Origin of the sequence: uncultured Mucilaginibacter sp. (assembly GCF_937859865.1) — a bacterium.
Lineage (GTDB): Bacteria > Bacteroidota > Bacteroidia > Sphingobacteriales > Sphingobacteriaceae > Mucilaginibacter_A.
Window position 1 is genome coordinate 1 of the sequence record NZ_CALMAT010000121.1, and the last position, 57671, is coordinate 57671.

General features: G+C 42.0%; 54 protein-coding genes (1 of these 54 running past the window's edge). 28 read left to right on the forward strand and 26 right to left on the reverse strand.

What is annotated here, in order from left to right:
* A partial coding sequence (locus tag Q0192_RS12910; protein ID WP_299289898.1) for a hypothetical protein occupies positions 1-261 on the reverse strand: 261 nt, incomplete at its 3' end.
* Between the two features lie 101 nt (positions 262-362).
* On the opposite strand from Q0192_RS12910, the gene tsaE reads away from it, so the two are divergent.
* From tsaE to Q0192_RS12925, 3 genes are read left to right on the forward strand one after another with little or no spacing between them, the layout of a single operon-like run.
* The gene (gene tsaE, locus Q0192_RS12915) at positions 363-785 is read left to right on the forward strand and encodes a tRNA (adenosine(37)-N6)-threonylcarbamoyltransferase complex ATPase subunit type 1 TsaE (protein WP_299289899.1); all 423 of its coding nucleotides are present in this window, start codon (positions 363-365) and stop codon (positions 783-785) included.
* 55 nt (positions 786-840) lie between these two features.
* Positions 841-2067: an alanine dehydrogenase gene (locus Q0192_RS12920; protein ID WP_299289900.1), complete on the forward strand. Its 1227-nt coding sequence runs from the start codon at positions 841-843 to the stop codon at positions 2065-2067.
* Between the two features lie 49 nt (positions 2068-2116).
* Complete coding sequence (locus tag Q0192_RS12925; protein ID WP_299289901.1) at positions 2117-3076, forward strand: YihY/virulence factor BrkB family protein; 960 nt, start codon at positions 2117-2119, stop codon at positions 3074-3076.
* A 62-nt stretch (positions 3077-3138) separates the two neighbouring features.
* Here Q0192_RS12925 and Q0192_RS12930 read toward each other — a convergent pair whose 3' ends face one another.
* Together Q0192_RS12930 and Q0192_RS12935 are read right to left on the reverse strand one after the other, a co-directional pair.
* Entirely contained in the window at positions 3139-6393 is a 3255-nt protein-coding gene (locus Q0192_RS12930; protein WP_299289902.1) for a S41 family peptidase, read from the reverse strand.
* 191 nt (positions 6394-6584) lie between these two features.
* Positions 6585-7448 (reverse strand): hypothetical protein, encoded by an 864-nt coding sequence (locus tag Q0192_RS12935; protein ID WP_299289903.1) that lies wholly within the window; start codon positions 7446-7448, stop codon positions 6585-6587.
* A 293-nt stretch (positions 7449-7741) separates the two neighbouring features.
* Here Q0192_RS12935 and Q0192_RS12940 point away from each other — a divergent pair, with 293 nt between their 5' ends.
* The 4 genes from Q0192_RS12940 to Q0192_RS12955 all read left to right on the forward strand — a co-directional run bounded on the left by Q0192_RS12940 (position 7742) and on the right by Q0192_RS12955 (position 12669).
* Positions 7742-11086 (forward strand): DUF4175 family protein, encoded by a 3345-nt coding sequence (locus tag Q0192_RS12940; RefSeq protein ID WP_299289904.1) that lies wholly within the window; start codon positions 7742-7744, stop codon positions 11084-11086.
* 2 nt (positions 11087-11088) lie between these two features.
* Entirely contained in the window at positions 11089-11517 is a 429-nt protein-coding gene (locus Q0192_RS12945; protein ID WP_299289905.1) for an ATP-binding protein, read from the forward strand.
* Positions 11518-11519: 2 nt separating this feature from the next.
* The gene (gene ybeY / locus Q0192_RS12950; RefSeq protein WP_299289906.1) at positions 11520-11951 is read left to right on the forward strand and encodes an rRNA maturation RNase YbeY; all 432 of its coding nucleotides are present in this window, start codon (positions 11520-11522) and stop codon (positions 11949-11951) included.
* A gap of 208 nt (positions 11952-12159) precedes the next feature.
* Positions 12160-12669 carry a glutathione peroxidase gene (locus Q0192_RS12955; protein ID WP_299289961.1) on the forward strand — a complete coding sequence of 170 codons (510 nt, stop codon included), beginning with the start codon at positions 12160-12162 and terminating at the stop codon, positions 12667-12669.
* A gap of 45 nt (positions 12670-12714) precedes the next feature.
* On the opposite strand, the gene aat is transcribed toward Q0192_RS12955, so the two are convergent.
* The 4 genes from aat to Q0192_RS12975 are packed head-to-tail and all read right to left on the reverse strand — an operon-like array spanning position 12715 to position 17973.
* A complete protein-coding gene (aat, locus tag Q0192_RS12960) occupies positions 12715-13341 on the reverse strand; it encodes a leucyl/phenylalanyl-tRNA--protein transferase (protein WP_299289907.1) in 627 nt (208 codons plus the stop codon).
* Positions 13338-13559 (reverse strand): hypothetical protein, encoded by a 222-nt coding sequence (locus tag Q0192_RS12965; protein ID WP_299289908.1) that lies wholly within the window; start codon positions 13557-13559, stop codon positions 13338-13340. The genes aat and Q0192_RS12965 overlap by 4 nt, the downstream gene beginning before the upstream one ends.
* A gap of 13 nt (positions 13560-13572) precedes the next feature.
* On the reverse strand, positions 13573-14889 hold the full coding sequence (locus Q0192_RS12970; protein ID WP_299289909.1) for an amidohydrolase family protein: 1317 nt from the start codon (positions 14887-14889) through the stop codon (positions 13573-13575).
* 18 nt (positions 14890-14907) lie between these two features.
* A complete protein-coding gene (locus Q0192_RS12975; protein ID WP_299289910.1) occupies positions 14908-17973 on the reverse strand; it encodes an amidohydrolase family protein in 3066 nt (1021 codons plus the stop codon).
* A gap of 147 nt (positions 17974-18120) precedes the next feature.
* Here Q0192_RS12975 and Q0192_RS12980 point away from each other — a divergent pair, with 147 nt between their 5' ends.
* The 4 genes from Q0192_RS12980 to trpC all read left to right on the forward strand — a co-directional run bounded on the left by Q0192_RS12980 (position 18121) and on the right by trpC (position 21634).
* Entirely contained in the window at positions 18121-18561 is a 441-nt protein-coding gene (locus Q0192_RS12980; RefSeq protein ID WP_299289911.1) for a cytochrome B, read from the forward strand.
* Positions 18562-18762: 201 nt separating this feature from the next.
* Positions 18763-20172, forward strand: a complete 1410-nt coding sequence (locus Q0192_RS12985; protein WP_299289912.1) for an anthranilate synthase component I family protein — start codon at positions 18763-18765, stop codon at positions 20170-20172.
* An 18-nt stretch (positions 20173-20190) separates the two neighbouring features.
* Entirely contained in the window at positions 20191-20820 is a 630-nt protein-coding gene (locus Q0192_RS12990; protein ID WP_299289913.1) for an aminodeoxychorismate/anthranilate synthase component II, read from the forward strand.
* Positions 20821-20848: 28 nt separating this feature from the next.
* Positions 20849-21634: an indole-3-glycerol phosphate synthase TrpC gene (gene trpC / locus Q0192_RS12995; protein ID WP_299289914.1), complete on the forward strand. Its 786-nt coding sequence runs from the start codon at positions 20849-20851 to the stop codon at positions 21632-21634.
* Between the two features lie 20 nt (positions 21635-21654).
* Here trpC and Q0192_RS13000 read toward each other — a convergent pair whose 3' ends face one another.
* Together Q0192_RS13000 and Q0192_RS13005 are read right to left on the reverse strand one after the other, a co-directional pair.
* Positions 21655-22008 (reverse strand): DUF5615 family PIN-like protein, encoded by a 354-nt coding sequence (locus Q0192_RS13000; protein WP_299289915.1) that lies wholly within the window; start codon positions 22006-22008, stop codon positions 21655-21657.
* Entirely contained in the window at positions 21998-22240 is a 243-nt protein-coding gene (locus Q0192_RS13005) for a DUF433 domain-containing protein (RefSeq protein WP_299289916.1), read from the reverse strand. The genes Q0192_RS13000 and Q0192_RS13005 overlap by 11 nt, the downstream gene beginning before the upstream one ends.
* A gap of 111 nt (positions 22241-22351) precedes the next feature.
* Between Q0192_RS13005 and hflX the strand changes: the two genes are divergently transcribed.
* From hflX to Q0192_RS13025, 4 genes are all read left to right on the forward strand, one after another.
* Positions 22352-23536, forward strand: coding sequence for a GTPase HflX (hflX, locus tag Q0192_RS13010; protein WP_299289917.1), 1185 nt, complete (start codon positions 22352-22354; stop codon positions 23534-23536).
* 86 nt (positions 23537-23622) lie between these two features.
* A complete protein-coding gene (rbfA, locus tag Q0192_RS13015) occupies positions 23623-23982 on the forward strand; it encodes a 30S ribosome-binding factor RbfA (RefSeq protein ID WP_299289918.1) in 360 nt (119 codons plus the stop codon).
* Positions 23983-23994: 12 nt separating this feature from the next.
* The gene (locus Q0192_RS13020; RefSeq protein ID WP_299289919.1) at positions 23995-24690 is read left to right on the forward strand and encodes a peptidoglycan DD-metalloendopeptidase family protein; all 696 of its coding nucleotides are present in this window, start codon (positions 23995-23997) and stop codon (positions 24688-24690) included.
* Between the two features lie 54 nt (positions 24691-24744).
* Positions 24745-25413 carry a TonB family protein gene (locus Q0192_RS13025; protein ID WP_299289920.1) on the forward strand — a complete coding sequence of 223 codons (669 nt, stop codon included), beginning with the start codon at positions 24745-24747 and terminating at the stop codon, positions 25411-25413.
* Positions 25414-25470: 57 nt separating this feature from the next.
* On the opposite strand, the gene Q0192_RS13030 is transcribed toward Q0192_RS13025, so the two are convergent.
* Entirely contained in the window at positions 25471-26919 is a 1449-nt protein-coding gene (locus Q0192_RS13030) for a M20 family peptidase (protein WP_299289921.1), read from the reverse strand.
* An 86-nt stretch (positions 26920-27005) separates the two neighbouring features.
* On the opposite strand from Q0192_RS13030, the gene Q0192_RS13035 reads away from it, so the two are divergent.
* The 3 genes from Q0192_RS13035 to Q0192_RS13045 all read left to right on the forward strand — a co-directional run bounded on the left by Q0192_RS13035 (position 27006) and on the right by Q0192_RS13045 (position 28256).
* Positions 27006-27575, forward strand: a complete 570-nt coding sequence (locus Q0192_RS13035) for a 5-formyltetrahydrofolate cyclo-ligase (protein WP_299289922.1) — start codon at positions 27006-27008, stop codon at positions 27573-27575.
* Positions 27576-27642: 67 nt separating this feature from the next.
* Positions 27643-27927: a nucleotidyltransferase domain-containing protein gene (locus Q0192_RS13040; protein ID WP_299289923.1), complete on the forward strand. Its 285-nt coding sequence runs from the start codon at positions 27643-27645 to the stop codon at positions 27925-27927.
* The gene (locus Q0192_RS13045; RefSeq protein WP_299289924.1) at positions 27924-28256 is read left to right on the forward strand and encodes a DUF86 domain-containing protein; all 333 of its coding nucleotides are present in this window, start codon (positions 27924-27926) and stop codon (positions 28254-28256) included. The genes Q0192_RS13040 and Q0192_RS13045 overlap by 4 nt, the downstream gene beginning before the upstream one ends.
* Before the next feature lie 28 nt (positions 28257-28284).
* On the opposite strand, the gene Q0192_RS13050 is transcribed toward Q0192_RS13045, so the two are convergent.
* The 4 genes from Q0192_RS13050 to Q0192_RS13065 form a co-directional block, all read right to left on the reverse strand.
* On the reverse strand, positions 28285-29055 hold the full coding sequence (locus Q0192_RS13050) for an exodeoxyribonuclease III (RefSeq protein ID WP_299289926.1): 771 nt from the start codon (positions 29053-29055) through the stop codon (positions 28285-28287).
* Between the two features lie 81 nt (positions 29056-29136).
* The gene (locus Q0192_RS13055) at positions 29137-29829 is read right to left on the reverse strand and encodes a peptidylprolyl isomerase (RefSeq protein WP_299289927.1); all 693 of its coding nucleotides are present in this window, start codon (positions 29827-29829) and stop codon (positions 29137-29139) included.
* 26 nt (positions 29830-29855) lie between these two features.
* Entirely contained in the window at positions 29856-30536 is a 681-nt protein-coding gene (locus Q0192_RS13060; protein ID WP_299289928.1) for an Abi family protein, read from the reverse strand.
* Between the two features lie 119 nt (positions 30537-30655).
* On the reverse strand, positions 30656-31003 hold the full coding sequence (locus Q0192_RS13065) for a hypothetical protein (RefSeq protein ID WP_299289929.1): 348 nt from the start codon (positions 31001-31003) through the stop codon (positions 30656-30658).
* Positions 31004-31212: 209 nt separating this feature from the next.
* Here Q0192_RS13065 and Q0192_RS13070 point away from each other — a divergent pair, with 209 nt between their 5' ends.
* The 4 genes from Q0192_RS13070 to Q0192_RS13085 all read left to right on the forward strand — a co-directional run bounded on the left by Q0192_RS13070 (position 31213) and on the right by Q0192_RS13085 (position 35886).
* Complete coding sequence (locus Q0192_RS13070) at positions 31213-31539, forward strand: hypothetical protein (protein WP_299289930.1); 327 nt, start codon at positions 31213-31215, stop codon at positions 31537-31539.
* 71 nt (positions 31540-31610) lie between these two features.
* The gene (locus Q0192_RS13075; RefSeq protein WP_299289931.1) at positions 31611-34124 is read left to right on the forward strand and encodes a TonB-dependent receptor; all 2514 of its coding nucleotides are present in this window, start codon (positions 31611-31613) and stop codon (positions 34122-34124) included.
* 758 nt (positions 34125-34882) lie between these two features.
* The gene (locus tag Q0192_RS13080; protein ID WP_299289932.1) at positions 34883-35359 is read left to right on the forward strand and encodes an Lrp/AsnC ligand binding domain-containing protein; all 477 of its coding nucleotides are present in this window, start codon (positions 34883-34885) and stop codon (positions 35357-35359) included.
* A 116-nt stretch (positions 35360-35475) separates the two neighbouring features.
* Positions 35476-35886, forward strand: a complete 411-nt coding sequence (locus Q0192_RS13085) for a low affinity iron permease family protein (protein WP_299289933.1) — start codon at positions 35476-35478, stop codon at positions 35884-35886.
* A 36-nt stretch (positions 35887-35922) separates the two neighbouring features.
* Here Q0192_RS13085 and Q0192_RS13090 read toward each other — a convergent pair whose 3' ends face one another.
* Positions 35923-37566, reverse strand: a complete 1644-nt coding sequence (locus Q0192_RS13090) for a S8 family serine peptidase (protein ID WP_299289935.1) — start codon at positions 37564-37566, stop codon at positions 35923-35925.
* A 376-nt stretch (positions 37567-37942) separates the two neighbouring features.
* Between Q0192_RS13090 and Q0192_RS13095 the strand changes: the two genes are divergently transcribed.
* The 4 genes from Q0192_RS13095 (at position 37943) to gldD (ending at position 41763) form a co-directional block, all read left to right on the forward strand.
* Positions 37943-39349 (forward strand): tetratricopeptide repeat protein, encoded by a 1407-nt coding sequence (locus tag Q0192_RS13095; RefSeq protein ID WP_299289936.1) that lies wholly within the window; start codon positions 37943-37945, stop codon positions 39347-39349.
* 219 nt (positions 39350-39568) lie between these two features.
* Positions 39569-40330 carry a phosphosulfolactate synthase gene (locus tag Q0192_RS13100; protein ID WP_299289937.1) on the forward strand — a complete coding sequence of 254 codons (762 nt, stop codon included), beginning with the start codon at positions 39569-39571 and terminating at the stop codon, positions 40328-40330.
* Between the two features lie 49 nt (positions 40331-40379).
* Positions 40380-41171 carry a shikimate dehydrogenase gene (locus Q0192_RS13105; RefSeq protein ID WP_299289938.1) on the forward strand — a complete coding sequence of 264 codons (792 nt, stop codon included), beginning with the start codon at positions 40380-40382 and terminating at the stop codon, positions 41169-41171.
* Between the two features lies 1 nt (position 41172).
* Positions 41173-41763, forward strand: a complete 591-nt coding sequence (gene gldD, locus Q0192_RS13110; protein ID WP_299289939.1) for a gliding motility lipoprotein GldD — start codon at positions 41173-41175, stop codon at positions 41761-41763.
* 191 nt (positions 41764-41954) lie between these two features.
* Here gldD and Q0192_RS13115 read toward each other — a convergent pair whose 3' ends face one another.
* The 10 genes from Q0192_RS13115 to pxpB form a co-directional block, all read right to left on the reverse strand.
* Entirely contained in the window at positions 41955-42770 is an 816-nt protein-coding gene (locus Q0192_RS13115) for a DUF475 domain-containing protein (protein ID WP_299289940.1), read from the reverse strand.
* 71 nt (positions 42771-42841) lie between these two features.
* The gene (locus tag Q0192_RS13120; protein WP_299289941.1) at positions 42842-43804 is read right to left on the reverse strand and encodes a hypothetical protein; all 963 of its coding nucleotides are present in this window, start codon (positions 43802-43804) and stop codon (positions 42842-42844) included.
* Positions 43805-43814: 10 nt separating this feature from the next.
* A complete protein-coding gene (locus Q0192_RS13125) occupies positions 43815-44918 on the reverse strand; it encodes a toxic anion resistance protein (RefSeq protein WP_299289942.1) in 1104 nt (367 codons plus the stop codon).
* A gap of 114 nt (positions 44919-45032) precedes the next feature.
* On the reverse strand, positions 45033-45647 hold the full coding sequence (locus Q0192_RS13130; RefSeq protein WP_299289943.1) for a TerD family protein: 615 nt from the start codon (positions 45645-45647) through the stop codon (positions 45033-45035).
* A gap of 4 nt (positions 45648-45651) precedes the next feature.
* Positions 45652-46206 (reverse strand): TerD family protein, encoded by a 555-nt coding sequence (locus tag Q0192_RS13135; protein WP_299289944.1) that lies wholly within the window; start codon positions 46204-46206, stop codon positions 45652-45654.
* Positions 46207-46314: 108 nt separating this feature from the next.
* Entirely contained in the window at positions 46315-48903 is a 2589-nt protein-coding gene (locus tag Q0192_RS13140; protein WP_299289945.1) for a M1 family aminopeptidase, read from the reverse strand.
* A gap of 6 nt (positions 48904-48909) precedes the next feature.
* Positions 48910-50088, reverse strand: coding sequence for an NRAMP family divalent metal transporter (locus Q0192_RS13145; protein WP_299289946.1), 1179 nt, complete (start codon positions 50086-50088; stop codon positions 48910-48912).
* On the reverse strand, positions 50085-50849 hold the full coding sequence (locus Q0192_RS13150) for a 5-oxoprolinase subunit PxpA (RefSeq protein WP_299289947.1): 765 nt from the start codon (positions 50847-50849) through the stop codon (positions 50085-50087). Before Q0192_RS13150 ends, Q0192_RS13145 begins: the two co-directional genes overlap by 4 nt.
* A 2-nt stretch (positions 50850-50851) precedes the next feature.
* Positions 50852-51883: a biotin-dependent carboxyltransferase family protein gene (locus Q0192_RS13155; protein ID WP_299289948.1), complete on the reverse strand. Its 1032-nt coding sequence runs from the start codon at positions 51881-51883 to the stop codon at positions 50852-50854.
* Positions 51858-52586, reverse strand: coding sequence for a 5-oxoprolinase subunit PxpB (gene pxpB / locus Q0192_RS13160; protein ID WP_299289949.1), 729 nt, complete (start codon positions 52584-52586; stop codon positions 51858-51860). The genes Q0192_RS13155 and pxpB overlap by 26 nt, the downstream gene beginning before the upstream one ends.
* Positions 52587-52785: 199 nt before the next feature.
* Here pxpB and Q0192_RS13165 point away from each other — a divergent pair, with 199 nt between their 5' ends.
* Positions 52786-54921: a S9 family peptidase gene (locus tag Q0192_RS13165; protein WP_299289950.1), complete on the forward strand. Its 2136-nt coding sequence runs from the start codon at positions 52786-52788 to the stop codon at positions 54919-54921.
* A gap of 67 nt (positions 54922-54988) precedes the next feature.
* On the opposite strand, the gene Q0192_RS13170 is transcribed toward Q0192_RS13165, so the two are convergent.
* On the reverse strand, positions 54989-56542 hold the full coding sequence (locus tag Q0192_RS13170) for a PglZ domain-containing protein (protein ID WP_299289951.1): 1554 nt from the start codon (positions 56540-56542) through the stop codon (positions 54989-54991).
* Between the two features lie 299 nt (positions 56543-56841).
* Between Q0192_RS13170 and Q0192_RS13175 the strand changes: the two genes are divergently transcribed.
* Positions 56842-57671, forward strand: partial view of an HD domain-containing protein gene (locus Q0192_RS13175; RefSeq protein WP_299289952.1) — the 5' portion only. The gene runs 397 nt beyond the window's last position; the window shows 830 of its 1227 coding nt (coding positions 1-830); its start codon is at positions 56842-56844; its stop codon lies off the right edge, out of view.

The following is a 57671-nucleotide window of genomic DNA, read 5'->3' on the forward strand; positions in this document are numbered from 1 at the left end:
GTGTTTAAATTTATGGCGAATGGTTTTATGATGAGGAATGGTAACCGCCACCAACGCTTTTTTAGTTTTTGCTGCTTTAAAATTGCGGATCGAAGTGTAAACGTAATAACCGAAAACCGCAGTAAGCAAGCCCAGAATCACGGTAAACGTAACATCAATGGTCCTGGTTTTTAAAAAACTACGGCGGGCAGGAGCGTAATTGTTCATGTTTGGTTTAACCGTAATGGCGAGGTTTGCTGTTTGATGGTTTCTGGCAGGCAACGTTTAATCCAAAAAATATTAACGCTGTTGCTATTAAAAAACCAGCCAATCAATTAAAAGCTATTTTTGTTGAAAATGGAAACCGAACAGCCGTAAAAACTATGCAAATTAATGCCATCAGTATAGATAAATTACCCGAAGCAGCAACGCAATTGATTGGCTTTGCAGAAAAAAACCAAACTAAAATTTTGCTTTTTTTTGGAGAAATGGGTGCCGGCAAAACTACTTTTATCAAAGCTTTTTGTGCGGCTTTAGGCGTAAAAGATGCGGTTTCCAGTCCAACTTTTTCTATCGTCAACGAATATCATTATCCAAAAGGCATCGTTTACCACTTCGATTTTTACCGGTTAAAAAACCAGTTGGAGGCTTTGGATTTGGGTTTTGAAGAATATTTATACTCGGGCAATTACTGTTTGATCGAGTGGCCGGAAAAAATCCCCGGCCTTTTGCCTCAAAATTACCTTGAAGTTTTGCTGGAAGTGCAGCCCGATCAACACCGAAAATTAACAATAGCGAAAATTTAATCTGCAAAAGGGCTTATATTTGCTTAATTTCAGTAACCGGAAATTTAAAATAATTATGAGTTCAGGCACATTAAGTGGTTTTTCTGATATCGCCAAGCAGGCCATGATGCAGCCGCAGGAATCAATGCTGGAGGTGCGGAACAAAAAAAACAAGCTGTACATCGGCATCCCGAAGGAAACTTCGTTCCAGGAAAACCGCATTGCCATTACGCCGCTTTCGGTGGCCACTTTGGTTAGCAATGGGCATACAGTTATTTTAGAATCAAATGCCGGCCTGGCCGCCAACTTTACCGATAACAATTACAGCGAGCAGGGCGCACAAATTGTGTACGACACACAGCAGGTTTACCAGGCCGACATCATCCTGAAAATTGCGCCGCCAACTTTGGCCGAGATCGAGCTGATGAAGCTAAACCAAACTTTAATTTCGACGTTGCAAACCACCACTATCAAAGCCGAATACCTGCACGCGCTCATCAACAAAAAAATAACGGCGCTTTGCTTTGAAAATTTGCAGGACGAAGGCGGTTCTTTAAGCGTTGTCCGTGCCATGAGCGAAATTGTTGGCGCCACTTCCATCCTGATCGCTGCCGAATATTTAAGCAATGTTTTTAACGGCAAAGGCTTGATGCTGGGCGGTATCACCGGCGTTCCGCCAACCGAAATTGTGATTTTGGGTGCCGGAACTGTTGGCGAATATGCAGCCCGGACGGCTTTGGCTTTGGGCGCGCAGGTTAAAGTTTTCGATCCTTCCATTTACAAACTGCGCCGTTTGCAAAACAACATCGGCAGCCGTGTTTTCACTTCGGTTATCCAGCCGATTGTGTTGGAAAAAGCCATTACCACTTGCGATGTGGCCATTGGTGCAATGCGCGCTATTGCCGGCCGTACGCCATGTTTGGTTACCGAAGAAACCGTAAGCCAGATGAAACCCAACTCGGTAATTATTGATGTGAGCATTGACCAGGGCGGATGTTTTGAAACTTCGGAAGTAACTAATCACACCAACCCAGTTTTTCGGAAATATGATGTGATCCATTATTGCGTGCCCAACATTGCTTCCCGCGTGGCACGCACGGCAACGTATGCTTTGACCAATATTTTTGCCCCGATTTTGCTGGATATTGGCGAGCACGGCGGTTTAAAAAACGTGATCTGGGAAAAAGCCGGCGTGCGCAACGCCGTTTATATTTACCAGGGGCATTTAACCAGCCAGCATTTGTCGGAACGTTTTAACATCCCCAGCAAAGACTTGGATTTGCTGATCGTTTCTAACCGTTAACAACAGCTGGAGCTTTTAAGCATACTGTTTTTACCGGCCAAAAATCATTATGAAAAACTACTTCGCCCGGAAATATTTTAAAAGATCAGGAAAAGTTTTAATGGCCACTTTTAACGGCTTTATGGACGACCGCGGTTTAAAACTGAGTGCCGCGCTGGCTTATTATACTGTTTTTGCGCTGGCGCCGCTGCTCATGCTCGTCATCTCTTTGATCAGTGTTTTTTTGGGTCAGGATGCCATTCAAAACAACATTTACCCGCAAATAAAATCATACGTGGGTAGTAGTGCGGCATTGCAAATTCAGGAAATGATCAAAAGCGTTTCCCTGTCGGGCAAAACCGGTATTGCCGTAGTTACCAGTGTAGTTACCTTGATTATTGGTGCCACCAGCGTTTTTATGGAAATCCAGGATTCGATCAACCTGATTTGGCGCGTTAAGGCAAAGCCGAAAAAAGGCTGGTTAAAAATGATTACCAATCGGTTAATCTCGTTTTCGATGGTGATCAGTTTGGGTTTTTTGCTAATTGTTTCGCTGATTATCAGTGCATTGATTTCTGCTTTAAGCAACAAAATCACCCATTACTTTCCGGAAGTTACGGTCCGGCTTTTCAACCTCATCAACCTGGGCATCACTTTTTTGGTGATTGCCGTGCTTTTCGGCATCATCTTTAAGTTTTTGCCCGATGTAAAAATTGGCTGGCGCGATGTGCGCACCGGTGCTTTTTTTACCTCCCTTTTGTTTATGCTGGGCAAATATTTAATTGGTATTTATATCCAAACAACCGGCACCGGCTCTACTTACGGCGCTGCCGGGTCTATCATTGTAATTTTGGTTTGGATTTATTACACCGCAGCCATTTTATATTTTGGCGCCGAGTTTACACAGGTTTATGCAGATAATTACGGCCACAAAATTGAACCTGCCGAATATGCCGTGCACGTTGAACAAAAAGAAGTGGAGCAGGATGTGAAAGTTCTGCCTTCGCAGCACCGGCTGGAGGGAGAATGAAAAATGCTTCTTTTACCACACTAATTTTTGGGTGATAAAAGAAGCATCTGTCAAACAAAAACTTATCTCGATTTCTTCGCCCCAACTTCCAACAACAACTCCTTCGCTGCAACATCCAACTGAGAATCTTTGGCGTTCCCTTCGCCTAATTGGCGGGAAACTGTTAGGTCAACCGGGCGCGGATGCAGTTCCATATCTTTGCCTTCGTGGTCGGTAATCCGGCTGAACGGCATCCGCAAAACAGAACCGTCAACCAAGGTAACGCTGCTGGTAAAAATGATCCAGCCGCCGGTTGGTTCGCCAACTACTTTGCCCAAACCCATTGTTCGGTAACCTTCGGTAAAATCTTCTGCATCGGATAAAGAATGCTGATTGGTGACCAAAATGGTTGGCAGTTCCAGTGTCCGTTGCCCCAATTGCGTCCGTGCCGGTCCGGCGGGCATTCCTCGGCCAGCCATTGTTAAATAGGGTTTTCGGGTGAGGACATCCAAAGCGTAAGCATTCACGAAACCGCCGTTGTTGTTGCGCACATCCACAATCACACCGTCTTTGGATTGGTTTTCGGCATCCAAATCCAAATAAAACTGGTTCAAAGACTGCTCCGACATATCAAACAAATGCACGTAACCCAAACGCCCGTTGCTGATTTTGTTGACATAATTGCGCTGCTGCTGCACCCATTGCTTGTACAGCAAGCCTTTTTCGGTAGCCAAACTGACCGGGCGAACAGTTACTTTATGCGTATCAGCACCGGAACCGATGGTTAAACTAACGCGTCGGCTGATCTTATTGTCGAGCAATTGATCTAAGTTATCGGTCGGTTTTATTGGCTGATCATCTATCGCAGTCAGGTAATCACCAACATGAATATTTCCCACCAAATCTGCCGCACTTAACGACAAAACTTCGGTTATTTTAAACTTGCCGCTGTTTTCGTAAACCTCGGGATCAAAACGCAAACCCAAACGTCCGGTACTGGTTTGCAAAGGCGTAGCACCCGAAATGCCCGAATGCGAAGCGTTCAATTCGCCCACCATCAAACTTAACAAGCGGCGCAATTCATCTGGTGTACTCGAACCGGCAGCCAAAGGCGCATACTCGCGGCGCACCTCGTTCCAGTTCGTTCCGTGAAAATGTTCATCGTAAAAACCTTTGTTTTGCGCTTTCCAGGCCTGCGTAAATATTTCTGTTTTTTCTTTGTTAAAGTCAATGTCGGTTTCTGCCGTTACGGCCAACGGTTTTGCTGTTTTGGTATCAATTGGAACAGATTGGATTTTGCCTTGCTCCAGATAAAACAGCTCTTTTCCATCTGCCGAAAACTGTGCATCTGCTTTTGGCGCCCGTGTGGTAGTAATTTGTTTTAACGCAGCCGGTTCTGTCGCCAGTTCATCCAAAGAATACGTGTACAAATTGGATTGCCCGGCCGTTGCAGCCATAACCAAAATCGTTTTTCCATCTTTGCTCATCTTCAAATCGTTCACATCAACGCCCAGCGGCAATAAATTAAGCCGTTGGCGAATGCCTTCCATCACTATTTTTACGCTTCCTGCGGCTGGCCGTACTGTTTTTACCGGTGTTTTATTGATGGAGTCAATGGCCGTTGGTTTTTTTTCGGTAGAAGGTTTGGACGTTGCTGGATTGACCGGACTGGAAGGCGACGTATTCTCATCTACAAACATCTGCTGAAACTGGTCTTCGCGGAAACGCGGCCGTTGCGGCACCAAATCAATCCGTGCCACATTTCCGTTTTCGGTGCGCTGGCTGGTGTTGAACAAAATGTATTTTCCATCATTGCTCCAATTTACATCACCGCCAAAAGTATTGGCCAAAAAACTAACAGCTTTGGATTCTCCTCCGGCAACCGGAACCACGTAAACATTGTAAAAAGTTTTGGCGCCGTAAGCACCGTAAGCCAGCCAGCTACCATCCGGCGACCAGGAAATGCTACCGGTTGTAGTGAAAGGCGGCCGGCCCAGATAGCCTTTCGCCACTACTTTTTCCTGATGCGTTTGTAGGTTTAAAACATGCAGTTCTTTTCCGTCGCGTACAAAAGCCAGCATTTTTCCATCTGGAGAAAAAATTGGCGCGGCATCGTCTTTGTCGCCGTTCGTCAACCGTACTTCTTTTGCGGTGATAAAATTATACTGATACAAATGCGCAGCATCTTCCCGATCAGAAACGTAAACCAGCGTGTTACTGCCCGGCGACCATAGCAGTTGCGATTCATTCGCGCCGGTTTGTGTAACGCGCAGGGCATCGCCGCCTTCTTTTGCTGAAGCCACAAAAACATCGCCATGTGCCACAAAAGCCACTTTTTTGCCGTCCGGCGAAAGTTGCAGTCCGCGAAATTGTGTGGTTAATTTCTGATGTTCTGTTCCCGGTCCGGCGGGCGAGCCACGGCGAACGATATTTACTTCCGAAGCTTTTGCTGAAGCAACATCATATTTCCAGATTTTAAAATCGCGCTCAAAAACAATCGTTTTTCCGTTTTGAGCAATTGTTGGCCAAAGCACGCGGCCTTTGGTAAAATTAGTTAGCTTTTTTGGTGTGCCCGATACTGTTTTTACCCATAAATTTTGTGCGCCGCCACGATCAGAAATGTAATAAACGGAAGCGCCGTCTTTGCTCCACATCGGCCACAACTCTTTGGCGCCGCCTGCCGTTATTTTTTGGTACGAATTGGTTTTGCCATCCTTCATCAGCCAAATTTCGGATTGGTCTAAATGGCTGCTGCCCTTGCGCCACCATTGCTGCGCAGCGATGCCGCGGGCGTTTAAAGCCAGCGTTTTTCCGTCCGGCGAAGGCATGGCAAAAAATTCGTTCTGATAGCGGTTTTCGCTTACCGGCATCGGCGTTCCGCCTGTTGTTTTTACCCGGTAAATATCGTTCATCCCCGAAATATCGTGGCTGGTCGTCGAAAAATAAACGTACTTTCCATCCGGCGACCAGGCACTCAAACCATCGTTGCCGTCATCAAAAGTCAGCCTTTTTAATTCGTTGTTTTTTAGGTTGAAGCTATAAATATCGCCGTTTCCGGTGCGGGTAGAATTAAAAGCGAGGTATTTTCCATCCGGAGAATAAACCGGCCGCGAATCATAAGCTGGATCAGAAATCAGCAAATGTGCTTCGCCGCCAGCAGCCGGAACCGTCCAAATATCGCCGCCGGAAGTAAAGGCGATTTCGCTTCCATCCGGAGAAACGGCAGGATCAGAATAATAAGGAATGCCGACAATGGTTTTTTCGGTTGATTGGGCAAAAGCAGCCGGCGTTATCGCCAAAAAGAAAGCAAAGCAAAGGATGGATAAATTTTTAGGCATAAAAGAAGTATCAAAATATAATTCTGTTTAAAAGCCTTTAAGATAGTTTTTTTAAGATGCGGTGTTTGTAAAATTGTTGTGAAAAATATACCGATAAAAGAAGTATCAGGATTTTGTAATGAGAAAGGTTTTATCAGCAAAAACAAAACCATGGCTGACACCAATTTTTATGGCATAAAAGAAGCATCGGCTTATTTATCGTACAGCAGTTTCATTTTCCGCTTCAGCTTTTCCAAAGCAAAATCCACTTTGTTTAGATAAGCGGAATGGGCCGTCAAGTTAATGGCCGAACAAGGTTCCGCATCTGCAACCGGGATCAAACGCAACCTTTTAATGTATGTCCTAAAATAATATACCAAATGCATGGCAACTGTTTCCGGCTGGATGTTATAAACAAAACCTGCCATCACAATTTGGTCTGCATCAAAAAAGCAAATGCTCCGGCTTTTGGCCGCCAAAAAACTCCAGATGGTTTGCTCAGACCAGTTGGGAAGTTTACTAAAACATTTGATGATGACCGGATCGTTCAATAAATCTTCAATAAAAGCCAAATCGAACAGGTTTTTGGGGAAGTAAAAGAAGCCCGTATTTACGTTCGGGAAAACAGGAATATTGATTTTTAACAGGTCAACCGGGGTAAAAGAATAAGCGTTTTGTACATCCCACATAAAAACCGGCATTTCGTCCAGCTTGGGCAGCACAAAATTTTTCAGGAAATAAATATCGCTGTCAATATACAGCACGTCGCGCTCATCATACAGCATAATATCAAACAGCTTTTGCGAAAAATTGGTGCTGTTGCGGTAGTTTTGGCAGGCAGGAAAGTCGGCCAAAACCGTTTCCAACTTTTCATCGCGTTCCTTTTTTCTGATGACGGTGCTGTTTTTCAGGCTTGATAACAATTGCGCTTCATCGGCATCGGTGATCGAGCCGTCTTCAAAAATCTCCAAAAAAATTTCGTCGCACGAGTGCCGCAAAAAGCTTTGCAAACATTCAATCGAAAAATCAAGGTTATGGTGTCCAAGCAGGGTTTTACAATGTAGAGGTTTTGCCATTAGCCTTAATTTTTGTTAAATATGCTTAAAAGCGAGGGTTTTTAACACGGTTTTTGAACTTGCTTATATTTAATGAAAAAGGAACGGCTTAAAAAACAATTGGTTAACTAAGGTATAAAATATATTTAAATCCAACATCAAATATTGTTTTCCGGGCTTTAAGTACGTTTTTGTTTTCTTCAAAGTTTCAATATAGCCAGAACTTCACTGATTTTTATGCCATAAAAGAAGCATTATTAATAAGTCGTCCACCTTTTTAAAACAGGTTATTATTTTTATTTTTGAGTGGAATTATGATGCAGAACGGCAGCAATTACAATTTACTGATTGGCAAAATGGATGAGTTCATCCGGAAGTATTACTTAAACAAGTTGCTTCGCGGGATGATCTTTTTGGGCGCGGCTTTGTTTTTCAGTTACCTCATCATTACTTTTTCCGAATATTACGGCCATTTCAACACCACTTTCCGTTCCATTATTTTTTACGCGTTTATCCTTTTAAACCTTTCACTTTTTGGCTGGCTGGTTGCGCCGCCTTTGCTGGCCTATTTTCGTTTGGGGAAAATGATCTCGCACGATCAGGCCGCAGAAATTATCGGCCGCTACTTTCAAAACGTGCAGGACAAATTATTGAACACGCTTCAGCTTAAAAAAATAGCCGACCAAAACCCGGAACGAAAATCACTGATCGAGGCCAGCATCAACCAAAAAATTGCCGAATTAAAACCGGTTACTTTTTCGGCTGCCGTAAAAATCAACGAAAATAAACGTTTTTTAAAATGGGTTTTGATCCCGTTGGTTTTGATTATCACGGTTGCTTTTGTGGCGCCTTCCATCATTCATGACGGAACGGAACGCATTATCAAACACGATCAATACTTCGCGCCGAAAGCTCCTTTTAACTGGCATATTTTAAACAAATCGCTTTCGGTTGTTCAGGGCGAGGATTTGAAACTGGGCTTAAAACTTACCGGAAACGAATTCCCAGAAAGCGTTTACCTCGAAACCGGCAAAAACAGTTTTAAGCTCGACAAAGAAAACCTAAGCTCTTTTTACCATACTTTTTCCAACATTCAGCAAAATTTCCGTTTCCGTTTAACCGGCGGCGATTTTTCTTCGCAGGAATTTGAAATCAAAGTAAACCCAAAGCCCTCGCTGCTGCATTTGGATGCGCGTTTGGTTTATCCTTCGTACCTGCATAAATCCGCAGAAAACGTGAATAATGCCGGCGATTTAACTTTGCCCGAAGGGACAACGGTTGAATGGGATTTGCATACCGAAAACACAAGTGAAGTTCGGTTTTCCCTCAATCAAAAAAAGGTTTTAATTACTTCGGGCAACAACGTTTTTCAACATCAGGAAAAGTTGCTGAAATCCGGTTTTTATTCGGTAAAACCCATCAACAATTTTGTTTCTTCTGCGGATTCTGCCGCTTACAGAATTTCCGTCGTTCCGGATTTGCCGCCCGTAATTTCTGCGGAGCAAAAAGCGGATTCGGTCAGTTCCAAAGCACTTTATTTTAACGGAAAAATCCAGGATGATTATGGTTTTTCCTCTTTAACTTTTCATTATTCGGTCCGAAACCCTTCTTCTCCACAAAAAAATAAAACCTACAGTTTGCCGGTAAAAGCAGATTTAGCGCAAACGTCGTCAACCTTCTTCTATTTTTGGTCGCTAAAAGAAGCATCGTTAAATCCGGGCGATGAAATCAGTTATTATTTTGATGTGGCCGATAACGATGGCGTAAACGGTGCAAAACACAGCCGGACGCCGGAACAAACTTTACGCATCCCAACGGAAACCGAGCAAAACAAACAGTTGGATGCCGGCACGCAATCAGTAAAAAACAAAATGCAATCGGCTATCAAATTGTCGGCACAAGTGGAACGCGATGCACAGAAATTGAACCGTTTATTGCTGGATAAAAAAACGCTTTCTTTTGACGAGAAAAAGCAGGTGGAAGATTTGCTGCAAAAACGCCGCGAACTGGAAGAAATGGTAAAGGATATGCAGCAGGAAAACGAGAAAAACCTGTACAACCGCCAGGAAACCAAACAGCAAAACCAGGAAATTTTGGAAAAGCAAAAGCAGATCAACGATTTGTTTAAGAACGTATTGGACGAAAAAACCAAGGAGCTGCTGAAAAACCTGGAAAAAATGCTGCAGCAAAACCAAAAAGACGATGCGCGCGAAGATATTTCGAAGATGCAGATGGACAATAAATCTTTGCAAAAAGAATTGGACCGGATGCTGGAGCTGTACAAAAAACTGGAGTTTGACCAAAAGCTGAACGAAAACATCAACCAGTTAGATAAGCTGGCCGAAAAAGAGCAGGCTTTGGCCGAAAAGAGTGCGCAAAAACAGCAACAAGCCGAGCAGTTGAAACAAGAGCAACAGACGATCAAAAAAGATTTTGAAGACCTGAAAAAATCGTTGAAAGATTTGGAGCAGAAAAACGAAGCGTTGGAAAACAAAAACGATTTTGAAACGCCCAAAGCCGAACAGCAGGAAGCGGAGCAGCAGATGGACAAAAGCGAAGAAAACCTTAGCAAAAATGAAAAGCAAAAAGCTGCGCAAGCGCAAAAGCAGGCGGCAAGCCAAATGCAAAAGATGAGCGCGAAAATGAAACAGATGCAGCAGCAGGGCGAAGAAAAAGAAGCGCAGGTAAACGCACAGCAATTGCGGTCAATCTTAAAAAATTTGGTTACCAGTTCTTTCAGCCAGGAAAAAGTGATGCAAACGTTTAAACAATTAAACGCCAGCGACCCGGATTATGTAAACCAAACCCAAAACCAGCAAAACATAAAAGATAATTTAAAAACAGTTGAAGACAGTTTATTTGCATTGAGCAAGCGCGTGCCACAGATTGAAGCCACGGTAAACAAAGAAATAACGGCCATCAACAGTAATATTGACCAGGCGATTGCTAATTTAGGCGAACGGCGTACAGCAGAAGCCAACCGTAGCCAGCAATTTGCCATGACTTCGATGAACAATTTGGCTTTGATGCTGAACGAAGTACTGGACCAGTTGCAAAATGCGATGAAAAACGCCAAGCCCGGAAGCGGCAAACAAAAGCAGCCTTCGATGCAGCAATTGAGCCAGATGCAGCAGGAACTGAACAAAAACATGCAGAAAGCACGCCAGCAAATGCAGCAACAGGGCCAGCAAGGTCAGGGCCAACAAGGGCAAGGCCAGCCAAAAAATGGCATGAGCGAGCAAATGGCCAAAATGGCGCGGCAACAGGAAATGATCCGCCGGGCATTGCAAAACATTAACCAGCAAGAAAACAAAGACGGAAAAAACGGGTTGGGTAATCTTGGCGAGATTTCGAAACAAATGGAACAAACTGAAAGAGATCTCGTAAATAAGAAAATTGAAACTGAGACGTTAATCAGGCAACAGAAAATACAAACGCGGTTATTAGAAGCTGAAAAAGCAGAACAGGAACGGGAGCAAGATCAGAAAAGGGAGAGCCAGGCTGCAAAAAATATGGCCCCAGGCTATCAAAAAGCCTTGCAAAGCTATCAGCAAATAAAAAATAAGCAAACAGAACAGCTTATTACGATACCCCCGGATGTAAATCTGTTTTACAAATCGAAAATAAAGACTTACTTTAACGAAATTAACCGCAAATAATAATGGTGCAGCCAGTAAAAGTATCAGACGGCGAATTATATACGCTTCAGCTTCCTTCAACAATGGAGAGCATACCTCGTTTGGAAAGTTTGGTTGAAGAAATATCAGAACGCTACCAGGTTAGTGAAGATACTTTTGCTAATATGATGACCTGCTTAAACGAAGCGTTGATCAATGCGATTGTGCACGGCAACCAATCAGACGCAAACAAAACCGTTTATATCAACGCAGAAGTTAACGACCATAAAAAAATTATCTGGACGGTTGCCGATGAAGGCCCGGGGTTTGATTACAACAATATTCCCGATCCAACTACTCCCGAAAATTTAGAAAAGGAAACCGGCCGCGGTGTTTTTATCATCAAACATTTAGCTGATCAGTTTATTTTTAATGCCCGCGGAAACGAAGTAGAACTGCACTTTAAATTGTAGGAATGCCTGCCAAAATTAATTTTTTTGCAGAGGAAACCGATTTCAAATTAAAAAACAAAAAACTCCTCCGTACTTGGGTTGAGCAAACACTGCTTGCCGAAAAACGCATTTTAAAAGAAATCAATTTTATTTTTTGCAACGATGCTTATCTCCTGAAAATTAATCAGGAATATTTACAGCACGATACTTATACCGACATCATCACTTTTGATAATTCTGAAACAACAGAAGAAATCGTAAGCGATATTTTTATATCGGTAGAAAGGGCGGCCGAAAACGCACTGTCCTTCCAAACCCCTTTTTTGCAGGAACTTCACCGCGTAATGATCCATGGCGTGCTGCATTTAGCAGGTTACAAAGATAAATCTGCCAAAGATGTTAAAACCATGCGCAGCAAAGAAAACTTTTATCTAAGCAGTTTAGGGCCTGTTTAAATTTTGTTAAACATATTTGAGATGCTTCTTTTAGCACATAAAAATCATAGCTTTTTAGTGGTTTTTGTAACATTAAAATAGCCGAGCACACCAATTTTATAGGCATAAAAGAAGCATCGCAAAATATTATGCTATAAATTTAAACAGCTTCTTGGTTACGGATAATTAGAAATGAACTACCTTTACGGCATTAAATTTTAAAGAAATGATCAAATCAATTGCTATTATTTTAACCTTGATTTTTACCGCGCCAGGTTCTGTTTATGATTTTAAACTGAAAACCATTGACGGCAAAAATTTTAACCTGGCTGCTTATAAAGGCAAAAAACTGTTAATTGTAAATACAGCTTCTAAATGCGGCTTTACACCACAATATGCTGAATTGCAAAAACTGGCAGACCAATACAAAGACAAAGTTACGGTAGTTGGTTTTCCGGCGAATAATTTTGGCGGACAGGAACCGGGCGCCAATTTGGCAATTAAAGAGTTTTGCCAGAAAAATTATGGCGTAACTTTTCCGCTAAGCGAAAAGGTGAGTGTGAAAGGCGATGATATCAGCCCGCTTTTTAAATACCTGACTTCTGCTGAAAACCCTGATTTTACCGGTGAAATCCAATGGAATTTTGAAAAGTTTTTAATTGACGAGAACGGAAAGCTGATTCACCGTTATCGCTCCAGCGTAAAACCTTTATCCACAGAAATTACTAGCCAGTTATAAAAAAAGATTGATAAAAAAAGCTTTCCCAACTTGGGGAAGCTTTTTTTATGCCAAATATTTGAGGTATTCTTCCCGGCCAATCATAACTGCGCCCAAAGATTCCAAATGCTCATTTTGGATCTGGCAATCAATCAGCTCATACTGTTTTTGCTGGCATAAAGTAACCAAAGCGGTTTTTGAAGCATTGCTTGCTTTGCTAAACATACTTTCGCCACAAAAAACGCGGTTTACGGCAACACCGTACAAACCGCCCACCAGTTCGTTTTGCTGCCAAACTTCTACCGAGTGCGCCTTGCCTTGCCGGTGCAGTTCGAGATAGGCTTTTTGCATGTCTTTTGTGATCCAGGTGCCTTGCTGCCCTTCCCGAAAAATGCTGGCACAGGCAGCAATAACGGCCGCAAAATCCTGATCAAAAGTTACGGTAAACTTCCCGGAACGTAACACCTGCCGCATACTTTTTGATACTTTAAGCCGATCAGGAAAAATAACGCAGCGTTCGTGCAGCGCGTACCACAAAATCGGGTTCTTGTTGCTGTACCAGGGGAAAATTCCGTTCGCGTAAGCCAGGTTCAGTCTTTCTACCGATAAATCACCACCAACAGCCAATAGTCCATCGGCTTCTGCCAAAGCCGGATCAGGGAAAACCAGCCGTTCGTCTAACTGAAAAATCATACGCCAACCCCTACAATCGTTTTAGGTTCATCCACAATTAGCACATTTATTTTACTGCTTTTAACCAACAATAGTTTTGGTTTGATTAAAGTTTCGGGCATACTTCTTTTAGCACATAAATTTTGGTTTTGTTGAGTGCTGAAAGTTTTATTTGTAACAAATGCTTCTTTTACCACATAAAAAAAGGTGTCGCCGTTTCTTGGTAACACCTTTTTCAATTTCAATTCATTTTTACAATTTAGCTTCGACGCCATATTTACCGGCAAACTTTTTATACAATTGCTTGTGCAAATTATCCAGGTTAATGTTTCGCCCTTGGATAAAAGCAGTGTCCACATTAAGCGTAACCATGTCCAAAGCATCGCCTTTTGAGATAAAAAGTGTGGCGTCTTTTCCAACTTCCAGCGTTCCGGTTGTTTTATCAATGCCTAAAATTTTGGCGTTGTTTAAAGTGATCATCTGGACGGCTTGTTCTTTGGTTAAACCATAACCAACTGCTTCTCCTGCTTCAAATGGTAAATTGCGCTGCCGCCAAAAACCAATTCCGGTCAAGCCGTACAGCACGCCAGCATCCTGCAATAGCTTTGGCAGTTTGTAAGGCAGGTAAACATCGTCTTCGTCTTTGTCCGGCAAACGCTGGGTTTCCCGCAAAATCACCGGCACGTTGTTATCTTTCAAAACATCTGTAACCAAATACGATTCGTTCCCGCCAACAATTACTTCTTTTATGCCATATTTTTTGGCGAAATTAATGGCCTGGGTAATCTCTTTCGCGCCTTCCGCATTTACAAAAAGCATTTTCGTTCCGTTGAAAAGACCTTTCATTGCTTCGAAACGCAAGTTGGCAACTTTTGGCTTGGCCATTTCTGCATAGGCTTTTGCTTCAGAAAAATATTTGCTCAATTCATCAATAACCCGTTGTGCCCGGTCAGCAGGCGTTTCCTGTGCCGCTGCCCCGGCAGCTTGCGGCCCTCTTCTGGTTCTCGCTGCGCGGGCGATAGGCCAGGTTAAGTGCATACCAATATCCGTTTTGTAGGCCGCATCCTGCCAGTTCCAGGCATCTAACTGAACAACGGAAGATTGGCCGGAAACCAAACCGCCTTCGGGCGTAGGTTGTGCCAATAAAATGCCGTTAGAACGAACGGTTGGGATCACTTTAGAATCTGTGTTGTAGGCAATCAGCGAACGCACATTCGGGTTAACGTCGCCTGTTTCTTCATCATCAATAGTTGCCCTTACCGATTCAAATTCTACTAAACCGAGCGTCGTGATCGGACAAATAAAGCCCGGATACAACTGCTTTCCGTTTGCCAAAATTACCTCGCTAAAAGAAGCATTCGGTGCCGTGCCGCTACCAATGGCCGTAATTTTACCTTTATCAAAAGCGATATAACCATTTTCAATTACCTGGCCGTTGCCAACATGGATGGTTGCGCCGGTAATTAAAACAGGTTTGGATTGAGGTTTTGCAGGAGAAATATTGGCCTGGCCAAAAGCAAGGATTGTTGCAAACAGCAATTCGCCTAAACTTAAAAATATTTTTTTCATGATGGTTTTTGCTAATGATTAATGTTGATCCTGATTTTGCTGAACGCCTTTTTGTTTAACCACAAACTGGTCTTCTTCCAGCGTTTCGCACTCGTACAAACGCCTGCGCTGAAAAGCCGGGCGTTGTGCAGCAGAACCTGCGTTTTTTGCTTCGATCATTTTTTGGATGATGCGGCCTTCATCAGCTTTCATGGCTTTTTGTTTGGCTGCGTCCTGCGCGTAGTCCCAGTATGGGATGCCATCAACATAAGTTTTTTCGGCAACGGCATAAATAGACAAAGGGTTGGCCGACCAAAGCACCAAATCAGCATCTTTTCCCGGTTTGATGCTGCCGATACGGTTATCTACGTGCATCATTTTTGCCGGGTTTAACGTAACTAACTTCAAGGCGTCTTCCTCGTTCATTTGTCCGTAAGTAACTGCTTTTCCGGCTTCCTGGTTTAAACGGCGCGCCATTTCTGCATCATCTGAATTGAAACCGGTTAAAACGCCAACTTCATGCATCAACTTGCCGTTGTACGGAATAGCTTCTGCAACTTCCATTTTGTAAGCCCACCAATCTGAGAAAGTTGAACCGGCAATATTGTGGGCTTTCATTTTATCGGCCACTTTATAACCTTCTAAAATGTGGGTGAAAGTATTGATTTTGAAACCCATCGAATCAGCCACGTGCATCAGCATATTGATTTCTGATTGTACATAAGAATGGCAGGTAATGTGGCGGGTATCATTCAATATCTCTACCAAAGCATCCAGTTCCAAATCGCGCCGAACGTTGTTTCCTTTTACGGCACGTGCTGCCTTGTATTCTTTTGCGCGTTTAAAAGCATCTATATAAACCTGCTCAACACCCATTCGTGTTTGTGGGAAACGGATGTTTGCCGAACCAAAAGCAGCCGGAAAATTACTTTGCTTTACGTTTTCGCCTAAAGCAAATTTGATAAAGCCAGGGCTGCCTTCAAACTTCATCTGGTCTGGCGTTACGCCCCAGCGATGTTTGATCAGTTGATTTTGTCCACCAATTGGATTTGCCGAACCATGCAAAATATGCGAAGTGGTAACGCCGCCAGCCAGTTGCCGGTACAAATCAATATCTTCGGAATTTAGTACATCGGCAATCCTAACTTCGGAAGTAACAGCTTGGCTGCCTTCGTTGATGCCGCCGGTTGCTGCAATGTGCGAATGTTCGTCCACAATTCCGGCAGTAATTTGCTTGCCGGTTGCATCAATCACTTTGGCGTTCGCAGCCGACAAATTTTTGCCTACTGCTTTTATCTTGCCATTTTCGATGAGAACATCTGTGTTTTTTAAAATCCCTTCTTTTTCGTTGGTCCAAACAGTTGCGTTTTTAAACAGCGTAGTTTCTGCTTTCGGGATTTGTGCATTGCCAAAAGCCATGAACGGATAAATCACCGGGCCAACATTGGTGTTTGGTTTAGGCGTTGGGCGGGTTGGGGCAATCGTTGCAGCACTGGTATAAACCGCTGTCCATTTGGTCGTTGTTCCATCTGGAAGAACGCCTTGTCCGCGCAAAGTAAGCGGCGTTGTTGAAGTAATGTATCCGCTTAAACGAATGTTGCCAGCCGGATTATTTTTTAAATCGAAGTAAATATTGACCTGATCGCCGGCACGAAGAAAAGTCCCCTGAGTACGTACGCTATCGGTACCGCTACGATCAGCAGCAACCGTGTAAGAACCAGGCGTGCCGTTAACATTTAAAGTAATGTTGCCTAAACCGTCGCCGGTTAAATTGTACTTGCCGCGGAGATCTGCCACATCCATTTTAGAAACCACGTATTGGCGGCCTTCAATCCAATTCTCATAAATCACATTGTCTTTTTTGAAGACACTGGACGAAGTGATAATGAAATTGGCCAGTTTTCCTTTTGCCAGCGTGCCCAATTTATCACCGATGCCCAGCATTTCTGCCGGTGTTTGTGTTACTGCTTTTATCGCTTGTTTTTCGGTGAGGCCATAATCTACGGCAGTGCGCAAATTCGTCCAAAAATCACGCGAACTTTCTAAACCATCCGAAGTAATGGCAAAACGGATACCTGCTTTTTCCAGCACTGCCGGGTTTGTTGGCGCCAGTTCCCAATGCTTCATTTGCGCGTAAGTAATTTGGCGGGCATCAAAAGGGTCGGTTACATCATAAGGTGCCGGGAAATTGACCGGGATGATAAAGCCCGCACCTGTAGCCTTCATTTCATTGATGCGCTGGTATTCTTCCCCGTCCGATTTGTACAGGTAAACCTTGCCAAACTCCTTGCCTATTTTTGCCGCACGCAGTACACTAAACGGATCGGTAACTTCAAAAATTTGCGGTAAAGTTTGGATGCGGTTAAATTCGTTCAGCGAAATATTGTATTCTTCTTTCTGGTTTTTGTACCAGGCCGCATCGTAATACGTTTGGCGCAGCAAAGCAATCACGCCCATTAAAGAAGTTGGATAATTGGTAGCCGCTGTGCCTTTGCTAAACGAATAATGCGCCGCCACCTGATCGTTCAACATTACTTCGTTATCGCGTTCATCACCCAAAGTAACGGCAACCGAAGTGCCGCGGGCAATACCATCACGGATTAGAGATTGAACGGCGCCAAAACCATTCTTTTTATAATCAACAGAAGTAGTTGCATTGGCATGAAAAACAGCTTTGGCATTCATTTCCGGTTTAATGGCTTCGTTCCAGCCGTAAGCACCGGGTTTTGTAGAAACGGGAATATTCACCCGGCTAAAACCTCCGCCACCTGCACCGCCTAAGCCAAAAGCCTGGCGCGGCGCTTCGGGCATTCCGTATGTGGTAAAAGCATCTACCAGTCCCGGATAAATAAATTTCCCTTTTAAATCAATCACTACATATCCTTTCGGAATGGCAATGGCTGCCCCAACGGCTTCAATTTGCCGGTCTTTAATCAGCAATGTTCCGTTGGTAATGGTTTGATCGGCACTGGCAACAATGGTTGCGTTGGTAAAAGCGTATTGCCCTGGCCGAATATCCCAGGCACCGTTTACAGGATAAGTTTCCTGTGCGCTGGAATACTGAATTTTGAGCAGGGCAAAACAAAAAAGTAAGAGTTTCTTCATTCTGTAAATAGTTTTTCAATAAATGTATTAAAATTTACCAGCGAAAAGCTAATTGTAATTTATAATTAATGTTATTGTTACAAAATCACCTGAAAACCTCAACTATTAAAATACCTGTATATTCGCAGAAAAATTCATACTTCTTTTATGTACCCTTTTTTCAAATATTTCCACTCCGGTTTGCGGTATATTGTGCTGGTTTTGGTTGTTGCGGCCGTTATCCAATCGCTCTTGGGCTGGCTTGGCAAAAAAACTTATACCGAAGGCAACCGGAAACTCAACCTTTTTGCCCTGATCTCGGCACATACCCAACTGCTGATTGGCTTGGTTTTGTACTTTTTAAGCCCGCTGGTACAGTTTTCCAAAGGTGCCATGAAAAACCCGGTAACGAGGTATTGGACAGCCGAACACATCACGATGATGATCCTCGCCATCATCTTAATTACCGTTGGCTATTCCCGCTCAAAAAAGGTTTTGTTGCCCGAAAAAAAGCACCTTAACATCTTCATCTTCTATTTTTTAGCGGTATTAATCGTAGTTGTTACACTTATTTTAAGCCATCGCGGCGTTCTGGGGATGTCTGCCTGAAAATTTTTTATTAAAAAAAGTTTGCAGTTTCATTTTTCTTTCTAATTTTGAAAACATAATGATCGATCAGAAACATAACAACAACTGGCGGAGCCTTCCTAAAAGGAAAGCCGGATAGTGTTTTTGATTTTTCCCACCTAATCAATTATAAACCTGATATGAACCCGGCCGTTACCACGCGCCGGGTTTTTTAATACGATCATGAAATACAAATTAACCTCTACCTACAAAAAACTTTTGGCCGATACCACCACGCCCGTAAGCATTTATTTAAAGCTGCGCGATGTGTTTTCAAACAGTTTACTGCTCGAAAGTTCGGATTACCACAGCCGAGAAAATAGCATGAGCTACATTTGCTGCGAACCGATTGCAGGTATGGTTTTACAAAACGGATTGATGACGAACCAATATCCCGATGGCATGCAGCAGCAATTTGAACCTGGAGCTTTTGATGTGGTTACGCATGTAGAAGCCTTTTTAAACAGTTTTGAAACCGATACTTTGCCGCTTAAAATTATCACCAACGGTTTGTTTGGTTATTTTACGCACGAAATTGTAGAGCATTTTGAAACCATCAAACTAAAAGCAGCAGCGGCAGATGAGGTGCGCCAAATCCCGGAAATGCAATACTTCGTTTACCGGTATATTATTGCAGTTGACCATTTTAAAAACGAATTGTACATTGTAGAAAACCAGTTGGAAAACGATCCGCAGGCTTCTGGTTTAAACCGTATCGAATACCTCATCCAAAACAAAAACTTCCCCGAATACCATTTTAATTTGCAAGGCGAAGAAGGTTCGAACCTTTTGGACGAAGAATACATAGCCATCGTCGAGAAGATGAAACAGCACATTTTGCGCGGCGACGTTTTCCAGATTGTGCCGTCTAAAAGTTTCAGTCAGTCGTTTCAGGGGGATGAATTTAACGTTTACCGCGCTTTGCGTTCCATCAATCCTTCGCCGTATTTGTTTTATTTTGATTACGGCAGCTTCAAGATTTTTGGTTCTTCGCCGGAAGCGCAAATTACAATCAAAAACCGGATCGCTACGATTTACCCGATTGCCGGGACTTTTAAACGCACCGGAGATGATGAAAAAGATGCACAATTGGCACGAGCATTAGAAAATGACCCGAAAGAATCCGCAGAACACGTAATGTTGGTTGATCTGGCCCGAAACGATCTGAGCCGCCATTGCACCAATGTTGAAGTAAAAGCTTTTAAAGAAGTGCAGTATTATTCACATTTAATCCATCTGGTTTCGCGCGTTACCGGCAAACTCAAGCCTGGCGTTCCAACGTTTAAAGTGGTGGCCGATACTTATCCCGCAGGAACATTAAGCGGCGCGCCAAAATACCGTGCGATGGAACTGATTGATGCTTATGAAAAAGGAAAAAGACGTTTTTACAGCGGCGCTATCGGCTTTTTGGGTTTTAACGGCGATTTTAACCACGCCATCATCATCCGCTCTTTTTTAAGCAAAGCCAACATGTTGCATTATCAGGCCGGTGCCGGCATTGTGGCCGATTCTGTTGCCATAAGCGAGTTAAACGAAGTAAACAATAAAATTGCCGCGCTGCGCAAAGCGTTGGAAATGGCAGAAGAAATTTAACCCGATAAAAGAAGTATCATGACCAATACAAAATTGTTGATTATTGACAATTACGATTCTTTCACTTACAACCTGGTTCATTTGGTAAATGAGTTGGGTTTGGAATGCGAAGTTTGGCGCAACGACCAATTTCGGCTGGAAGAAGTGGAAGCGTTTGACAAGATTATTTTATCGCCAGGGCCAGGAATTCCGTCTGAAGCAGGCTTGCTTTTAAAAGTGATTGAAAAATATGCTGATAAAAAAAGCATTTTTGGCGTGTGTTTAGGCCAGCAAGCCATTGCCGAAGTTTTTGGCGGAGAATTGTACAACCTAAGTCGGCCGATGCATGGTTTGGCCACGCCGATAAAAGTAACCGATAACACCGAAAAGCTGTTTGCCGGTTTGCCAGAAACGTTTAAAGTTGGTCGTTATCATTCGTGGGTGGTGGCAGAAAAAGGTTTGCCGGAAGAAATTGCGATTACGGCAATAGACGAAAAAGACAATTCCATCATGGGTTTGCGCCATAAAACTTACGATGTGCGCGGCGTGCAGTTTCACCCGGAATCGGTGTTGACAGAATATGGAAAAGAAATGATGCACAACTGGATTTTCGGCCCGGAAACAGAAGCCAATCCAGATATGGTGGCTAATCATTTTATCAAACTTTAACCAATTTTATGCCGATAAAAGAAGCATCATGTCGAATATTTTAGATCAGATCGTTGCCCGAAAAAAGGTAGAAGTTGCGGCGGCGAAAAAGAAAACTTCTTACACGAAACTGGAAGAATCGGAATACTTTAGTCGTTCGCCGCTTTCGTTTCGTGATTTTTTGTTGGATCCTTCCAGAACAGGAATTATTGCCGAATTTAAGCGAAAATCACCATCCAAAGGCATCATTAACGATCAGGTAAAAGTTAAAAAAGTAACGCAGGATTATGCGGAGGCTGGAGCTTCAGCTTTGTCGGTTTTAACGGATAATGCTTTTTTTATGGGCAAAAAAATGGATTTGGTGCAGGCGCGAAAAGCCAACGAAATCCCGGTCTTGCGCAAAGATTTTATGATTGATGAATACCAGATTATTGAAGCCAAAGCGTTGGGCGCCGATATTATTTTGCTGATTGCTGCAATTTTATCGCCGCAGGAAATCAAAAAAATGGCGCAATTAACCAAAAGTTTGGGCATGAATGTTTTGCTGGAAGTGCACAACCTGGAAGAACTGGAACGAAGCTTAGACCAAAACCTGGATGCTGTTGGCGTAAACAACCGCAACCTGGCCGATTTTACCGTTTCGGTGGATACTTCTTTTACCTTGATAAAATCTATCCCAAATGAATTTTTAAAGGTTTCGGAAAGTGCGATTTCCAATCCGAAAACGATCCGCCAGTTAAAAGAAGTTGGTTTTAACGGGTTTTTAATTGGTGAAAATTTTATGAAGGAAGCAGATCCGGGACAGGCGATGAAGGAATTTGTGGGGAAGATTTAATTTATCAAAGCTATAAGCGATTATTCAATTTCAACAATATTTACATCAGCTATTAACAGCATTTGTATAGCAGTACCAATGTGCTTTTGCAAAAACTGCCACAATTTTCGGTTATCACAATTGCCAATTTTAAGATTTATTAACTTAGGCGGAGATCCTAAACGGTTAACAATTTCAACAAAATCAGTATCTTTAGAAATCAGGATAACGTTGCCATAAACTTTTGCTTGTTGATAAATTGCCTGGTCTGTCATGCTTTTAAAACCAAGAGCAAAAGAAGATTTAACGTTTAAGCCTGTATCTTCTGCCATCCATTTGGCAATAATAGGAGATATTTGGACATCGAGCCAAATCTCCCAATTATCAGGAAGCATGAATAATAACTGTATTTTTTAGCTTAAAAGAAGCATATAATAAAGCTGCCTTTATGTCTTCTTTTTCTAATAAAGGATGTTGTTCCAGAATTTCAGTTTCCGTTAAACCGGACGATAACAATTCAAGTACATCACTAACCGGAAAACGCATTCCTCTGATCGTTGGTTTTCCGCCCATCAAGCCCGGAACCAGCGTAATCCGTTCAAGAAGTAAATTGTTGGTTGCATCCATAGTTTAAAGATACACATAAATCAATTCTTCACAATTGGCGTTGTGTACTTAGAAGAATATATTATACCGGATTGGCAAAATTGGAACCAAAATTGCCATTGAATAATCAATATGAAACCAAAATTTTATGATACTGCCGAAAAGCAGGAAAAAGCTGTTTTAGTAGGCATCATTACGCCGCACGAAACAGAAGAACAAGAGCGCGAATACCTGGAAGAACTGCAGTTTTTGGTGGAAACAGCAGGTGGCGCAACCGTAAAAACTTTCACCCAAAAAATGCAGCGGCCGGAGCGCGCCACTTTTGTGGGCACGGGAAAGCTGGAAGAAATAAAAACTTACGTAGCGGCAGAAGAGATTGATATGGTTGTTTTTGACGACGAACTGACGCCTTCGCAAATGCGGAACATTGAAACCGAACTGCAGGTAAAAATCTTGGACAGAAGTAATTTGATCTTGGATATTTTTGCCGGCCGCGCGCAAACGGCACAAGCCAAAGCGCAGGTAGAACTGGCGCAGTTACAATACTTGCTGCCGCGGCTGACGCGTTTGTGGACACACTTGGAAAGGCAAAAAGGTGGTATCGGAATGCGCGGACCAGGCGAAAGCCAGATTGAGACCGACAGGCGTTTGATCCTCAACAAAATCTCGCTGCTAAAAGAAAAGCTTAAACACATTGACCGCCAAAACGAAACGCAGCGCAAAAACCGTGTTCAGTTGGTTCGAGTTGCTTTGGTTGGTTATACGAATGTTGGAAAATCAACGATTATGAACATGCTTTCCAAATCAGAGGTTTTTGCAGAGAATAAACTTTTTGCAACTTTGGATACCACGGTTCGCAAAGTGGTGATCGAAAATCTACCTTTTTTACTTTCAGATACCGTTGGATTTATCCGCAAATTGCCTCACCATTTGATCGAATGTTTTAAATCAACGTTGGATGAAGTTCGCGAAGCAGATATTCTGGTTCATGTGGTTGATGTTTCGCATCCGAATTTTGAAGACCAAATCCATATCGTAACCGAAACTTTAAAAGATTTAGGTGCGATAGATAAAAAAATTATCACTGTTTTTAACAAGATTGATGCTTATCATCCAACCGAAATCAACCCGGAAGAACCGGAAAAAGTAACTACGCTGGAAGAATTTGAGCAAAGCTGGATGGCCAGGAACAACAGTCCGGCGATTTTTATTTCGGCTGTAAACAAAGAAAACCTCGACGAATTCCGTAAATTACTGTACGATCAGGTGAAAGCGATACACACCGAACGCTATCCGTACGACCAGTTGTTGTACTGATACTGTTTTTATGCCCTAAAAATTTGTATCAATTTTATTTGCAATTTCGTTAATCCTTTAAACTCCTGACCGAAAATAAATTTATCATGGAATCAAAAAGACAACAAAAGTTTGCCGGCGTAATCCAACAGGATCTGGCAGCTATTTTTCAGCGGGAAGGAATGAATTTTCTGCCAAATACGCTCATTACCATTACCAAAGTGCGTACCACGCCAGATTTGGCCATTGCGCGTGTTTTTCTCAGTTTTTTTAACATAACCAATACAGAGCAGGCGCTGCAAACCATCAAACTGCACGCTTCGGAAATTCGGTATAAATTGGGAAGCCGCATTAAAGACCAGGTTCGCGTAATCCCGCAATTAGAGTTTTTTGTGGATGATACCAGCGAATATGTAAACCGCATGGACAAGATTTTCGACAAGATCCACAAAGACGAAAACGAGTAACAGCCGGATTTTATGCCGATAAACGAAGCACAGCAACTGGCCAATCTCTTGCAAACACATGCGCAGGAGATTGGCAAAGTTGTTGATTATGATCCGCAGCAAGACCGTTTGTTCCCTTTTAATTTTACGGCTTCCAACAAAACTTTAAAACAAAAAACCGTTGCCGATACTGCCGCTTTTTCTGCTTGGGTCAAGCAAACTTTGCAGCAAAACCATTGCCGCTACGGCATCGGTGGTTATTTTGAAAACCGCACTTTATACAGCCGCAGCGCGCATTTTAATACTTCTTCTGATGAACCGCGCCGTCTGCATTTAGGCATAGATATTTGGGCCGAAGCCGGCACGCCGCTTTATTCGCCTTTGGAAGGAAAAGTCCACAGCTTTCGCGATAACAATCATTTTGGCGATTACGGGCCGACGATTATTTTGGAATACTTCTTTTATGGCATAAAATTCTATGCGCTTTTTGGCCATTTAAACCGGGAGTCTTTGAAAGGGCTTTATCCGGGAAAAACAATCCAACAAAACCAAAAACTGGCCGAATTTGGGACTGAGGCAGAAAACGGAAATTGGCCGCCGCATTTGCATTTTCAGTTGATGTTTGATTTGGAAGGAAATGAAGGCGATTATCCGGGCGTTTGCAAGTTGTCCGATCGGGAAAAATACCAGCCAAATATTCCTGACCCGAACTTTATTCTTCGCTTTTGATAACAACGAAAGATTGTTTTCTTCGTTATGTTATCAAACTTATAATTTCAAACAATGCTTTTTTTATTCATATTTTTTCAAACGCTGCTTTCGGCTTTTCAGGTAGACGACCAGCCGCAGTTTAAAGGCGGGCAGCAGGCTTTAAACTCGTTTTTATCGCAAAATCTAATTTATCCTGATTTTTCTAAACAAAATTGTATCTCCGGAACAGTTGAGGTAAGTTTCAACATCAACCAAAATAACAAACCGGTTAACGTAAAAGTGCAAAAAGGTTTTGGTATTGATTTGGACGATGAAGCCGTCCGCTTAGTAAAACTAACTGCCGGAAAATGGGTTTTGCCAGCCAACCACGATGTAAACATCACGTTAATTTTGCCCGTTAATTTCAGCTTAAACCAATACAACTACAATTGCGGCAACAAAACGCACAACGAAATGGAACAGGCCATTACAGCTTACAAAGCGCGCGAAGCTTTGGTGGATGCCGTAACCAATTATTACGAAAACAAATATTTGGGCAAAGCCGATGTAGCCAAAGAACCTGAAATTGAAGCCTTAAAAAAACAGTTGGGTTTTGATGACGATTACGCAGACGAAGTGGTAAAACAAGCTAACCAAAAACTAAAACAAGGCGACAACGAAGGCGCCTGCGAAGACTGGAAATTTGTGCGCAACATAGGCAGCAACAAAGCCGATGCGCAATTGGCCAAATACTGTAAATAGTTTTTGTGAGGTTGATTTTATGCCGATAAAAGAAGCATCGGTGTTTGTTTCGTTTATTTATTTCAATTCCTTCATCAGCCGGTAATAAAAACTGATTGCTTTTGGATATTCTTTTACGCTAATATTTTCGTTTAAACCGTGCATTCCTTCCAAATCCGTTACGGGCGAAAAACGTAAAATACAGTTAGCAATGCCAGCCATTTGGCGCGAATCTGTGGCGCCAACGGTTAAATATGGCGCAATTAATGTTCCCGGATAATTTTCTATCACAGCTTTTTCTAACTGTTTAAAACCCGAACTTTGGGTTGAAGTTACAGCGGATGCTTCTTCGGCAAAGGCATTTTCTTTAATCAATTGTACTCGATTATCGTTGATGGCTTCTTTTACATGCTTAGAAACAGCATTAATAGAAGTGCCGGGCAACAACCTAAAATTGATGGTTGCCGAAGCGGAAGTTGGGATAACATTATCTTTTACGCCAGCCTGCAAAATGGTTGGTGCAATTGTGGTTCTAATCAGCGCATTTCCTCCGGCAGATTTCTCGTAAATTTTAAACAAAAGCGGTTTAAAAAGCCATTGGTTGGCAATGGCCATTTTTGTGGTAAAAGGCATTTCCGGGCCTAAATACTTAAAAAAATCGCCGGTAGAACCACCAAAACTTGCCGGAAAAGGTTTTGCCCGAAGCTTTTGTATCGCCGCAATCAGCACATCAACCGCCGTTTCTGGTTTTGGCATGGATGAATGTCCGCCTTCGATATTCACTTTTAAATCGATGGATAAATAACCTTTTTCGGAAGTTCCAATCAGCGCCACCGGTTTTCCCTGTAAACCCGGGATTTCTTTTTTGGTGATCTCGCCGCCTTCATCCAAAACCCAATCGGCTTTAATTCCGCGCGATTTTAGCAACGCGGCAACTGCTTTTACGCCTTTTCCGCCGGCTTCTTCATCGTGGCCAAAAACAAAATAAATGCTTCTTTTAGGCTGATAATTTTCTTGCAACAGTTTTTCCGCTGCTTCCAGCAAACTAAACAAACTGATTTTATCATCGGCTGTACCTCGTCCGTACAGTTTTCCGTTTTGAATACTGCCACCAAACGGATCGGTTTTCCATTGCAATAAACTTGCTTTCTCAACCGGGACAACATCCTGGTGCGCCATTAAAATAACAGGTTTTAAAGTCGGATTTTTACCTTTCCAAGTATAAACCAAAGAATAATGAGCTACTTTTTCCAAAGCTAATTTTTGATGGACTAAAGGATAAGTTTGCGCCAGATAACGGTGCAAAGCCAGAAAAACGCTGCTATCGGTTTTGGCACTATCAGAAAAAGAAACGGTTTTAAAACGGATGCCTTGCTGCAAATGGGCGATGGCATTTTCGCTTACTTCAACATTTTTTGTTGCAGCATATTTGGGTTGAATAGATTTGAATGTCAAGGTTTTGATCAAAACCACAGCAACCAGCAACAGCACTATCGCCAGCAAAAACAACATTAATTTTTTAGCCATAAAAGAAGTATCAATCTGGCTTCAAGATAAATAAAAAGCAACACGAATTGTATTTGTGGATTTGCCTTTTATCTTTAAAATGATTTATGAAGAAGCAGGAACTCCGCAAAATTTATCTCGAAAAACGCCGGCAGCTTTCGGAAACGGAATACGAAACGTTGAACCAGGCTTTGCTGCAACAGTTTAAAACTTTGGATTTTTCGGGAGTAAACGCTGTCCATATTTTTTTGCCCATGCTTCGCACCAAAGAACCCGATACTAAATTGCTGATTTATTTCCTGCAAACTACGTATCCAAACATTAAACGCGTTTTTCCGAAAACAGATTTCAAACAAAAAAAGTTGATTAATTTTTTGGATGATGAACAATTGGTTACCGCCGAAAACAAGTTTGGCATTCCGGAACCAATTAGCGGAAACCAATTTTATACCGGTAAAAACAGTATCGTGATTGTGCCGCTGCTTGCGTTTGATTTGAAAGGAAACCGGGTTGGCTACGGCGGTGGTTTTTATGATCGGTTTTTGGCCGAATGTGAAGCAGGAACGCAATTTATCGGCTTGTCTTTTTTTGAACCGGTTGATTTGATTGAGGATGCGGATGAATTGGATGTAAAGTTGCACCAATGTATTGCGCCGTACCAGCTTTGGAAATTTTAAGTAAAAATCGAGTTTAAAGATGCTTTGTAATTTGTAAATAGATTTTAAATAAAACGTACATTTGGATATGCAGCAATTAGAGCATTATCAACAAATAATTGTGCCTGTTTTAAAAAAATTTAATATCAAACGGGCTTCTATTTTCGGATCAATTGCAAAAGGTTTGGAGACAAATACAAGTGACCTGGATTTGTTGATAGAACCTGAAGCTGGCTTTACTTTGTTTACTTTGATTGCGCTTGAAAATGAAATTACACACCTTACAAAGCGTAAAATAGATATTGTTGAATTTGGTGCTTTAAAACCGTCTATCAAAACTGAAGTGCTTCAATCGGCAATAGCTATTTTATGAGTAGATCAGATTTGGTTTACGTTCATGATATTATAGAATCCATAGGTATTATAGTAGATTATGTAGAAGGCAAAACGGAAGATGATCTTATTAACAATATCATGCTTCAAGATGCAGTAATCAGGCGATTTGGAATTATTGGAGAAGCTTCAAGTAAAATTTCCAAACAGTTTAAAGTTCAACACCCAGATATTCCATGGAGATTAATCAAAGCCATGAGAAATAAATTGATACATGAATATTTTGGCATATCTGCAAAAACAATATTTGCAACTGTAAAAACTGATTTACCTGTTTTAAAGGAACAATTACAAAATCTCATTTCGTGATTGTATTAAACAACTAAAAGTTTACTGCTTACAACTCCAATTCCAGCAGTACCGGGCAATGGTCAGAATGTTTGGCTTCCGGTAAAATAGTAGCGCGTTTTAAATAAGGTTTTAACTCGTGCGTAACCAAATTATAATCAATGCGCCAACCCAAATTTTTTCCGCGTGCACCAGCGCGAAAACTCCACCAGGTATAATTATGCGGCTCTCTGTTAAAATGCCGGAAGGAATCTACAAAGCCGGATTCGAGCAGTTTTTCCATCCATTCGCGCTCTTCGGGCAAAAAACCGGAAGAATTGGCGTTTGATTTTGGGTTGTGGATATCAATCGGTTTGTGGCAAATGTTGTAATCGCCGCAAACCACTAATTTGGGGTAAGCCCATTGCAGTTTGTGCAGGTAATCGCCAAACTCATCCAAAAAACGAAACTTAAAAGCCTGCCGGTCTGCGCCGCTGGAACCGGAAGGAAAATAAACGCTCATCACTGATAACTCTTCAAAATCTACCCGCAAACACCGGCCTTCAAAATCAAAATCCCGGATGCCGCAGCCGTATTCTACATGCACCGGTTTTTGCCTGGTAAAAACAGCAGTGCCGCTGTAGCCTTTTTTCTCTGCCGGAAACCAAAAGTGATGATAACCCATTTGTTCGAGTAAAAACAATTCGGTTTGCAAAACATCTGGCGTGGCCTTTATTTCCTGCAAACAGATGACGTCAGCATCGGTAGCTTGCAGCCAGGCCAGCCAGTTTTTACTGATAGCCGAGCGGATTCCGTTAACGTTGTAGGTGATGATTTTCATTTAGGTGAGAGGTTTGAGGTGCGAGGATTGAGGAGCGGGGTGCGAGGTTAAAGGCAAAAGCTGAAAACTGATTGCTGAAAGCTAAATGCCTAATAGCTTATCCAGCCGTCTGCACTCTTTTTTCTTCAATAAACTAACGGTCATCGGTACATCTTGCAGCGGGCGGTTTTTTTCATCTTTATTTACGGTTGCAATGCGGTCAACCATATCCAAACCAATTACAATTTCGCCATAAACCGTATAATTTTGGTCGAGGTGCGGTACACCACCAACCGATTTATACCATTCGCGTTGTGAAGGCGGAATTTTTCGTCCTTTTAAACGGGTTTGTTCCAGCTTGTCCAATTGCTCATCGGTAAAGCGTTTGCCTTCCACCAAATAAAACTGGCAACCGCTGGAAGCTTTCTTCGGGTTGTCATCCCGCGCAGCAGCAAGTACTCCTTTTTTATGAAACAAGCTGTCGCGGATTTCAGCATCAACGGTATAACCCACATCGCCTTCGCCCAAAGCTTGTCCGGGTTTGGCTTTTTTAGAATCCGGGTCGCCGCCCTGGATCATAAAATCCTGTATAACGCGATGAAAAAGCGTACCGTTATAAAAACCTTGTTTGGTTAATTTGATAAAGTTGTCGCGGTGTTTCGGCGTTTCGTTGTACAAACGGATGATGCATTCGCCAAACGCAGTTTTGATACGCACGTATCGATTTTTAGGGGATTTGGCAAATACGCTAAACGAAATCAGCAGTAAAATAAAAGCAGCGGCAAATTTTTTCATGGTAAAAGAAGCATTTTGTATTATTTTTATAAATAATCAATTTCATCACAAATATTGATAATATGATCAAGGCCATATAAAAGTGCGCTTTCATCAACTTGCATCCATTGAAAAAGCTGTAGAATAAGATTATAGTGTTGCCTTGCATAGTTTGTATCTTTTATTGCTTGCCCAGGTAAAAAGCAAATCGGTTCATGATGCGCCATTCTGTTTCTAATATCGTTTAGCTTTGCTAATTGATTAAAAACGTAAGTATTGTTATATTGTAATGCTGGTGTTGATGTGGGTTTTGAAGGAAATACCTGTAAAAGAATTCTATTTGTGGCATTATACTGGTTTTGAGCAAACATATACCGCCAAAACCCAAAACCAAGTTCGGCTACTAATTTAAAATGATTGTAGGAGGGTAATTTGTTAATTGCATCATTAATATTTTCTTTGGTTAAACGACATTTATGATTATCAAATATTCCTCCAACTCTTGCACCATTTTTTAACCAGTCAGTGCCATGAATAGCAGTGCATCTTATGTCGATTACATTTCTTAACGCTACTTCAAAACAACTTATAACCGTAAACAACTCTTGCGTAAGTTGTAAATTTTTCCTGTAAAGTGTCATTGCCTTTCGAGAATCTCCACCGCAAGATAATAGATAGCGGTTCATTCTTGCTGAAGTCATTATTTGGACAAAAGCACTATATTTCATTATAATTTAATTGCGCAGTTTAATTATTCTTCTTATGTTTGTGTCATCTTATTCCCGTTAGTCCCTGAAGAAATTCAAACTGGCGGGTTTCGTTTTTTATAAAGTCAGGCATTTTAATTTCACGGTTCATTCCCCTCCTCAAAATAATTAATAATCAACGATTTCATCACCATTTCCTGCTCCAGCAAAGTATAATTGGGGATGGTTTTAACTAACTTCCAATGTGGCCAGCCATCCTGGTCCAAGCCTTCCAGTTCGTAAAAACCAAGCTGGCTGAACAGTTTGCAGGTGGCAATGTGCATCAGTTCTTCCTTTTGCCGCTTGCTGAATTTTTGCGGCCCTTTGCCCAGTTCCTGTACACCGATCAGAAAAAGCATCACTTTAATATCGGGCACGTCCGAATCAAAATCGTGCGCAATGCGTTCCTGCAAAGCGGCCCATTTGGTGTTGGTTTCTGCTGCGGTCATAATAGCAAAGATAAGCGTTGATGCTGTTTTTACCGATATAAAATTTATGCCGGTAAAAACAGTATGGCCTTGCTGTCATTATATTGTTACAGCTAAACTTGGTTTTAAATTGAAGGTTAAGCAACAGATTTAGCACTTTTAGAAAAATTTAAATTAATATCTGTTTAAATAAAAGATATTTGCAAAAAACTTTAAGCTGTTAAGGTATCGTGAACAAACGTAAAGCATCTGTAATTTTATCCTGGCTGTTGCTGCTCTTTTTTGCAGCGGGCCAGATTATTATTTATGCGCACCAGCATCACACTAAATCCAATACGTTAATTGTTCATTCGCATGATACTGCAGGTCAGCAAATCGTTTATGAGAAATGTAACCTGTGCGACCAGATGCACCACGCACCAATCAACCTGGTACAGCCTTTAAACTATACTTATCTGGTAAGTCCGGTTGTCCGGCTTTATATTCCTGCATGTCATCATTATAAAGCGAATACTTTGATCCATGCTGATGGCTTGTCTCCGCCAGCTTTAGTTTAATTCTGAAATTACGGTTCGCGCTAACCGGATGATTATTAATTAAACATTCTACAAAAGATTTTTTATCTTATATGAAAATAAAGCTATTCAACTGCTTGTTGCTATTGCTGACAAGTATTGCAACCATTTCAGCTACGGTTACAAAAGTATTTGCTGCTGATGCCGCTATCGGGACATTATCCGGAACGGTAACAGATAAGACAGACGGCAAACCTATTTTTGGTGCCTCTGTAAGTATCCCTGATTTAAAGATTGGGACTTCTACCAATTCAAAAGGAGAATATACTTTAAACCGCCTACCCAAAGGTATTTATGTAGTTCAAATCAGTTATTTAGGTTACGCTACGGTTACGCAAAGGGTGGATTTTTCAAAAACCAGTGTGCTCAATATCCAGTTACAGGTTTCTGCCATTGAATCCGGCGAAGTAGTGGTTACCGGTGTGAGCCGGGCCACAGAAATTAAAAGAAGCCCGATACCGCTTGTTGCTGTTGGCAAGGAATATTTAGACAGGCGGTCCGCATCAGACAATATCATAGACAAAATAGCTAATTTGCCAGGCATCAATGCAGTTACTACAGGCCCAAATGTATCTAAACCCTTTATTCGTGGTTTAGGCTACAACCGGGTAGTTACTTTGCAAGACGGGATACGCATAGAAGGCCAGCAATGGGGCGATGAACACGGTATTGAAGTAGATCAAAATTCGATAGACCGGGTGGAAATTATCAAAGGGCCGGCAAGTTTAAGCTATGGTTCTGATGCCATTGGCGGCGTTGTCAACCTGATTTCTCCTGCACCGGTTCCCGAAGGAAAAATTTTAGGATCTGTACAAGGACTTTACGGAACCAACCAGGACTTGTTAAATGGTTCGTTCCGTTTGTATGGCAATCAAAACGGTTTGGTATGGGGAACGGTGCTATCTTCCAAAGAAGCAAAAGATTACCAGAACCAGCACGACGGACGGGTTTATGCTACCGGATATAAGGAAACGGATGCCAGGGTAATGGTTGGTGTAAACAAATCCTGGGGATATTCTTATTTCCATGCCTCTTTGTTTGATGATTTGCAGGATATTCCTGATGGCAGCCGCGATTCTGCCACCCGTCAGTTTACCAAACAGGTTACAGAAGCTGATCTCTTCCGGCCAATTGTATCTCAATCAGAATTAAATTCTTATCACATCCCAACTTTGCACCAGCATGTGCAGTTTTACCGCATTTACAACAACAGTAATTTTGTTGTTGGAAATGGCAACCTGATTGTTAACCTGGGGTACGAATACAGCCACCGCCGGGAGTATACACATCCGGAAGATGCTGATGTTGCTGGCCTAAACCTGCATTTAAGCACTTATACTTATGATGTAAAGTACAATTATAATTTTGCAAACGGCTACGAAGCCACGGTTGGCGTAAACGGGCAGTACCAAAACAATACCATTGGCCAGGCTACAGATTTTCCAATCCCTGCCTATCACCAGTTTGATGTTGGGCCTTTTGCGATTGTTAGAAAATCTTTCGGAAAATTAGACCTTTCGGCAGGGGCAAGGTACGATGTCCGTACCTTTAATGGCCAGGCTGCTTATATTGATACTTTAAGTAGCAAATATCCGCAGTTGTATGAAGGAAGCAACCCAACTGCAACACCAGGTGTGTCAGAACAATTTTCAGCCCTTAACAAAACGTTTTCCGGTTTTTCGGGAAGTTTTGGCGGCACGTACAATTTTTCTGATGCGTTTTTATTAAAGGCAAACATTGCCCGTGGTTTTAGGGCACCAAGTATTGCCGAACTTTCTGCCAACGGGCCAGATCCGGGTTCGCAGATTTATCATGTGGGCAACAGTAATTTTAAGCCGGAGTTTAGCGTGCAGGAAGACATTGGCGCTTTTCTTACGTTGCCAAGTATTTCTGCCAGTGTCGAGCTTTTTAACAACCATCTTGAAAATTATATATTTCAACAGCAATTGCTAAACCCTGATGGCTCGCCTGCAGTTAACCCAGCATTTCCATTATACAATATTTTTACTTATGTACAAAGCAAGGCGCGCATCCAGGGTGGCGAAGTTAGTTTAGACATCCATCCTTTGCCATGGCTGCATTTTGAAAATTCCATATCCTTAACTTACGGCAGGAATTTAGGCAATAGTGGCCAAATTGCCGATAGTTTAAAATACTTGCCTTTTATCCCTCCTTTGCATACGCATTCTGAACTGCGCGGCAGCTTTAACGCAGGCCTAAAAAGCTTTAAAGGCTTGTATGCTTTTGTTGGCTTTGATCATTATAACGCTCAAAACCGGTACTTTTCTGCCTACGGGACAGAAACTTATACCGCAGGTTACAATTTATTAAGCGCAGGCATCGGCGGAAACGTAGTGAACAAAAACGGGCAAACCATCGTGCAGTTGTTTGTTGAAGGAACAAACTTGGCCAATGTAAATTACCAATCCAACATGAGCAGGCTAAAGTACTTTGATAACCCTGATGTGCCTGCTGGTGTTCAGCGTGGTATTTTTAACATGGGCCGGAATATCAGTTTTAAGGTTGTTGTGCCTTTTGACCTTTCGCCAAAAAACAAACAGCAGTAATACAATTGCACCAACCAAAAAAGCCCTGCCTTTGCGCAGGGCTTTTTTGGTTACTGTTTTTAATTTTGATATTCCTTTAAATTTTACCGGTTATTGCGATGCTTCTTTTATGCCATAAAAATTGGTGAAAATTCTTTGTTTTAAAGATGAAATGCAAAATACCAATTTTTTAGTGCTAAAAGAAGCATCCTGTTTTATTGAATTTAAGCAGGATAAGTTTGCAAAATCTGCCTGTCCTTAACAATTATTGATACTTCTTTTATGCCATAAAAATTGGTGAATTTTTTGTTTTAAAGATGAAATGCATAACACCAATTTTTGGGTGCTAAAAGAAGTATCCTGTTTTATTGAAGTTTGATCATTGCGCAAATCCATTTGCCGTCAATAATTATCCATACTTCTTTTACCGGCAAAAAATTGTTGTTATACAGCAAAGCCCCTGATGGGCAGGGGCTTTTACTAACCAATTATAAACCTAAATTATGAGAAGGGCTGTAGGAGAAGGGGTCGAACCTTCACGAAGTGGTTATCACGTTGCCGTGGTTTCCCATGTTCTTCGCCACCGGGACAAGGAGGTGTGTCTGCCAAATTTCACCATCCTACATTTTCTTGTTAAGCAATTTAAAGAACGTTGTTTTTCTGATTGCTTGATACAAATTTAAGGCACGTATCAATTCCTTGCAAATATTTCAACAAAATAATTTTATTTTTATTTTTATTTAAATTATAATTGTGAAACGTTACATATTTCAAAATTTATGCCTCATAAAAAACCTCATAATTCAGAAATTGATAATTTGGATATCCAGATCCTGTCTATCCTGATGAAAAACGCCACTACGCCTTACACCGAAATTGCCAAAGAATTGATCGTTTCTGGCGGGACCATCCACGTTCGGATGAAAAAACTGGAAGATTTGGGCATTATCAAAGGCGCAAACCTCGAAATCAACCCGCAGAAATTAGGTTATGATGTTTGTGCTTTTCTGGGGATTTTTCTTGAAAAAGGATCACAGTACAACGAAGCCGTAAAACAATTAAAAACCGTGAACGAAATTGTAGAACTGCATTATACCACCGGGAGCTGGAGCATCTTTGCCAAAATCATTTGCCGAGACACCACGCATTTAAGGGAAATTTTGAACGAACAGATCCAAAGCGTGCCCGGCATCCAGCGTACAGAAACGTTTATATCTTTAGAAGAAAGCATCAAAAGGCAAATTATACTTGATTAATTAACCATTTATTTTTTAAGGTCGTATAAATTGCAATTGTATTAGTTTTGTACGCTGTTAAACTTATAAAAATTTATTTGTTTAACTAACAATACCAATTAACTAAATATTGCTGTATGAAAAAAGATTTTTGGGGAACCGTAACCTCCAAGGTAATAAGCTGGACCGGAAGTACGGCCGGAATTATGTCAGCGAACGGATTAATGGTCATATGGCTTATTTACGGCTATTTTGAACATTTTTCCGAAGAGTCTCAAATGATCCTTAATACGGTTACTTCCATCATTACTTTTGTAATGCTGTTCCTCATCCAAAAAGGGCAAAACAAAGCTGATAAAGCCACACAGCTTAAATTAGACGAAATTATTTATGCTTTGGAAACAGGGAACAACAAAAGGTTGGGGATTGAAAAACTAACCGAAGAAGAGTTGGACGAGATCAAGGAAGAATATAACCTCGACGAAGATGACTCTGAAGAGATAAAAGAAAACATAGAAGAAAAAATAGCAACAAAGTCCCAACGATAATAATTACAGCTTTGTTGCTATTTTAAGATTCAGAAATTACTGTTTTTTACGTTCGCCTTTCATTTTAGAAGCTATTTTCAGCGCTTCCAAAGCATTTACAATACCGCCGGATTTGCTTAAAGTTGTAAAATCAACTTTTTCTTTACTGCCTGGCTTCAGCACATTAGTGCCGTTTAATGGTTTTGCCGAAGCAATAATCACTTCTTTTAACTGCTTGGCGCTAAGCGTTGGGTAATATTCTAAAACCAAAGCGGCAACGCCGGCCGTAATCGGCGAAGCAAAACTAGTTCCGTCGGCCGTATTAAATTCGGCATCTTTATCAATTGAGGTTACTTTTACGCCCGGCGCAAAAACATCCACGCTGTTTTTACCATAATTACTAAAGGTAGCGGCCAGGTTTTCATCATTTAAAGAACCAGAAGCGCCAACGCTGATCAGGTTATCTACTTTGGTTCCGTCGAGCAAATTATCGTTCGGGAATTCCGGTTTTACATCAACATTCTGGTTATCGTTTCCCGATGCCTGCACCAACAATACATCTTTTTCGGCTGCATATTTTATCGCATCGTCCACCCATTTTTTATGCGGTGATATTTTTTTGCCAAAACTCATGTTCACCACTTTTGCGCCGTTATCAACAGCATAACGGATGGCGTTTGCAATATCTTTGTCGTACTCGTCTCCATTTGGTACTGCTTTTATCGACATAATTTTGACGTTATCAGCAACGCCATCAATGCCATAACCATTTCCTCGAACGGCACCAATCAAACCGGCAACACCCGTTCCGTGCGAAGCATCTTCAAACTTTAACTGGTTGCTGCCGTATTTTTTATCGTTGATGTCATCCGGGTTATCGCCAACTACACGTTTACGCGCTTCCAAATCCGGGTTAACATCGTTGTTTAATTTGGTGATGTATTCGCTCAGTTCCGTAATGGTTTTGGTATCCGTTTTGGCATTGTCGGCATCTTGCAAAATCAAGCCCCAAATGTATTTGCTCTTGCTCAACGTATCGTTTTTTGCATCTAATTTGGTCAAATCATTTTTGGTAAACGATTGCCCGGCTTTCAAACTCAATGATTTTTTGATAAAAGCATCTGTGGTAACCAAAGCGTTCATCAAAGGCGTCAATTGGTCTAATTCTGCCTGGGATTTGCTTACGGTAGAATCACGCACGTCTTTCACTTTTACCCAATACGCATATTCTGCTTTGTCTTTTGCAGCAGCGGCTGTGGTAATATTGGCGTATTTGTTTTTCAACCTAAAATACTCGCGCACTTCTTCGGTGGTCTCGTTTACATCACATTTATTGTTCGGGCCGCCCAAAAAGTTCCAGCCATGCAAATCGTCTATGTAGCCATTGCCGTCATCGTCTTTGCCATTGCCAGCTATTTCTTTGGTGTTAGCCCACAAAACCGGGCGTAAATCTTTTTGTAAAGTATCAATCCCACTGTCAATGGTTGCAACCACAACCGTCTTGCTTTTTTTGCCCTTCAAAAAATCGTAGGCCTGGTTTAAGCTGATGCCAAAAAAACCGTCCTGTTTCAAATCCAGCGTATGCCAGTTTTTTGGCGGATCGGCAGGTTTAGCGGTCAATTCCTGCGCGGTAACTTGGGTAATGTTTATGGTAAACAAGGCAACTGCAGCCCATGCAGTTGTTTTAAAACTAATCTTCATGAATTTATATTGTAATTTTTAGATTTATCACTCAGCCGGTTTTGTCATTTTTGCCGGCCTAAAAACAGTATTTGCCCGGAGAAATAGGTACTGGAATTTGAAAAAGCTTTTGATACAAAAAAGCTTATTTTAACGTTTTACTTTTCAACACGTCATCCTGCCAACAATTAATTGAAAATGCTTTTTCTTACTTTTGTCAAATCTACAAATTAATGCAATTGCAAAAACGGTTAATGGTTATTTTGCACGAAATGAAGTGTTTGTAACAGCATTTTTAACGAAGCAAAAATACTTTTAAGTATGGCTTGGTTTTAATTATAATTTATTGCTGTTACATTAGTGTTATAAATAAATATTGTTCTGCTAATAAAATTGAATGGAAGAAGAATTTGATTACAATTTCTCTGAAGATCCCCGGTTTTCTGTAGAACGATATGAGGAGATGATCCGCAATCACGATCAGTATTTTTTTGATGCGCAGGTATTTGAAAATATTATTGATTTCTACATTGAAAAAAACGACCCGGTAAAGGCTTTGCAGGTGGTGGGTTATGCGCGCAACCAGCATCCGTTTGCGGCTGTGTTTTTGATCAAACAGGCACAGCTTTTTATCGTAACCAACCAAGTGGCCGATGCTTTTGCTATTTTGGACAAGGCAGAAAGCTTAGAGCCATCGGAAGCAGATGTGTACATCATCCGCGGCAACTTGTTTGAAAGTTTGGAACGCCACGAAGAAGCACTGGAGAATTACCAAAAAGCTTTAACACTGGCGGAAGAAACCGACGATATTTTACTGCATATTGCTTTTGTTTATCAAAGCAAAGGCGAGTACGACAATGCCATCACTTACCTTAAGCTTTGTTTGGAACAAAACATGGAAAACCAAGACGCTTTGTACGAACTGGCTTTTTGTTATGATGTGATGGACCGCCAGAACGAAAGCGTGGAGTTTTACGAGCAATACATTGATAAAGAGCCTTACAGCTATGCGGCATGGTACAATTTGGGCAATGCTTTTACCAAACTCAGTTTGTTTGAAAAAGCCATTGATGCTTATGATTATGCCATCTTGATCAACGAAAGTTTTACCTACGCTTATTTTAACAAAGGCAATGCGCTGATCAACCTGGATAAATACACCGAAGCCATTGAAGTTTACAAGCAAACTTTGGAGTACGAATCGGCCAGCGCAGATACGTATTGTTCTATCGGCGAGTGCTACGAAAAGCTGGAACGCATGGACGAAGCGCGCGCTTATTATAAAAAAGCAGTCCGTAAAGATGCCAAAATGGGCGATGCCTGGTTTGGTATCGGCGTAACTTTGGATTTTGAAGAACGTTATTTTGAAGCTTTGCGCTATTACAAACGGGCTTTGGAGTTAGAAAACACCAACCCGGATTATTGGTTTGCCATTGCCGATGCGAACTATAAATTGGGCAATTTGCCCGAATCAGAAGAAGCTTATGCCAAAGTGATCGAACTCAATCCATTGGATGTGGATGCCTGGCTGGATTATTCTTCCATTTTGTACGAACAGCACAAGTTGACTGCAGCCATCGAAACGATAGCCGAAGCCATCAAGAACAATCCGGATGCAGCCGAACTTTTTTATCGAATGGTGGCTTATCTTTTTGCCAAAGGCGAATACAACGAAGCGTTGAAATACTTAGAAATCGCCTTGACTACCGATCCGGAAAAGCATTACATTTTGTTCGAATATTTGCCGCAGTTGCAGGAAAACAAAGCCATTGTTGATATCATCAACCGCTTTTACCGCAATTGATTCATTTTTTTAAAGCTTGCTTAAATGCTTCTTTTAGCATATAAAAATCAGTGTGTATTTTATAAGAAAGCATAAAATTTTATGTGCTAAAAGAAGCATCAGGAACAAAATTTTAAACAGGCACTTAGGCTGATGAAAGAACAAGCTTTTGTTTTTTTACATTTGTGGCCAACAGAAGGAGCTGATTGTAGCAGGTTCTTGACCAAGATTGATTTTTGAATGAATTATTTTCTTAGTAATATCCCGGAGCGGACACAAAAACCACGTTCATCAGGCTTTACCATGGTGATGGACAAAGGCTTAAGCCTGCGGCAGGTAGAAGATTTTCTGGAAGTTTCCGGCGAACATACCGATATTGTTAAATTAGGCTGGGCAACTTCTTACGTTACACCAAACCTCAACGAAAAGTTGAAGTTGTACCGCGATGCCGGCATTCCGGTTTATTTTGGCGGTACTTTGTTTGAAGCTTTTATCATCCGCGGCCAGTTTGATGATTACCGGCGTACGCTGGACAAATACCAGATGGATTATGCCGAAGTTTCTGATGGTTCCATCACGATTGAGCACGAAGAGAAATGCCGGTACATCAGCGAGTTAAGCAAGCAGTTAACGGTAATTTCTGAAGTTGGTTCTAAAGATGTAGAAAAGATCTTCGCGCCATACAAATGGATCAAATTGATGAATGCCGAACTGGAAGCGGGTTCTTGGAAAGTAATTGCCGAAGCACGCGAAAGCGGAAATGTGGGCATTTACCGCGATTCGGGCGAAGTGCGGCAAGGTTTGGTGGATGAAATCCTCACTCAAATCCCTGAAGAAAAAATTATTTGGGAAGCGCCGCAAAAAGCACAGCAGGTTTGGTTTATCAAATTGATTGGCGCGAATGTAAACTTAGGAAATATTGCGCCGGCAGAAGTGATCCCGCTGGAAACCATCCGTTTAGGTTTGCGCAGCGATACCTTTGATTTCTTTTTAAACCAATAAAAGCCATGCTTCTTTTATCGGCAAAAAATTGGCGTTCCAATTGTGAAAGATGAAAAAATACGGATTGATCGGTTTCCCGCTAACGCATTCTTTTTCCAAAAAATACTTCGAGGCGAAATTTGAAAAAGAGCAGATTGAGGACAGTTCTTACGAGCTTTTTGAGATTGACAACCTGAGCGATTTCCCCGAATTTATCAAAGCGCACCCAGGCCTGTGCGGCTTAAATGTTACCATTCCGCATAAAATTGGCGTTGTTTATTATATGGATTGGATGGATGAGGAAGCTAAGCAGGTAGAAGCCATCAATTGTATCCGTGTGGTAGAAGAAAGCGCGCTTGCGACTGCATTTTCCGGGGAAGTAGGTTTTGTAGGCCAGGACTTTCGTTTGGAAGGCTACAATACCGATATTTATGGTTTCGAAAACTCCTTAAAACCCTTACTGGAACCGCATCATAAAAAAGCATTGGTTTTGGGCAACGGCGGCGCATCCCGGGCAGTAAAGTATGTGCTGAAAAAACTGCGCATCGCGTACCGAACCGTATCACGAAGGCCAAAAGCAAACCAAATTTCGTACGAACAGGTAACACCAAAGCTGATGGCCGAACATTCTTTGATCATCAACACTACGCCTTTGGGCACTTCGCCGGATACCGGTGCTTTTCCGAAAATCCCTTATGAAGCCATTACCAATCGGCATTTGTTGTACGATTTAATTTACAACCCTGAGAAAACGGTATTTTTGCAAAAAGGCGAAGCGCAGGGCGCAACAATAAAAAACGGTTACGAAATGCTTCTTTTACAGGCAGAAAAATCGTGGGAAATTTGGAACAAAAAATCCTAACATGCACAAAAACGCTTGGCCTTTCTATTTTGCTTTCGGGTTGATCTTTCTATTTTCCTGCAACAATAGCCATGATTTTACACCGAAGCCGCGCGGTTTTTTTCGTATTGTTTTTCCCCAAAAAAAATACCGGGAATATCAAAGCGGTTGTCCGTTTACTTTTTCTTATCCGGTTTATGCACATATCGAACCGGATAAAAACCGGAATACGCAGCCTTGCTGGTTTAACATCGAATATCCGGATTTTAAAGGAACACTCCATTTAAGCTACATGCCGGTCACTTCAAAAAAAGTTTTTAACGAACTGATTGAAGATGCGCACACGTTTGCTTTTAAACACACCATTAAAGCAACGGCCATTGATGAAGGAACGATTGCTTATCCCGACCGTAAAATGTACGGTATTTATTACCGGATTGACGGAAACGCGGCTTCTTCGGCCCAGTTTTACTTAACCGACAGCACCAAAAATTATTTGCGTGGCGCTTTGTATTTTAACGAAGTTCCTCGGCAGGATTCCATCAAACCGGTTTTGGATTTTGTGAAGCAGGATATTGATGTAATGATCAAAACCTTGCGCTGGAAAAACTGATGCTTCTTTTATCGGGTAAAAATTGGTGTGTTTGTTTCGGGTGGAAATTGCTGCACTGACATTTTGCAACGAAGCGAGAAAAGTTATTTCAACAACAAAAAATCTTATCGCTTTGAAGAAGATTCCTCCCGTTGGTCGGAATGACAGCAATGCTTCTTTTATCGGGTAAAAATTGGTGTGTTTGCTGTCATTCAACTTTTATCCAACACCTTTTCTGCATCGCGCGTTACTTCCAAATTAGTAATTTGTTTTTTAGGAAAGTTAAACAGCGCGGAACTAATTACCGGAATGATAAACACCGCAACCGTAAACAAAGAAACAAACAAATCCATGCTTTTGCCTTCCAGTATTTCTGAAAAAGGCGTTCCCGGAAAAAAATGCGTGTACAAAGAAGCGGTGAGTTTTACGCCCAAGACACCGATTACCACAAAGGCAACGGTTTCTAAAAACGTAAACTTTTCCATCAGTTTTACAAAAGCCTGCGCTACAAAACGCATCGCCAAAATCCCGATAAAAACGCCGGTATAGATCAAAAAAACATGATCGGTAAAGGCAACGGCAGCAAACACGTTATCAATGGAAAATGCCAAATCCATCACTTCTACCAAAGCCACGGTTGCCCAAAAAGTACCCACCAAACCGACGGTAGATTTGTAAATCCAGCTTTCGTTCTTGTTTACCGTTTCTTCTTCGCTGCCGCCTTCTTCTGATTTTCCTTTAAAATAATCAAACGCCAGATACAGTAGATACAGGCCGCCCAAAGGTTTCAGCCACCAAATTTTAACTAACCAGGCCGCCAGAAAAAGGCAAATTCCGCGAAATACATAAGCGCCCAAAATGCCGTAGCGCAACGCTTTGCTGCGCTGTTCTTTCGGCAAATCAATCACCATGGTAGCCAAAACGGCCGCATTATCAACCGACAGCAAACTTTCGATCACGATCAAATTTAAAATGATGAGCAAACCGGCCTGTATGTCTTCGCCCAATAAATGATGTAAAAAATCCATTGCTTATTTATTTAATGATACTGTTTTTATGACCAATTTTTTGTCGTTTTGTTACTGGTCTTTCAAAGAAACTAAATCAAATCCGTGTTCAGCATCGCTTTTAAAATATTGGCCTGCGCATCAAAATTAGCGATGTTTTGCAGAAAGCTGATGTCGCTCAGCTTTTTATAATTCTCGGCCAGCAACGTTTTTATTTCCTGCGGAAGATACGTTTTTGTAACGCCAATCCGGCTTTGCAACTGGTCGTTTTTATCTTTCAGTTCCCGGATCATTTTTTCTTTGTGAGAGATATGATTGTCGAAACTAACATTTTTTAGCTTTGAAAAATCACAAAACAAAAACAGGTTTCTGGCCGGATAAAAAATAAAGTATTTATCGGTTTCTATAAACTTGTAAACCTCGGCAATGGCGTTTCCGGCTTTTATCCCGCAAAAAAATTCGGTTTTAAAATCGTATTTACACAGCAAGCCCAACAACTTTTTCTGGATGATGGCGTAAGCGTTGGTGTAAATTTCGGCCGGATTGTAATGTGTTAATTCGTCCAGCAATTCGCCCGAAACTTCATAATAAAAATCCTGCGAAAAGCGCGAACTAAAGTTGTTGATATTTTTGGAAAACGGATATTCGTCCACATTGTCCGACAAAAACTGGTACAAACGCCGCAACGAAATATTCATTTTCAACGACTGCTTTTGCTGGTCCTGCCTGTAGTTTTTTTTGCTATAAAAGGAGTTGGAAAGCTTATCAATCAGTTCGTTGTTCAACTGCATTTCATCAAAAAGCAAGCTTACGTTTTTTTCGTTGCTCTTTTTAATCTTCTTTAAAAGTTCTATTAAACTGGAGGTGTATTGCAGATGAAAAAGTTCGAGGTTATTGGCGTCCAGTTCCGGGTTTTGCTCAAACATTTGATGGATTACCTGGCTGCGCAGATAAATTTTGTAAATGATATCTTCCTCAAAAAAAGCAGCAAGCAACTGTAATTTACTGATGATCCGTTTTGATGCATGAAATATCGCCGCCAGATGCTCGTTCATTCATACAAAATTACTTAATGTTGGTTACATTTTTCTTCAGTTCGGTTTCTAAATTTTGCAGTTCGGTATTCAGCGTTTTGCGGTTTTGGTTGCCTTCTTCGTGGATGCGTTTTACTTCGTTCAGCGTTTCAATCAACGATTGCGTGGTGCGTTTTAAAGTATCCAAAGAAACAACGGTTTTTTCGTTTTCGCGCGCTACGTCAATGCTGTTTTGTTTCAGCAGTTCAGCGTTTTTTTGCAAAATGGTATTCGTCGTGTCCGAAATCTTTTTCTGCACTTCCACATGCTGTTTTTGCCGTTGTAAAGCTACGGCGATCGTCAACTGGTTTTTCCAAACGGGAATGGTGGTTGAAATGATAGACTGCGCTTTTTCGGCAATGGAAGTATTGTTGTTTTGCACCACGCGGATTTGCGCCAGCGATTGCATCATGATAAAACGGACAACCTTTAAATCGGCCAAACGCTTATCCAATCGGTTCACAAAATCCCGCAGATCGGCAATTTCATAATCCTGGTAATCGGCCGGGCTTGCATCCATTTGCGCCAGCTTTTCGCTCAGTTCCTTATACTTTAACTGACCGGAAATAATCAGTTCTTCCATTTGTTTAATGTACGAAACGTTGCTATCAAACATGGTTTGCAACGAGCTGTTGTCTTTAATGGAATTTAAGCGGCCGGCTTTAATTTTATTAGTGATCTTGTCAATGTTGCTCACCACGGTATCGTATTTCTGAAAAAGCTTTTGCGCATCAAAAACCATTTTTTTTAAAAACGGGATTTTTGAAAGCAAGCCTTTAAAACCGCTTTGGTCAAGTTCGTCCACATCAATGTAGTTCAGTTCGCCCAGCAAATCAGTAATCAAGCCGCCAACTTCGCCCGAATTATACGTGCGAACGGAAGTTAAAAACGCATTGCTATATTTTTCCATCGAGTTTTGCACTTCCACACCGTAATTCAAAATCGAATTGACATCGGATGGATTGATGGTTTTGCTGAGTTCGGCAAATTTCTTTTCGTCTTCGGGCGTAATTTTCGACAGATCAACGTTGCCGTCTTTATCCAATTTTACTGGCGTTGCCGTTGGGTTTACAGGAATGGGGGTTAATTCTTCCATCGTTTGTTTTGAGTTAGATTGATTTCGGCTGCAAATGTTACAGCAATTTAGGCTGATGCTTCTTTTACCGGTATAAATTTGATACTTCTTTTACCAGTATAAAATTGGTGTCAATTACAAAAACTGGTTCATCACCGTATTGATGGTTTCGGGCAGTTTTTTATCTTTCGTTGGTTCGCCAACGGCGTTGAATTTCCATTCGCCATTGCGTTTGTAAAACACGCCCATCACCATGGAAACGTAGCCCGAAAAATTAGAATTATGGGCGATATCATACGTGGCAAAAACTTCGCGTACCATTTTTGGCGTACCTTCATAAATGCGGATGGAAGCAAACGGGATTTTACCAAAATCATGTCCACGGAAACTGTTCAATACAAAAGCTACATGTTCAATATTGCTGTTCAGTAGCGAAAAATCAAGCGTGATGACTTCGTTGTCCAAACCATCATCACCGTCAATATCGCCGGTCAAATCATCACCGCTGTGCCTTACCGATCCATTTTTGGATTGCAAATTGCCAAAGTAAATGGTTTCCTGCAGTTTCTTCTGCGCATCAAACAAAGCACAACTGGCATCCAGGTCCACTGCTTCTTTGGTCGTTCCGAAACCGAAAAAACCTTTCTTTTCGATTGCGCCCCAGTTGATGCCCACGCAAATATTTTGCAGCTTGCTGCCGTTGCTTTTTTCGAGGTTGATGCGTTGCCCCTTTTGAAGGTTGATAGCCATAATTTTAGTTGTATTTGTTTAAGTAATCCTGCAAACCGCCTTTCATGCCCACGCCCACGGCTTCAAATTTCCACTTGCCTTCGCGTTTGTAAATGCGGCCAAATTCTACCGCCGTTTCGATGGAAAAATCTTCTTCCAGCTCGTATTTCAACAATTCTTCGTTGCTTGCCGTATCAAAAATGCGCACAAAAGAATTTTTTACCTGGCCAAAATTTTGTCGGCGACTGGCAGCTTCGTGTATCGTAACGACAACAATCAACTCTGTAGCACGCGGATCAATCATAGAAAGATCAATCTTCACCTGCTCGTCATCGCCTTCACCGGCACCAGTTAAATTATCGCCGGTATGTTCCACGCCGCCATCCGGAGAAATTAAATTGTTATAAAAAACGAAATGCTCGTCGGAAAGCAACTTCTTGTTTTCGCCTAAAATAAAAACAGAAGCATCCAAATCAAAACTGGTGCCCGTTGCCGAATTATTGGTATCCCAACCTAAACCAATGGTAAATTTGGGTGCATTGATATTTTCGCGTTGTCCTTTTTGCAAATTGATGGCCATGTTATACTTGTTTTTTGGTTTTTATAGAATTCAAATTTACACCATAACTTTGCATAAACTGGTAATTGCCAATACTGTTTTTACCGGCATAAAAGAAGTATGGTAAACTCAAGGCTGGTTTAACAAAGTTTGCGCTCTGGCTAAATTATCTGTTGCCTGCAAAATCTTGTCTTTTAATTTTAAATTATAGTTAGGATGATTTTTTAGGAAAAATGTTACATCCTGCGCCGCTTCTTTACTTTGGTAACTGCCAAAAATTGCGCCCAGCCAGGATTGCGGAAAGAAAACATCGCCGGTTTTCTGTATTTCTTCCACCATTTCCAAGCTTTCGGGCAAATATTTAACCGAAGTTTTTTGCCGCAACGGATGGTTTAAATAAGCCAAAGCCGTAACCACCGACGACTCTTTCTGCCGGTTCTTCCGTTCTTTTAAGCTGTTAAAAAAAGCATCACGTTCTGCCGGATTGTTGGATAAAGCTGGCGTTATAAATGCCAATCGGACTTTGCGGTCAACATTGGAAATACGGTTTTGCTGTTCCTTCAAAACGGAAGTTGCGGTATCATTTTTTAAAGCGATAGAAAGCGCCAGCGACGTGTAATCGTCTTCGGTCAGCTTTACGCCTTGCGGCGGCTGTTGCTTTTTCCAGATTTCGTAAATTTTACTTTGCGCGGCTTCGTTCAAATACACATCCTGATAGGCTTTAAACAAAAGTTTTTTGTTGTTTGGCAATGTTTGCTGCTCCATCGCCTGCCAAAGTTGCTGCTCTAAAATTGCGCTTAAAGCAAGCCTTTTTTCGGGCAAAGTAAATTCCCAGTAAATGTTGGTGATGTAGGCGGTGATGAGCCGCAAATTCAACTCGTTTTTCTCTAATGTTAAGCCTTTTGCAAGCTGGTTCAACAACTCCTGCGGCTTAAAATACCGGCCGTTCAGCATGTTTTCGTAAGCGTTGATGTAGGCAGAAGCACGTTGCAACGGACTTTCAAAAGTAAACCAACGATCAGCCAAAGCTTTATCCGCAGGAAACAAACCGTAACCCATGCCATCTACATTAAACTGAATAAAAAGTGGCTTGGCCAAACCTAATGCTTCTTTTACCACTACTTTTTCAGTGTCCATATTTATGCGGATTATTTTGTTATGATCGGCATAAACCAAAGCGATCATAAAAACTTGTGGCCAGATGCGCTTTGCGCCCATTTCGGGATGTTGTGTGATGATCAAATTGCTGATGCTATTTCCGGTGTAATTAATGCTGTAACCAAAAACCGGACGGCCGGGCTGGTTTACCCAAACTTTGTTCCAGGCGTACAAATCAACTTTGCTGTGCTTGCTCAAAATCGCGATCAAATCATTCCAGGTTGCGTTGCCGTAAGCATATTTTTTAAGGTATTCGCGGATGCCTTGTTGGAAGTTTTCTTTGCCGATCAACAGTTCCAACTGGCGCATCATAATCGGTGCTTTGTGGTAAATGATGTTGCCGTACAGCGAACCGGCATCCTGCAAATTATCCAATTGCTGGCGAATGGGGTTGGCACCTTTTGTACGGTCAACGCCGTAAGCCGCCGGATAATGATCGAGCAAAAACTTGAGGTTAAAAGTTTCGCTGCCCATCATCCGTTCGGTTACTTTATCGGCCATAAAATTGGCAAAAACCTCTTTCATCCAAACATCGTTAAACCACTCCATCGTTACCAAATCGCCAAACCACATGTGCGCGGTTTCGTGCGAGATAACGTTAGAACGGGCAATAAACTGATCTTTGGTAGCGCCTTCGTCCAGAAACAAACCAGATGCTTTGTACTGCACTTCGCCCGGATGCTCCATGCCGCCAAACTGAAAATCGGGAATGGCCACAAAACCAACTTTTTGAAAAGGAAATTTAATGCCCGTCCAGCCTTCTAAAAAAACAATGGCGTTTTGATGGGCGATAAAGATAGAATCAACACTTAACTTGATCTTTTTTGGATCGGTTTCGCGGTGCAAAAATTCGGCGTTTCGGTTTCCCAATGCTTCTTTTACGGCACTATATTTCCCGGTGGTGAAAGAGAATAAATATGTTGGCAATTTATCGGAGTTGGCGAAATGATACGTGGTTTGTTGCTTATTTACAACTGAATCTTTTTTAACCGCATTGGCTAAAACTTTCCATTCCGCCGGGACTTGTAGCGTTAACAGGAAGTTGGCTTTTAGATCAGGCTGATCAAAGCATGGAAAAACAGTTCGGGCGCGATCCGGAACAAAAAGTGCATACAAATAATCATTGTTTCGATTGAGTGAAGCATCGCCAGCGATAAAATCAAGATCAATTTTATTTGTACCGATGTGCAGGTATCGCCGGGCGATGAGCAGATGTTCTTCCTGCAAATTTGTTTCTATCTTTTTTCCGTTAACAACGATTGATTTTACATGATCGAAATGCTGCTTAAAATCCAATTGTAACGGCTGCTCATTTTTGTTTAGGTTGAAACTAACACTTTCCGTCGCCGTGATCGCTTTACTTTTTTCGGCTGGGATATCAAAGCTCAATTCGTATTGAATATTGCTGATTACTGAATGACGATAAGTAGCCAGCGCTAAAGAAACACCTGGTTGTACCGCAATTGGCTTATTGTTTTTTTGCTGGGCGGAGCAGGGCATACTTAACGCAAACACCAAAAAAAGACCGATAAAAGAAGTATTAAAAAACAGCAGTTTCATTAAAAATTAAGGTTTAATCAATTGTAAAATTACACCGTAACTCATCCAAGCCATCGTTCCAACCACTAAAACGCCCAAGGCTGTTAACCAAAACGGTTGTTTGTAGTTGGAAATGATTTTGGTTTGATAAGCGGCAATCAGCATAATCCCTAAAGAAATAGGCAAAATAAAGCCGTTGATGGCGCCAACTGTAAGCAGCGTTTTTACCGGTTTGCCGATAATCAGAAAGATGACGCAGGAAACCAAAATAAAACCAATAATAATTTGCCGGTTGTATTTTTGAATGAACGGATGGAAACTTCTGACGAAAGAAACCGACGTGTAAGCAGAACCAACAACCGAGGAAATCCCAGCCGAAAACATCACCAAACCAAAACTTTTATAACCAAGCGCACCTGCTGAAATTTGAAAAACCGAAGCCGCCGGATTTGCGGGATCCAATTTTCCGCCAGCACTAACTACGCCCAAAGCGGCAATAAACAAAAGGATACGCATTAAAGAAGCCAGCCCGACGGCACTTAACGCACCTTTATTAATGGCCGGAAGGTTCTGTTGTCCGGTCAGCCGCGCATCCAGCAACCGATGTGCGCCGGCAAAAGTAATGTAACCGCCAACCGTTCCGCCAACAATAGTTAACACGGCCGTAAAGCTAAATTGTGTTGGATTGACAGAACGGATGACGGCTTCGGCAAGCGGCGGTTTGCTAATATAAGCGATAAACAGCGCTAACAGAATTTTCAGTCCGCCCATAGTTTTAGCGAAAACATCCATCGCTTTTCCGGCTTCGCGATAGATAAAAATACCGATGGCCATGATTGCGCTCATCACCGCGCCCTGGCCAACACTTACGCCAAACAAAACATTCAACCCCAAACCGGCACCGGCAATATTGCCGATATTGAAAGCCATGCCGCCCAGAAAAACTAGAAAAGAAATAAAGTAACCCAAGCCGGGAAAAACCTGGTTAGCAATATCCTGTGCGGGACGATCCGCAACGGCAATAATGCGCCAGATGTTTAATTGCGCAATAGAATCTAAAATGATGGAAAGCAGGATTACAAAACCAAAACTGGCGCCCAACTGCGCGGTGAAAACGGCGGTTTGCGTTAAAAAACCAGGGCCGATAGCCGAAGAGGCCATCAAAAAAGCGGCGCCAAGCAAAACGCTCCAGTTCTGTTTTTTCATTCAATAACAGGCGCTTTAATGGTAATGTCCTCAGCTTTTAATTTGGTATGGATCAGCTTGGCAAACTCTACCGCGTGTGCGCCATCGCCATGCAAACACAACGTTTCGGCTTTCAGCGGAATGCTTCTTTTATCAATAGAAATTACCTGTTGTTGCTTCACCATCAGCATGACTTGTTGGATGGACTGCTGCTCGTCGGTAATTAAAGCGTTGGCTTGTGAGCGCGGCGTTAACGAGCCGTCGTTTTGATAAGTGCGGTCGGCAAAAACTTCGGATACTGTTTTTATGCCTGTTTTTTTGGCAGCGGTAATCATTTCGCTTCCGGCTAAAGCGTATAAAATTAAGGTTGGGTCGAAATCATGCACCGCTTCTGCAATGGCTTTGGCCAGGGCCGGATCTTTGGCCGCCATGTTGTACAGCGCGCCATGTGCTTTTACGTGGTGCAATTTGCCTTGCGCGGCTTTTACAAACCCGTATAAAGCGCCAATTTGGTAAAGTGTTATCTGGTAAGCTTCGTTCGCAGAAACCTTCATTTCCCTTCGGCCAAAACCTTGTAAATCTGGCAAACCCGGATGCGCACCGATGGCCACGCCTTTTTTTACGGCCATAAAAACAGTATGCTGCATCACTTCCGGGTCGCCGGCGTGGAAGCCGCAGGCAATGTTGGCCGAAGTAATAAAATCGAACAAAACAGCATCATTGGGCATGGGATAATTGCCAAATGCTTCGCCCATATCACAATTTAAATCAATGGTTTGCATACTCAAAACGTGTTATAAATTTTGCTTTTGATGGCAACCGGCAGCTTTTGCAATTGCCGCTCCCGATCAAGATACAGCATTTCTGCCTCGTGCCTGCTTATTTCTTTAAAATAAATTTTATCGCCGGGTTTTAATTGCGCGCACAAAGGCAAATCCACCGCGGCAACTTGGGCAATACGCGGATAACCGCCGGTGGTCTGGCAATCGGCCATCAACAAAATCAGGCTGCCGTTGCCCGTTACTTGGATGGTTCCCGGCGTAATGGCTGTAGAAAGCAGTTCGGTTTTGATAACGCGGTTAATTTTGAAACCATCCAAACGATAACCCATCCGGTTGCTTTGTGCCGATAAAGTATAAGGTTCGGATAAAAAATTGACAATGGAACGGCCATCAAACCAGGTAAATTCTTGCGCTGGCACAATGCGAATTGTTTTTTTATCGGCTGATAAAAAAAGCGGACGGGCAATGCTCCAGTTCGGATAATTTATGGTTTTGCTTTTCAATCGTTCTAAAATAGTTGCGGAATCCAAATTAAGTTGATCAGAACTGTTTAAAATATCGCCTTGCCTGATTTGCCTTCCCCAAAAACCACCAAAACCGGCCGTTAAAAAAGTGCTTCTGCTGCCCAAAACAAGCGGAACATCCCAACCGCCGGAAACGGAAAGATAAGTACGGCTTCCGGTTGGGTTATGCACAAAATTCAATACTGTTTTTGCAGGGATAAAAACCGGACGGTCTGTTGGAATGATTTGATTTTCAACCTTTAAAATCGCGCCATCGCCAGAATAAGCAATCAGAATATCGGTATCAGCCTTGAGTTTTACATCAGCATAAGTTAATTCGATGACGGCTTTATCGTCTTCATTTCCAACGGCTTTGTTGGCAATTCTTGCCGCTAAAGTATCCATCGCCCCGGAAACCGGGACAGCTTGTGCGAGATATTCATATCGGCCAAGATCTTGTATTGTGCTAAGCAAACCGGGTTTGATGATGCTGATCTGCATTGCCTTAATAGCTGATGAGTTTAAATTCATTAACAGAAACAGGTTTAAAAACCACGTTATCGCCAGCCTTAAGCAAAGCAGGTTGAGGCCGATCAGCAGCGAATAATTGAAGCGGCGTGCGGCCGATAATTTGCCAGCCGCCAGGCGTTTCCATCGGGTAAATTCCGGTTTGTTTTCCGGCGATACCGACAGAACCTGCCGGTATTTTTTGGCGCGGAACGGCTTTTCGCGGCGTATCCAACACTTCATTCATTCCGCCTAAATAAGCAAAACCGGGCACAAAACCGATCATATAAACTTTGTAAACGGCAGCGCTATGCAGATGGATAATTGCTTCCATGGAAAGCTGGTGGCTTTTGGCCAATTCTTCCAAATCCGGCCCGAAACCGTTTCCATAGCAAACCGGAATAGTGATGGTAGATGCTTCTTTTACCACTATATTTTCCGGCTCAAGTTTCAGTTTCTGCAAATACCAGGAAACTTTTGCAAAAGAATCTACACCCGGAAAATCACTCTTACTTACCTTTAAAGGATCATAAAAAACGCTGATGGTATGGTAAGCCGGAACCGAGCATCGAAAACCGGGAAAAGGATTTTGGCTGATCAACCGGTCAAAAGCAGTAATCTGCTGCAATCGGGCTTCGCTGATTTCCGGCCCGAAAGCTACCGTAACGGCTTGTTCGCTTAAAAAATATATATCAAAATTGGGTTGAACCGCTGGCTGGCTTTGCATACGCGTTCAAGTTAGTACAAATGTTTGATACTGTTTTTATCGGCTAAAAATTAACATCCCTAATTTATACCGGTAAAAACAGTATTGCTTTTTTTAAGCAGAATCAATATCATTACACAAAAGAAAGCCATGCTTCTTTTACACCTGTTTTTTTAGTGTTCAAAAGCTGGCCGTACTTCAACATAAAAAATTATTGTTTATGAAAAAGATATTTATTTCACTTTCGCTGTTCTTTTGTATGACTCAAACCCAAGCACAATTTCATCCGGCAACGCCGCCTATAGCCGAAAAAAAGGCACATTACCGCGACATCTACGGCGAGCGCGTTTTGGATAATTATTACTGGATGTACGATTATTTTGGCAAAGGGCCGGACAGTACCAAAGTGGTAAATTACCTAAAAGCCGAAAATGCTTATCTGGATACGGTGATGGGCGGCACTAAAAAAATGCAATCTGATTTGTTTGCCGAAATGAAAGCGCGGATTAAAGAACAGGACGAAAGTGTGCCGGTTTTTAAAAACGGTTATTACTACTACACGCGCACCGAAAACGGCAAAGAATACTATAAATATTGCCGTAAAAAAGGCAGCTTAACGGCGAAAGAAGAAGTTTTGCTGGATGTGGACCAAATGGCGGAAGGCCATCCTTATTACGCGGTTTCGGGTTTTAGCGTGAGCGAAGACAATAAACTGCTGGCTTTTGGTGTGGACGAAGTGAGCCGGAGACAATACACCATCCGCGTAAAAAACCTGGAAACGGGCGAAATGTTAAAAGATGCGGTGCAAAACACCGAAGCCGACCCGTGCTGGGCAAACGATAACAAAACCCTTTTTTACACGGCCAAAAATCTGGTTACGTTATTGTCCGAAAAAATTAAACGCCATACGTTAGGCGCCGATGCCGCTACCGATCCGGTTGTTTATGAGGAAAAAGACAAAAGCAATTACATCCATGTGGATAAAAGTAAAAACGACCGGTTTATTTTGATTTACTCGCAGGCCACGCTTTCTTCGGAAGTGCGGATGCTGGATGCAGGCAATCCGAATGGCACTTTCGCTGTTTTTCAGCCCCGGATGAAAGAAGTTTTGTACGATGTTACGCCGCTGGCCGATAAATTTTTGATCCGTACAAATAAAGACGGCGCCAAAAATTTTAAGTTGATGGAATGTCCGCTTAATAAAACTTCTGCAGAAAACTGGAAAGAAGTGATTCCGGTTCGGGCTGATGTGCTGCTGCAAGGCGTGGAAGAGTTTAAAGGTTTTATCGTGATCAACGAACGCAAAGAAGGTTTGGTGAAGATGCGCATCCGAAACCTGAAAGACAATTCTGAACATTTTATAGATTTTGGCGAAGCGGCTTATTCGGCAAACTTCGGTGCCAATCCAGAATACAACAGCACCAATTTGCGTTACGGCTATACTTCTTTAACCACGCCAAGTTCTGTTTACGATTATAATATGGTTACCCACACCAAAAAGCTGATGAAACAGCAGGAAGTTTTGGGCGGTTACAATCCGAAAGATTATGTTACCGAGCGCTTTTATGTTACGGCAAAAGATGGCACAAAAGTTCCGGTTTCTTTGGTGTACAAAAAAGGTTTTAAGAAAGATGGCAAAGCGCCTTTGCTGCTTTATGCTTACGGCAGTTACGGCATCAGCACGGATGCAAGTTTTAACAGCAGCCGTTTAAGTTTGCTAAACCGGGGCTTTGTTTTTGCCATCGCGCATATCCGCGGCGGACAGGATTTGGGCCGCCAATGGTACGAAAACGGTAAAATGATGAACAAGAAAAACACGTTTACCGATTTTATTGATTGCGGCGAATATTTGGTGAAAGAAAAATACACCGGTAAACAACATTTGTATGCGCAAGGCGGAAGCGCAGGCGGTTTGCTGATGGGTGCCGTTGCTAATATGGCTCCCGATTTATGGCACGGTGTTATTGCCCAGGTTCCTTTTGTGGATGTGGTGAATACGATGCTGGATGAAAGCATTCCGCTTACTACCAACGAGTTTGATGAATGGGGAAACCCGAAAAACAAAGAATCTTACACGTACATGAAAAGTTACAGTCCGTACGAAAATGTAGAGCGAAAAAACTACCCGAATATTTTAGTTACAACCGGTTTGCACGATAGCCAGGTGCAATATTTTGAACCGGCAAAATGGGTAGCCAAACTGCGCGACATGAAAACGGACAAAAATGTCGTCCTCCTCCACACCAATATGGAATTCGGACACGGCGGGGCAAGCGGCCGCTTTGATTATTTAAAAGACATTGCTTTGATTTATGCGTTTTTGTTTACACTGGAAGGAACGCAGCAAAGTTTATAATTCCCTCACCTATAATTGATTTAAGCTGATACTGTTTTTACCGGCATAAAAACAGTATCGGCTTTTTTTACCGAGGCCCGTAAGTGGCAATCGGGATGATCATTTCTTCCATCGAAATGCCGCCGTGCTGAAACGTTTCGTTGTAAAAGTTAACGAAATGGTTAAAATTGTTGGGGTAAACGAAGTATTTATCTTCCTTGGCAAACACAAAACTGGAACTGACATGCAGTTTCGGCAGCATCGCATCGTGCGGGTTGCGGATGTGAAAAACTTCTTTGGCGTTATAATTTAAGTTTTTGCCTTGTTTGTAGCGCAGGTTGGTGTTCGTATTTCGGTCGCCAATGATTTTGCTTGGGTTTTTAACGCGTATCGTTCCATGGTCTGTCGTGATGACCACTTTTACCTGTTTTTGTGCCAAATATTTCAACAAATCAAACAGCGGCGAATGTTCAAACCAAGAAAGCGTTAACGAGCGGTAAGCCGCATCGCCGCTGGCCAGTTCGCGGATCATTTGCATATCTGTCCGCGCGTGCGAAAGCATATCCACAAAGTTATAAACCACCACGTTCAACTCGTTCTGCATCAAATTATTAATGGATTCGTTCAAAGCGCGGCCTTCATCAATATTCAATATTTTGTGGTACGAAAATTTGCAATCGCGGCGCAAAGTGCGTTTGATCTGATCGGCCAGAAACTGCTCTTCAAACAGGTTTTTTCCGCCTTCGTCTTCGTCGTTCTGCCACATTTCGGGGAAACGTTTTTCCATATCCAACGGCATCAAACCGGCAAAAATAGAGTTACGCGCATATTGCGTGGCCGTTGGCAAAATACTGAAATACGTATCTTCTTCCTCCAGCCTAAAATATTCTGAAATAATGGGATGGATGATTCGGTATTGATCGTAACGCAAATTATCAATCAGAATAAAGAAAGTCGGGCTGGTTGCATTTAAGTGCGGAAAAACCTTTTTCTTAAACATTTGCGGCGAAAGCATTGGCGAGGTTTCCGGCTCTTTCACCCATTTTAAATAATTTTTCTCGATGAATTTGGAAAACTGCGTGTTGGCTTCTGCCTTTTGCAAAGTCAGGATATCGTGCATTCCCGCATCTTCCAGTTTTTCCAGCTCCAGCTCCCAGTAAATCAGCTTTTTATAAACATCAACCCATTCCTGGTAACTTAAATTATCGTTCAAAGTCATGCCCAGCGTCCGGAAATCTTGTTGGTAAGCCATCGTGGTTTTTGCCGTAACCAAACGCTTGTTTTCGGTCAGCTTTTTAATCGTCAGCAAAATCTGTTTCGGGTTAACCGGTTTGATCAGGTAATCATCAATTTTAGAACCGATGGCATCTTCCATCAAGTGCTCTTCCTCACTTTTGGTAATCATCACGATCGGCACATCCGCGTTGATGTTTTTAATCTCGGTAAGCGTTTCCAAACCAGTTAGGCCCGGCATATTTTCGTCCAAAAAAACAAGGTCTATATTGTTGTTTTTGAAAGTATCAACCGCGTCAGTCCCGTTTGTTGCGGTTTTAATTTGGTAGCCTTTTTCGCTTAAAAAAAGGATATGAGGTTTCAGCAAATCAATTTCGTCATCGGCCCATAAAATAGTAGTATCCTGCATGTTGGTGGTTATTTAAGGTTTAGAACCCGTGTTGCAACATTTTGTTGCCAAGGCCATATAAATTAACAAAATTTAACACAAATTTTTTACTGCTAAGTTAGGTTTACTTTGGATTTGTTTAACTAATTCTTTTGTACTTTGCCCATGCTTCTTTTATCGCATAAAAATTGGTATATGCCGGTTTTTTGATTTGTTTAGGCTGCAGTACACACACCAATTTTTATAGGGTAAAAGAAGCATAGGCCGGAAAAAAGTTCTAACAACTTATTGAGCAGCGTTTCGTATTTAAAACCTAAATTTTGAATAAAAAGAAAATAATCAATGACCCGGTTTACGGGTTCATCAACATACCAACCGACCTGATTTTTGACCTGGTAGAACACCGTTATTTCCAGCGTTTGCGCTACATCAAACAATTGGGAATGACGCATTTGGTTTATCCCGGCGCTTTGCACACGCGTTTTCACCATGCGTTGGGCGCGTTGCATTTGATGGGTTTGGCGGTTGAAACGTTGCGAACTAAAGACGTGGAAATTTCTGCGGAGGAAGAGCAAGCCGTAGAAATTGCCATTCTGCTGCATGATATTGGCCACGGCCCGTTTTCGCACGCCCTCGAAAATACCTTGGTAAAAGGAGTATCGCACGAAATGATTTCCCGTTTGCTAATGGACCGGCTGAACAAAGAATTTGACGGGCAATTGGAAATGGCGATCCGAATTTTTAACGATACTTATCCGCGGCACTTTTTGCACCAGTTGGTTTCGGGCCAGTTGGATATTGACCGGATGGATTACCTCAACCGAGACAGCTTTTTTACCGGCGTTTCCGAAGGCGTGATCAGTTTTGATCGGATTTTGAAAATGCTGAATGTGCGCGATGACCATATTGTGGTGGAAGAAAAAGGCATTTACTCCGTAGAAAAATTCTTGATTGCGCGCCGTTTGATGTACTGGCAGGTTTATCTGCATAAAACTGTGATTGCTGCCGAAATGCTGCTGGTTAAAATTTTAGAACGCAGCCGCGAAATGGCTTTAAGCGGTGCGGTTTTGTTTGCAACGCCTGCATTGGCGCACTTCCTTAATAAAAGTGTGGTAAAAGAAGCATTTGTGCTGGAGCCAAAGCATTTGGA

Excerpts from the sequence above, each read along its gene's own strand:
- tsaE (WP_299289899.1), top strand. The coding sequence starts at position 363 with ATGCAAATTAATGCCATCAGTATAGATAAATTACCCGAAGCAGCAACG.
- Q0192_RS12920 (WP_299289900.1), top strand. The coding sequence starts at position 841 with ATGAGTTCAGGCACATTAAGTGGTTTTTCTGATATCGCCAAGCAGGCC.
- Q0192_RS12925 (WP_299289901.1), top strand. The coding sequence starts at position 2,117 with ATGAAAAACTACTTCGCCCGGAAATATTTTAAAAGATCAGGAAAAGTT.
- Q0192_RS12930 (WP_299289902.1), bottom strand. The coding sequence starts at position 6,393 with ATGCCTAAAAATTTATCCATCCTTTGCTTTGCTTTCTTTTTGGCGATA.
- Q0192_RS12935 (WP_299289903.1), bottom strand. The coding sequence starts at position 7,448 with ATGGCAAAACCTCTACATTGTAAAACCCTGCTTGGACACCATAACCTT.
- Q0192_RS12940 (WP_299289904.1), top strand. The coding sequence starts at position 7,742 with ATGATGCAGAACGGCAGCAATTACAATTTACTGATTGGCAAAATGGAT.
- Q0192_RS12945 (WP_299289905.1), top strand. The coding sequence starts at position 11,089 with ATGGTGCAGCCAGTAAAAGTATCAGACGGCGAATTATATACGCTTCAG.
- ybeY (WP_299289906.1), top strand. The coding sequence starts at position 11,520 with ATGCCTGCCAAAATTAATTTTTTTGCAGAGGAAACCGATTTCAAATTA.
- aat (WP_299289907.1), bottom strand. The coding sequence starts at position 13,341 with ATGATTTTTCAGTTAGACGAACGGCTGGTTTTCCCTGATCCGGCTTTG.
- Q0192_RS12970 (WP_299289909.1), bottom strand. The coding sequence starts at position 14,889 with ATGAAAAAAATATTTTTAAGTTTAGGCGAATTGCTGTTTGCAACAATC.
- Q0192_RS12975 (WP_299289910.1), bottom strand. The coding sequence starts at position 17,973 with ATGAAGAAACTCTTACTTTTTTGTTTTGCCCTGCTCAAAATTCAGTAT.
- Q0192_RS12980 (WP_299289911.1), top strand. The coding sequence starts at position 18,121 with ATGTACCCTTTTTTCAAATATTTCCACTCCGGTTTGCGGTATATTGTG.
- Q0192_RS12985 (WP_299289912.1), top strand. The coding sequence starts at position 18,763 with ATGAAATACAAATTAACCTCTACCTACAAAAAACTTTTGGCCGATACC.
- Q0192_RS12990 (WP_299289913.1), top strand. The coding sequence starts at position 20,191 with ATGACCAATACAAAATTGTTGATTATTGACAATTACGATTCTTTCACT.
- trpC (WP_299289914.1), top strand. The coding sequence starts at position 20,849 with ATGTCGAATATTTTAGATCAGATCGTTGCCCGAAAAAAGGTAGAAGTT.
- Q0192_RS13000 (WP_299289915.1), bottom strand. The coding sequence starts at position 22,008 with ATGCTTCCTGATAATTGGGAGATTTGGCTCGATGTCCAAATATCTCCT.
- Q0192_RS13005 (WP_299289916.1), bottom strand. The coding sequence starts at position 22,240 with ATGGATGCAACCAACAATTTACTTCTTGAACGGATTACGCTGGTTCCG.
- hflX (WP_299289917.1), top strand. The coding sequence starts at position 22,352 with ATGAAACCAAAATTTTATGATACTGCCGAAAAGCAGGAAAAAGCTGTT.
- rbfA (WP_299289918.1), top strand. The coding sequence starts at position 23,623 with ATGGAATCAAAAAGACAACAAAAGTTTGCCGGCGTAATCCAACAGGAT.
- Q0192_RS13020 (WP_299289919.1), top strand. The coding sequence starts at position 23,995 with ATGCCGATAAACGAAGCACAGCAACTGGCCAATCTCTTGCAAACACAT.
- Q0192_RS13025 (WP_299289920.1), top strand. The coding sequence starts at position 24,745 with ATGCTTTTTTTATTCATATTTTTTCAAACGCTGCTTTCGGCTTTTCAG.
- Q0192_RS13030 (WP_299289921.1), bottom strand. The coding sequence starts at position 26,919 with ATGGCTAAAAAATTAATGTTGTTTTTGCTGGCGATAGTGCTGTTGCTG.
- Q0192_RS13035 (WP_299289922.1), top strand. The coding sequence starts at position 27,006 with ATGAAGAAGCAGGAACTCCGCAAAATTTATCTCGAAAAACGCCGGCAG.
- Q0192_RS13040 (WP_299289923.1), top strand. The coding sequence starts at position 27,643 with ATGCAGCAATTAGAGCATTATCAACAAATAATTGTGCCTGTTTTAAAA.
- Q0192_RS13045 (WP_299289924.1), top strand. The coding sequence starts at position 27,924 with ATGAGTAGATCAGATTTGGTTTACGTTCATGATATTATAGAATCCATA.
- Q0192_RS13050 (WP_299289926.1), bottom strand. The coding sequence starts at position 29,055 with ATGAAAATCATCACCTACAACGTTAACGGAATCCGCTCGGCTATCAGT.
- Q0192_RS13055 (WP_299289927.1), bottom strand. The coding sequence starts at position 29,829 with ATGAAAAAATTTGCCGCTGCTTTTATTTTACTGCTGATTTCGTTTAGC.
- Q0192_RS13060 (WP_299289928.1), bottom strand. The coding sequence starts at position 30,536 with ATGAAATATAGTGCTTTTGTCCAAATAATGACTTCAGCAAGAATGAAC.
- Q0192_RS13065 (WP_299289929.1), bottom strand. The coding sequence starts at position 31,003 with ATGACCGCAGCAGAAACCAACACCAAATGGGCCGCTTTGCAGGAACGC.
- Q0192_RS13075 (WP_299289931.1), top strand. The coding sequence starts at position 31,611 with ATGAAAATAAAGCTATTCAACTGCTTGTTGCTATTGCTGACAAGTATT.
- Q0192_RS13080 (WP_299289932.1), top strand. The coding sequence starts at position 34,883 with ATGCCTCATAAAAAACCTCATAATTCAGAAATTGATAATTTGGATATC.
- Q0192_RS13085 (WP_299289933.1), top strand. The coding sequence starts at position 35,476 with ATGAAAAAAGATTTTTGGGGAACCGTAACCTCCAAGGTAATAAGCTGG.
- Q0192_RS13090 (WP_299289935.1), bottom strand. The coding sequence starts at position 37,566 with ATGAAGATTAGTTTTAAAACAACTGCATGGGCTGCAGTTGCCTTGTTT.
- Q0192_RS13095 (WP_299289936.1), top strand. The coding sequence starts at position 37,943 with ATGGAAGAAGAATTTGATTACAATTTCTCTGAAGATCCCCGGTTTTCT.
- Q0192_RS13100 (WP_299289937.1), top strand. The coding sequence starts at position 39,569 with ATGAATTATTTTCTTAGTAATATCCCGGAGCGGACACAAAAACCACGT.
- Q0192_RS13105 (WP_299289938.1), top strand. The coding sequence starts at position 40,380 with ATGAAAAAATACGGATTGATCGGTTTCCCGCTAACGCATTCTTTTTCC.
- gldD (WP_299289939.1), top strand. The coding sequence starts at position 41,173 with ATGCACAAAAACGCTTGGCCTTTCTATTTTGCTTTCGGGTTGATCTTT.
- Q0192_RS13115 (WP_299289940.1), bottom strand. The coding sequence starts at position 42,770 with ATGGATTTTTTACATCATTTATTGGGCGAAGACATACAGGCCGGTTTG.
- Q0192_RS13120 (WP_299289941.1), bottom strand. The coding sequence starts at position 43,804 with ATGAACGAGCATCTGGCGGCGATATTTCATGCATCAAAACGGATCATC.
- Q0192_RS13125 (WP_299289942.1), bottom strand. The coding sequence starts at position 44,918 with ATGGAAGAATTAACCCCCATTCCTGTAAACCCAACGGCAACGCCAGTA.
- Q0192_RS13130 (WP_299289943.1), bottom strand. The coding sequence starts at position 45,647 with ATGGCTATCAACCTTCAAAAGGGGCAACGCATCAACCTCGAAAAAAGC.
- Q0192_RS13135 (WP_299289944.1), bottom strand. The coding sequence starts at position 46,206 with ATGGCCATCAATTTGCAAAAAGGACAACGCGAAAATATCAATGCACCC.
- Q0192_RS13140 (WP_299289945.1), bottom strand. The coding sequence starts at position 48,903 with ATGAAACTGCTGTTTTTTAATACTTCTTTTATCGGTCTTTTTTTGGTG.
- Q0192_RS13145 (WP_299289946.1), bottom strand. The coding sequence starts at position 50,088 with ATGAAAAAACAGAACTGGAGCGTTTTGCTTGGCGCCGCTTTTTTGATG.
- Q0192_RS13150 (WP_299289947.1), bottom strand. The coding sequence starts at position 50,849 with ATGCAAACCATTGATTTAAATTGTGATATGGGCGAAGCATTTGGCAAT.
- Q0192_RS13155 (WP_299289948.1), bottom strand. The coding sequence starts at position 51,883 with ATGAATTTAAACTCATCAGCTATTAAGGCAATGCAGATCAGCATCATC.
- pxpB (WP_299289949.1), bottom strand. The coding sequence starts at position 52,586 with ATGCAAAGCCAGCCAGCGGTTCAACCCAATTTTGATATATATTTTTTA.
- Q0192_RS13165 (WP_299289950.1), top strand. The coding sequence starts at position 52,786 with ATGAAAAAGATATTTATTTCACTTTCGCTGTTCTTTTGTATGACTCAA.
- Q0192_RS13170 (WP_299289951.1), bottom strand. The coding sequence starts at position 56,542 with ATGCAGGATACTACTATTTTATGGGCCGATGACGAAATTGATTTGCTG.